Source organism: Dermacoccus sp. NHGro5 (assembly GCF_017565385.1).
Classification (GTDB): Bacteria; Actinomycetota; Actinomycetes; order Actinomycetales; family Dermatophilaceae; genus Dermacoccus; species Dermacoccus nishinomiyaensis.
In genome coordinates this window covers 56,757-112,683 of sequence record NZ_JAGEKQ010000013.1, presented here as the reverse complement: position 1 = coordinate 112,683, position 55,927 = coordinate 56,757, and the positions used below count along the sequence as shown (strand labels likewise).

The window sequence follows — 55,927 nt, the reverse complement described above, 5'->3', positions numbered from 1 at the left end:
ACGACCAGGCTGGCACTTAGGGCGGCGTCCACCTTCGCGATTTCCGTCCCCATTCGCACATCTCGTCCCCATCTTCGGTTTTCGGTCACTCTCGCAAGAGTGACTGAAAATCGGAGATGGGGACGAGATTCGCAAGGGTGGGCAGGAATCGCGGATGTGGACGAAAATCGCAGGTGGGGCAGGGTCAGGCGATGCGGTCGATGACGATGTCGCGCGGCGTGGATGAGCCTGCGTCGGCGTCGGCGCTGATGTCGTAGCTGCGGTCGAGGGCGGCCACGGCGCGCTCGAAACGCTCCGGCGTGTCGGTGTGCAGCGTCATGAGCGGCGTGCCGGCGCTGACGGTCTCGCCGGGCTTGGCGTGCAGTTCGATGCCCGCGCCGGCCTGCACCGGGTCCTCCTTGCGCGCACGGCCCGCGCCGAGTCGCCACGCCGAGACGCCGACGGCGAGTGCGTCGAGGCGCGTCAGCACGCCGTCGCTCGGCGCGGTGATGACGTGCGACTCCTTCGCCACGGGCAGTTCGGCGTCGGGGTCGCCGCCCTGCGCGGCGACCATGCGGCGCCACGCGTCCATCGCACGCCCGTCGCTCAGCGCTGCGCGTACGGCCGCTTCGTCCTGGGGCCGACCGGCGCCGGCGAGCATCTCGACGGCGAGTGCCACCGTGAGGTCGACGACGTCCTTCGGGCCGCCTCCGGCGAGCACCTCGACCGATTCGCGCACCTCGAGAGCGTTGCCGGCTGTCAGCCCGAGCGGCGTCGACATGTCGGTCAGTAGCGCGACCGTGTTGACGCCGGCGTCGTTGCCGAGGTCGACCATCGTGCGCGCCAGTTCGCGGGCGTCGTCCTGCGTCTTCATGAACGCACCCGAGCCGACCTTGACGTCGAGCACGAGCGCGCCGGTGCCCTCGGCGATCTTCTTGCTCATGATCGAGCTGGCGATGAGCGGGATGGCCTCGACGGTGCCCGTCACGTCACGCAGCGCGTACAGCTTCTTGTCGGCGGGTGCCAGCCCGTCACCGGCGGCGCAGATGACGGCGCCGACCTCGTCGAGCTGACGCATCATCTCGGCGTTCGTCAGCCCTGCACGCCACCCGGCGATGGCCTCCATCTTGTCGAGCGTGCCGCCGGTGTGACCGAGCCCGCGGCCCGACAGCTGCGGCACGGCGACGTCGAACACCGCGACGAGCGGCGCGAGCGGCAGCGTGATCTTGTCGCCCACTCCCCCGGTCGAGTGCTTGTCGGCCGTGGGCACGCGCAGGGACGAGAAGTCCATCCGCTCACCGCTCGCGATCATCGCTGCGGTCCAGCGTGCGATCTCGTCCCGCGTCATGCCGTTGAGCAGGATCGCCATCGCCATCGCCGACATCTGCTCGTCCGCGACGGCGCCGCGTGTGTAGGCGTCGATGATCCAGTCGATCTCGTCGCGGCTCAACGTGCCGCGGTCGCGCTTCGTGCGGATGAGGTCGACGGCGTCGAACGCCTCGTGGGTGGAGGCAGCGGAGGTCATGATTGGCCTTTCAGCTGGGTGGCGGAGGTGGCGACGGCGTCGAGGTTGGTGACACCGAACGCGTGCGGAAGGAGCTCGACGAACGGCAGCGGGTCGCGCCCGTCCATGTCGATGAGCAGGCCAGGTGAATCGACGGACGGCGCCACGGCGTGCTCGGCCAGCAACTGACGGCAGCGTCCACACGGCGTGATCGGGGTGCCGTTGCCGTCGACGCACGACAGCGCGACGAGCCGCTCGCGCGCCGCAGTCGCATCGACGACCGGGCCCGCCCCGCCGTCAGACAGGCCGGCGTCGGAACAGTCTGCGCCGGCCATCGCGTTGTCAGCCACATCAGCGTTCACACCCCCGCCGAGACCGTCTCGGTCAGACGTGTTCAACAGTGACGACACGAGCCCGCACTCGGCGCACAGCGCGACGCCATAGGCGGCGTTCTCGACGTTGCAGCCGGTGAGCACGCGACCCGAGGTCGTGAGCGCGGCGACGCCGACCGGGAACCGGCTGTAGGGCACGTAGGCGCGCCGCGACGCGGCGATGGCCTCGGAGCGCAGGTGCGCCCAGTCGGGTGTCTGCGCAGCCGAGGCCGTCACGCGTGAGTGCTCGCTCACCCGGCTTCACCCTTGCGGTAGACGTCACCGTCGGCCGCCGGCATGCGAAGGTGCTGGCTGGCGAACGCCATGACGAGCAGGGTCACGACGTATGGCGCCGTGCTCGTGAGGTTCGGGTCGATCGTGTTCGAACCGAAGTACCAGCTCAGCACGAGCACCGCCGTCACCGCCAGGATCACCGCCGGCAGCACGCGACGACGCACCGCCATCCAGATCGCGCCGACGATGACGCCCGCGCCGACGAGCAGCAGCAGCGCATGCACCTGGTCGCCGCCGCGCAGCTGCAGCGCCTGCGTGTAGCCGAACAGCAGCGCGCCGACGGCGGTGCCGAGCGGCATCCAGTTGCCGAAGATCATCGCGGCGAGACCGATGTACCCGCGCCCGCCGGTCTGGCCCTGCTGGAAGCCGTCGGAGGCGACCATCGCGAGGAAGCCGCCGCCGAGGCCGGCGAGGGCGCCGGAGACGAGCACCGCGATCGTCTTGTAGAGGTAGACGTTGACGCCGAGCGTCTCGGCGGCCTGCGGCGCCTCACCGCAGCTGCGCAGACGCAGACCGAACGGCGTGCGCCACAGCACGTACGCTGTCGCCGCGATGAGCAGGACGGTGATGAGCGTCAGCCACGACACGTTCGTCAACAGGCCGCCGAGGATGCCGGCGAGGTCGGAGACGAGGAACCAGTGCTTGCCCTCGAGATCCGACAGCGCTGACGAACCGGGCACGGTGAACGTGCCGATGTCCGGCAGGCTGGGGCTCTGCGTCGCACCGCCGCCGGGCAGGCTCGAGAAGAAGCGTTCGGCGAGGAACTTCGTCAGGCCCGCGCCGAGCAGGTTGATCGCGACACCGGAGACGATCTGGTCGACGCCGAAGAACACCGTCGCGATGGCGTGCAGCACGCCGAACAGCATGCCGCCGGCGATCGCTGCGATGACGCCCGCCCACGCGCCCCAGTGGTAGGCCGCGTATGCCGCCGACCAGGAGCCCATGATCATCATGCCCTCGAGCCCGATGTTGACGACGCCCGCGCGCTCTGACCACAGACCACCGAGGCCCGCCAGCGCCAGCGGGACGGCGGCGACGACGGCCGCGGAGATCGCGTTGGCCGAGTCGATGTCGTTGACGCCCGTCGCGACACGCAGTACGGACAGCGCGACGAGGATGCCGAGCAGGCCGAGCGGCAGCAGGGCCTTGCGACCGAGACGGTGGGTGATCCCTGCCGCGGGTCGGGTTGCGACGGTGCTCATGCGCTCGCTCCTGCGGTGTTTCCGGCGGCCAGTTCCGCGGCGACGTGGCGCTGTTCGATGCTCTTGTCCCAGCGGCGCACGAGTTCGTACGCGATGACGACGGCGAGCACCATGACGCCCTGGATGATGTTGACGAGGGAGGCGTTGACGCCGGCGTTGATCTGCAGCGCGTCGGACTGGCCGTTGAGGTAGGCCCACAGCAGCGCACCGAACGCGATGCCGATCGGGTTGTTGCGTCCGATGAGTGCGACGGCGATGCCCGCGAAGCCGAGACCGCTCTGGCTGTTGGAGCCGTAGTTGTAGTCCTGGCCGAACAGCTGCGGCATGCCGACGAGACCGGCGACGGCGCCCGACATCAGCATCGCGGAGATCGTCATGCGCTTGACGTTGACACCGCTCGCGACGGCCGCGGATTCCGACGTGCCCGTCGCGCGCAGGTCGAAGCCGAAGCGCGTGCGGTTGATGACGAACCAGTAGACCAGGCCGACGATGACGGCGAGGATGCCGAGGCCGTAGATCGGCCCACCGGACAGGTTCGCGAGCGCCGGCACGTGCGAGCTGTCGGGGATGCTCTTCGTCACCGTGGCGTTCGATCCGGGCGTGCGATCGGCGACCTTGTTGAGCAGCCACGCGACAACACCCGTCGCGATCGAGTTGAGCATGATCGAGCTGATGACCTCGGACACGCCGCGCGTCACCTTGAGCACGGCGATGATCCCGGCCCAGACCGCGCCGACGAGCATCGCGAGCAGCAGCGCGAAGATGACGTTGAGGAAGCCCGGGAGCCAGCCCTGCGCCGCGAAGAGCGCGGCGGCGAACGCGGCGACGCGGTACTGGCCGTCGACGCCGATGTTGAACAGGTTCATCCGGAAGCCGATGGCGACGGCGACGCCCGACAGGTACAGCACGGCGGTGTCGTTGATGATCGCCTCGGTGACGCCCGGCATCGGCGAGGACAGGAACACCTGCCACACCGGCCCGACGGAGTTTCCGAGCGCGAGCAGGACGATCGACGTCAGCACCACGGCGATGGCAATGGCGAGCAGCGGCGCGGCGAGCGCGACGCCGACGCGGCGGAGGGTGGAGTTCATCGGACGGTGTCCTCGCTCGTGCCGGCGGCGGTGGCGCCGGTCGTGTTCTCGGTCTTCGAGGTCGTGGGAATGGGTGCGCTCGAGTCGCTCGCGTCCGAACCGGCACCCGTCATCGCGGCGCCGAGCTGTTCGGCGGTCACGTGATGGGGGTCGAACTCGCCCGACAGCCGCCCTCGCAGGATGACTCGGATCGTGTCGGACAGGCCGATCAGTTCGTCGAGGTCGGCGGAGATGAGCAGCACGGCAAGACCTTCGCGGCGTGCGTCCTTGATGTGATCCCAGATCGCGGCCTGCGCGCCGACGTCGACACCGCGCGTCGGGTGCGCGGCGACGAGGACGCGCGGTGCGTGCGACATCTCGCGCCCGAAGATGAGCTTCTGCTGGTTGCCGCCCGACAGCGACCCGGCGGTCACGTCGATGCTCGGCGTGCGCACGTCGTACTCGCTGACGATGCGCTGCGTGTCCTCCTTTGCCGCGCCGGGCGTGAGGCGCCAGCCCTTGCTCGCGGGGGCCTGTCGCTGGTGGCCGAGCATGCGGTTCTCCCACAGCGGCGAACCGAGCAGCAGCGCGTGACGGTGACGGTCCTCGGGGATGTAGCCGACGCCGCTGTCGCGGATCTGCTTCGTCGGCCAGGTCGTGACGTCGTCGTCGCCGATGACGACGTGGCCGCTGTCGGCGCGGCGCATGCCGAGGATCGTCTCGACGAGTTCGGCCTGGCCGTTGCCCTCGACACCGGCGATGCCGACGACCTCGCCGGCGCGGATGACGAGGTCGATGTTCGACAGCAGCGCCGGGCCGCCGGCGCGGTCGGCGAGCGTCAGCCCGTCGAGGCGCATGACGACGCGGTCGGTGACGGTCGATTCCTGCGTCTCGGGGGTGGGCAGCTGCGAGCCGACCATGAGTTCGGCGAGCTGCTTGCTCGTCACCGACGCGCTCTTGACGCGGTCGATCGTCGTGCCGCGGCGGATGACGGTGATGTCGTCGGCGACGCCGCGCACCTCGTCGAGCTTGTGCGAGATGAACAGCACCGTGAGGCCTTCGGCCTTCATCTCGGCGAGGTTCGCGAACAGTTCGTCGACCTCCTGCGGCACGAGCACGGCCGTCGGCTCGTCGAGGATGAGGATCTTCGCCCCGCGGTAGAGCACCTTGAGGATCTCGACGCGCTGACGGGCGCCGACGCCGAGGTCGGCGACGAGCACGTCGGGGTGGACGCCGAGCCCGTAGGCCTGCGAGATGCGCGTGATCTCCGCGCGCGCCTTCGCCCCGATACCGTGCAGCTTCTCGGCGCCGAGGACGACGTTTTCGAGGACGGTGAGGTTGTCCGCGAGCATGAAGTGCTGGAACACCATGCCGACGCCGGCCTTGATCGCGTCCTTCGGCGACGAGAACGAGACCTCGTCGCCGTTGATGCGGATCGTGCCCTCGTCGGGCTTCTGCACGCCGTAGAGGATCTTCATGAGCGTCGACTTGCCGGCACCGTTCTCCCCCACGATGGCGTGGATCGTGCCGCGCTCGACCTGCAGGTACAGGTCGGAGTTCGCGACGACGCCGGGGAATCGCTTCGTGATGCCTTGCAGGTCGACGGCGAGGGGCCCCTGCGGGGGCGCGCTGACGTCGGGCGCCGCGGCCGACGTCGTCGTGGGATCGGTGGTGTCGATGACGCACACTCCTGCTCGAACCGTGAAGGCCCGGCAAGCAGAACACCCGCTTGCCGGACCTTCACCGGGTGGCGACTCAGTTGGACGGAGTCGTGGGAACCGTGATCTTGCCGTCGACGACCTGCTTCTTCAGGTCATCGACGGTCTTGAGCGTGTCGGCGGACAGGTGGTTGCCCGTCGTGGAGAGCGAGACGCCGTCCTCCTTGAGGCCGTAGACCTTGTTGCCGCCCTTGAACGAGTCGTCCTTGACCGAGTTGACGAAGTCCTCGACCGTGCCCGCGCAGCGCTTCGTCGCGGACGTCAGGACGGAGCCGGCGACGGACTTGTCAGCCGTCAGGGCCTGGTCGGAGTCGACGCCGATGGCCCACTTGCCCTTGGAGTGCGCCGAGGAGATGACGCCGTCGCCCGACTTGCCGGCCGCGGCGAAGACGATGTCGGCGCCGGACTGGAACATGGCGTCGGCAGCGGCCTTGCCGCCGGGGGTGTCGTTGAAGCCCTTGCCGTCGGAGGCGAGGTACTTCGAGTCGACCTTGATGTTCGGGTTGACCTTCTTCGCGCCCGCGATGTAGCCGGCCTCGAACTTCTGGATGAGCGGCACCTTGAGCGCGCCGACGAAGCCGATGTGGCCCGTCTTGCTCGTCTTGGCGGCCGCGGCACCGGCGAGGTAGGAGGACTCGTTCTCCTTGAAGGTGATCTGCTCGACGTTCGAGCCGGCCGACGCGGGCGTCGCGTCGTCGATGATCGCGAACTTGACGTTCGGGAACTTCTTGGCGACCTGGCCGACGGCGTTCGCGTAGACGAAGCCGACGGCGACGATCGCCTTGTTGCCCGAGGAGGCGAGCTGCGTGAGGCGGTTGACACGCGCCTGGTCGTTGTCCGACTCGGAGGCCTCGGCCGTCGTGATCGACAGGTTCGAGATCTTCTTCTTCGCGTCCTCGAGGCCCTGGTAGGAGGCGTCGTTGAAGGAGTGGTCACCACGGCCACCCACGTCGAAGGCGATGGCGGCCTTGAACTGGTCGGTGCCCCCGGAGGACGAACCGGAGGACTTGTCGTTCGAACCACAGGCGGCGAGACCGGCCGTCATGGCGACGGCGGCAGCGATGGAAACAACCCGCTTCACGGGGACTCCTTGGGTCTATCGGAACGAAGGCCGCATCGTGCGTCAGCACCCGGGGCGGGCGAGCGACGTCCAGGCACGCGATGCGTGCTCACGACAGGCTTCGTCTTGGCAGAGGTGGCGCACGTCACGCCACCGGACCGGTTCAGCCTACCGGGGTCGCGCACCGGGTTGAAGCGACAACGATCCGAGGTGACCGAACCGTTATTGGGCGCCGCCGCGACTCGATGAGATACAGCACACGCTCCGCCTCCGGCGGTGGGTTCTCACCGGGGCCCGCCGCGCCGCTCAGCGCGGCAACGGCGGGTCGGCGACGACGACGAGCGGGCTCGTGCGGCCCGCGCCGTCATGATCTTCGACGAGGTCGTCGACGATGTCGACGAGCGGGTCGCTCAGGCCCGCGGGTAGCGCGCCGAGGCCCTTGAGCCGCAGGACCATGCCGTCCTCGCGCGCGACGACGTCGCCGAGGCATTCCTCGAGGGCGTCCCAGTTTCCGCCGAAATAAGCGGGCAGCTCGAGCTGGCGCGCGAGAGTGCGCATGAGGTCGGGCTTGTCCGCCACCCCGGCGAGGCGCACCTCGACGAAGCCCCACCCCGCGTCCTTGCACAGCGAGCGCAACTCGTCGGACGTCGGGCCTGTCAGCCCCCGCGGCACCCAGCCGCCCTGGCCCGCCTCGATCAGCCCACGCACCGTCGCAGCCGTCATCTCTGCACCCTCCGGAAGCTCTCGTAGTGGTCGCCCGTGTAATAGATGGTGCCGTCCTTGCCTTGGATCAACCTGCGAGCGCCGCGGTCGGATTCCCCCGGCGTCTCGACGGTGTACTCGTGGTACCAGCCGCGCGGATGCTTGGGCAGGCGGCCCTCACGGTTGGCGAAGACGATGCCGTCACGCGAGTACGGGAACGGTCCCCCTGCGTCGATGAGCTTCAGCGTCGCCCGCGCCTGCGCGGGCAGCTGCGCGACGGGCACCACGTCGGCGGCATCGCCGTCACCCGATGTGGGGGCACTCGACGGTGCCCGGCCCGCCCCGCCCGACTTCGCCCCGCCCGACTTCTCACCGGACGACGACGGGCCGTCCGAGTAGGTCGCGGGCGAGAACTTCGACGACGGAGAGCTGCTCGAGCCGCCTCCTCCCCCGCGCCCGGTGAGGACAGCGAGTAGCGCGATGACGGCGAGGACGGCGAGCGCGATCGTCGCGATCTTCTGGCCGATCCCCATGCCGGCCAGGGGTGACTTGCGGGAGCTCAGGGCCACCACGTCCTTCTCGTTCGGGGGCCCGAGCCCGGGCCGGAGGTATCGACGATTTCTCGAGCGTGCTCATTGTCGCGCGGCCGCGCACCGACGCCGCTCGTTCACCTCGGCCGGCCCGAGCGATGCCTCAGAACGCGTCGCGCGGCGTGTACTTGCCCCACACCGCGCGCAGGGCGTCGCTCACCTCGCCGCCGGTGGCGCCGACGGCGTGGGCCTCACGCATCGGCCACAGGACGTTGTCGGCGCCGGAGGCCGCGGTCTGCAGCTTCTCCAGCGCCGCGTCGACGGCACCCTGATCGCGGATTGCCCGCAGCGTGGCGAGACGCTCGCACTGCTCGGCCTCGATCGCCGGGTCGACGCGCAGCGGCTCGTACGGCTCCTCCTCGTCGAGGGTGTACTTGTTGACGGCGACGACGACCCGCTCCCCCGAGTCGATCTGCAGCGCGACGTCGTAGGCGCTCTTCTCGATCTCGTTCTTCTGGAAGCCCTCTTCGATGGCGCGCACCGCCCCGCCCTTGTCCTCGACGGCCTGGATGAGCGTCATCGCCTCTTCCTCGAGGTCGTCCGTCATGGACTCGACGACGTAGGAGCCGGCGAACGGGTCGACGGTCTTCGTCACGTCGGTCTCGAACGCGAGGATCTGCTGGGTGCGCAGCGCGAGGCGAGCGGCCTTGGCCGTCGGCAGCGCGATGGCTTCGTCGTAGCTGTTGGTGTGCAGGCTCTGCGTGCCGCCGAGGACGGCGCCGAGGCCCTGCAGCGCGACGCGCACGAGGTTGACCTCGGGCTGCTGCGCCGTCAGCTGCACGCCAGCGGTCTGGGTGTGGAAGCGCAGCATCTGCGACTTGGGGTTCTTCGCACCGAACTCCTCACGCATGATGCGCGCCCAGAGGCGGCGCGCCGCACGGAACTTGGCGACCTCTTCGAGCAGCGTCGTGCGGGCGACGAAGAAGAACGACAGGCGGGGCGCGAAGTCGTCGACGTCGAGGCCGGCCGCGAGCGCCGCGCGGACGTATTCCTTGGCGTTGGCGAGGGTGAAGGCGATCTCCTGCGCGGGCGTCGCCCCGGCCTCGGCCATGTGGTAGCCGGAGATGGAGATCGTGTTCCAGCGGGGTATCTCGGTGTGGCAGTACTCGAAGATGTTCGAGATGAGGCGCAGCGACTCGGCGGGCGGGTAGATGTACGTGCCGCGGGCGATGTACTCCTTGAGGACGTCGTTCTGGATCGTGCCCGTCAGCTTCGAACCCGGGATGCCCTGGCGCTCGGCAGCGAGCTGGTACATGAGCAGCAGGCTCGAGGCGGGCGCGTTGATCGTCATCGACGTCGAGACCTCGTCGAGCGGCAGCCCGTCGAACAGGACGAGCATGTCGTCGAGGGAGTCGATGGCGACGCCGACCTTGCCGACCTCACCGTGCGCGAGAGCCGCGTCGGAGTCGTAGCCCATCTGCGTCGGCAGGTCGAACGCGACCGACAAGCCGCCCGTGCCGTTGGCGACGAGCTCGTGGTAACGCTGGTTGCTCTCCCGCGCCGTGCCGAAACCGGCGTACTGACGCATCGTCCAGGGGCGCCCCGTGTACATCGACGGGTAGACGCCGCGCGTGAAGGGGTAGGAGCCCGGCTCGCCCAGGCGAGTCGTGGGGTCGAACCCGGCGAGATCGTTGGCCGAGTACACCGGTTTGAGGCCGAGACCCGATTCGGTCGTCTGCTTGCGATCGTCTACGCCACTCATGAGGGCACTGTAACGCGCGTCACGTCCGCCCGTGGGGGTGGGGCGTCCCCGCCGCGGTCTATGGCCCATGCGGCGTGCCCGTCGACGCGGGCCGCCCCGCTCAGCGCCGGCGGATCCGCAGTGCTTCGTTGAGGTCGCGCACGAGGGCGGGCCCGCGGTAGATGAACCCGGAGTACACCTGCACCAGGTCGGCTCCGGCGTCGACGAGCGCGAGCCCGTCGTCGGCGTTCATGACGCCCCCGACCCCGATGATCGGTAGTTGGGTGCGTGCGGCGAGGAACCCGACGACGGCGCGGGCCCGGCGGGTCAGGGGCGCGCCGGACAGGCCGCCGGCCTCGTGTGCGAGGCGCTGCTCGGAGGGGGCCACGCCGTCGCGCGTCAGGGTCGTGTTCGTCGCGATGAGGCCGGCGACTCCAGCGCCGTGTGCGACGTCGAGCACGTCCTCGAGGGCGTCCTCGGTGAGATCGGGGGCGATCTTGACGAACACCGGCGTCGCGCGTGTGCCGCGCTGCGCGGCGAGGTGCGCCTCGCGTGTCGTGATCGCCTGCAGCAGTTCGAGCAGCGGCGCCTTGTCCTGCAGCGAGCGCAGTCCGGGGGTGTTGGGGCTCGAGACGTTGACGGCGAAGTAGTCGGCGAGGCCCGACAGGCGTCCGAGCGACGTGAGGTAGTCGCCCACGGCGTCTTCGACGGGTGTGGTCTTCGTCTTGCCGAGGCTCACACCGATGGGAATCTTGACGGTCCCCGTGGCGCGTGCGGCGCGCAGGGTGGCGGCGAGCGCTTCGGAGCCGGCGTTGTTGAAGCCCATCCGGTTGATGATGCCCTCGCTCGCCTTGAGGCGGAACAGGCGCGGTGTCGGGTTGCCGGGCTGCGCGTGCGCCGTCACGGTGCCGACCTCGACATGGCCGAAGCCGAGTGCCTGCCAGGACGTGACGGCGACGCCGTCCTTGTCGACGCCCGCGGCGAGGCCGACACGGCCGGGGAAGTCGATGCCGGCCAGGGTGACGGGGTCCGACGGCGCACCGAGCGCGGCGCCGAGGGCGTCGACGGCCAGGCCGTTGCCCGGCAGCGCACCGAGTTGCGCCATTGCCTTGATCGTCGCGTGGTGCGCTGCTTCGGCGTCTCCCCCGCCGATGCGGAAGAGAGCGGGCCTCAGCGCCTTCTCGTACCCGTGGGTGAGCGCGGCGCGGCGGAGGGCGTCGAGATCGAGGTTCATGCCGTCATTGTCGCCGATGGAACCAGCCTCACCGCATCAACCACGCGCAGCGGATAGGCGCCTCCCACTTCTGCGGATGCCTTGTCGGGTTGAACTCTACCGGCGTGACGACGAGGGGCGTAGCACGACACTGTGTCTGTGCTCGCTCAACGGTGTTTGCCCATGTCGGACCCTCGGCGTTCTGCGGATCCCCGCGAAAATCAAGGATCATGCCAACGAGGAACGCGCACGCCACGAGGATGGGCAGCGTCTTTTGACCTCGACCCCACAGCAGCCTCCCCACTCCGACCGCCACCATGGCGAGAAGAATTGACGGCACCAGTGAATACCGTGACGGTTGACCCGCCGCGAACCAGTTTGAGACGGTGAGATCTTGAGGTGACGCGAAGACGATCGAACAAGCCAAAAGATACCAGGCTGTGGCAAGCATCAGAAGGAGCCGACGGTCGCGGCACTTCAGCAGGATGGCAATAGGCAGAAGCACGCCAAGCGCCACGACCGGCCAGGGGGCCAGCTTGTTTGCCACCATCGTACCGGTGACGCCGAACTGCGGGATCTCAAGCCCTCTCACCACGAACTGACCCAAGAGTTCTCCTGGCAGATGGAGCCAAGCAGATACACCAGCTTGTCGCGCCCCCGAGTCAAGCATTGCCGCGTGAATGAGGGCACCTGTGATCGCCGTCAGAGGCGCCAGCCAACCCCGCCCCCGATTCAGCCACACGCCCATGGCCAGAACCGGGATCAACGCAATGGCCAGCGGATCCGACAGCGCGCACAGCAGCCCTGTCACACTCGCCAATGCTGCGCGCAATCCGGTCAGACGTGAGAGCGCGATGACCACGAGGCCCGCGTCACAGAACCACCGCTCGTTGGTCAGGTTGCCGAGCACTTCGTGCTGCCCTGCCGGTACAAGGACGAACATCGAGGCGGCGACAGCGCTGCTCTTCGGTGACCAGTCCAGTGATCTGAACGCCCAGTAGCTGACCGTGGCGAGCCAGATGCGCCACCCCGCGGCCAAAACACCAATCACCGGAGCGAACGCCTCAGGTGGCAACGAAGCCGCAAAAGCCGTGGTCAGCCGCGGTACGACGTGAAGGTAGCCCGTGTACAGCTCGAATACAGAACCCCATCCATGCTCCACCCAGTCATGCAGGAATATGACTCCGTCTTCCTTGTGGACATGGGACAGGGTCCATCCCGAGATCCGAGGGAGGCACAAGAAGACGAACGATGCACTCACGAGCACAGTTGCGGCCCGAGCTCCGATCGTGAATTCGCGTCCCAACAACGCGTCAGCCCTTGCCCTCCAAGTCATGACTGCTACACGCATTCCCATTCGATAACCCCCGCTAGGTATCTGCCAGCTTCGATGAGGTGTGGTGACCACATGACTGGCCCAGCTCAGTGCTCCAGCTTGGTCAACCTCAGGTGAGGTCTTCGCGGCCACTCAGCTTGAGTTGTTCGACGATCTTCTTGACGTCCTGCGCTCGTTCGCGCGTCGTGACGAGTACCGCGTCGACGGTGTCGACGACGACGACGTCCTCGATGCCCATGGCGACGACGGTGCGGCCGGAGCGCGGCGCGACGACGCCTGTCGCGTCCTGCATGACGACGAGTTCGCTCTCGCCGAGCACCTTGACGCCGGGTGCGTCCGCGGACTCCACGAGCAGCGACGCGAGTGAGGCGAAGTCGCCGACGTCGTCCCACGTGAAGGAGCCGGGCACCGTCGCGACGCGGCCGTCGACGGCGGCGGGCTCGGCGATCGCGTTGTCGATGGCGATCTTCGTCAGGCGCGGCCACAGCTCCGACAGGCGGAACGGGTTGTCGGCGATGATGCGCAGGTACTCGGCGAGGCGCGGCTGGTAGTGCTCGATCATCTCCATGAGGGTCGCGGCGCGAACCACGAACATGCCGGCGTTCCACGCGTATTCGCCGGTGGCGACGTACGCCTGGGCCGTCGGGCCGTCCGGTTTCTCGACGAAGGCCTTGACGATGGTCGCGTCGGGGGCGCCCGCGATGCCGAGGTTGCTGCCGGCGCGGATATACCCGAAGCCGGTCGACGGGTATGTCGGACGGATGGCGACGGTGACGAGGTAGCCCTGCCGGGCCACCTCGACGGCCTGACGCACGGTGTCCTCGAACACGGACGTGTCCCCGACGACCTGGTCGGCGGCGAACGAGCCGAGCACGGCGTCCGGGTCACGCCGTTCGAGCATGGCCGCGGCGAGGCCGATGGCGGGCATCGACTCGCGCGGGCTGGGTTCGACGAGCAGGTCGTTCGGGCCGAGCTCGGGCAGCTGCTCACGCACGGCCTCGGCGTGCGAGGCGCCCGTGACGATGAGGAGGTTGGAGCCGCACAGCGGCTGCAGCCGGTCGACCGTCCCCTGCAGCAGCGAGCGCCCCGACCCGGTGAGATCGTGCAGGAACTTCGGCGAGTTCGCGCGCGACAGCGGCCACAACCGTGTTCCCGATCCACCCGCGGGAATCACACCCCAGAAGCCCTCGATCGGGCTCGACTGCACGTCTGACATGACCCTTACCGTAGTTCACCCGGGCGGGCGTGGCGGGTCGAGGCGTGCATTCGCGTGGGGCCACGCGCTGTTCACCTGACGCTCAGCGTGGCGCCATCGCGCGGGTGCGCACGCGTCACCGTCGCGGGGTGTGCTGAGCACGTGCGAATTGCGATCGTCACCGAATCGTTCCTGCCGACGCTCAACGGCGTCACCACGAGCGTGTGCCGGGTGCTCGACTGTCTCGCGGCTGCCGGAGGGCACGACGTTCTCGTCATCTGCCCCTCCCCCGCCCCGACACATTACCTCGGCTTTCGTGTGACGACGGTGCCGACCGTCACTCTTCGCGCGTTCCGTGTCGGGCTGCCGACCCGGAGACTCGAACAGATCCTGCGCGATTTCGCTCCGGACGTCGTTCATGCCGCCTCACCCTTCGGCCTCGGCGCGCGAGGGTTGGCTGCGGCGCGCAACCTCGGTATCCCCACGGTTGCCATCTACCAGACCGACATGCCCAGTTACGTCGCACAGCACGGTGGGCCCGTCGGCCCCCTTGCACATCGCGCGTCGTGGACCTGGGTGCGTCACCTGCATTCCCTCGCCGACCTGACGCTCGCTCCGAGCAGCGCGGCGATCACCGAGCTCGCCGCGCACGGCGTGCCGCGTGTTGCGCTGTGGGGGCGCGGCGTCGACACGGCCACCTACTCGCCCGAGCTGCGCCGCTCGCCGCAGGTCGCGCAGCTGCGCTCACGCCTCGCGCCGAACGGCGAGGTGATCGTCGGGTACGTCGGGCGTCTCGCGCCGGAGAAGGAATTGCACCGCCTCGCCGAGATCGCCGACCTGCCGGGCATCAGCATCGCGCTGGTCGGTGAGGGCCCTTCTCGGGATGAGATCGCCGCACTGCTGCCGCGCGCGCACTTCCTCGGCCGTCAGGAGGGCGCGACACTCGCCCACAGCTACGCGAGCTTCGACATCTTCTGCCACACGGGCACGAAGGAGACCTTCGGACAGACGCTGCAAGAGGCGATGGCGTCGCGGTTGCCCGTCGTCGCGCCCGCAGCCGGGGGCCCGCTCGACATCGTCAAGCCGGGCGTCACCGGTCTGCTGTTCAACCCGGACGCGTCCGGCTCGCTGCGGCAGAGCATCGGGACGCTCGTGAGCGACGAGGCGATGCGCGAGCGCATGGGCGCCTCGGGCGCGCGCAAGATGGCCGGCCGCTCCTGGAACGGCATGACGCAGCGTCTGCTCGACTACTACGCGAGCGTCATCGCCGGGTCCCGGGCCCGCTCGGTCTCCCGCGCGGCGTAACAGCCGAACCAGACAGCCGTCTTGCAGAAGAAGGACCCTACGAGCCCGAATCGACACCTTCGATACGGGCCGATATGTCAGCATTCTGCAGGAAAGGTGCTGCGGCGAACACCTCCGCCTCATCCCACTCCCACCAAGCGATGTCGCGTAGACGCGCTAACGTCCGATCGTCGAAGCGCTTACGTACCACCCGCGCTCGCGAACCAGCCACGATGGTATAGGGCTCGATGTCCCTCGTCACGACGGATCGAGCACCAACGACCGCACCGTGGCCGATGGTCACACCCGACATGATCAACGCCTCGAAACCCACCCAGACATCACTGCCGACCTCGACGTTCCCACGGCTCAACGGATGGCCATGGATTCCTGAGAATCTCGCGTCAAGGGTGTTGAACGGGTATGTGATCACCCAGTCCGGGCGGTGACCACCACCTACCCAATAGACAGAACCTTCTCCCAGCGAACATTAGTCGCCGATCGTGAGCGTGTGCTGCTCCGCGTCATGGAAAACCCGAATCTTGCCGTAGGCATGGGCCCTATCGCGTACTCAGGATGCTCCCGGGCGGTATTCCCCAAGACCTGCACAGCACGCAGACTGCGATAACGCTGGCGCAGTTTGGTTCCGGGACCTGTCTGCAGAGCAAGACGCCTGATGGACGAGACCATCTTCAGCTACCCCCTCGTCGTACAAGCATGCTCACGCCTTTACGGCTTCTGACGAGCGCGCTCAGCAACGGCGGACCGTGGACGGACGCCCCCGCAGGCTTCTTGACATGGGTCCCGCGGATACGATCGAACAACGCGTCGACGTACTCCACAGCGTTGTACGGCGTCCCGCCCCAGAACCGCACGCGCGCCGCGTGCGACCGTACGAGATCCGTTGCGAAGATGAGCCATGAGGCGTCCGGTCTCGCATGCATCTCCACGTCGAACCAACGAGACAGCGTCGCGGCTGGCACCCTTACCCCCCGGACGGCATTTGCAACGTTCGTCCCGTGGATGTATTGGAGCCACATCGGGCGGCCACCGGTGATGACTTCCCGTATCGGGCCATGCCGGCGCACCAGGCCATGATTGAAGTGTGCGTGGCTGAGCACGACGCGCGGCGGTTCGGACCCGCGCCGTTCGATGAGGCTCATGAATGGGCCCGACGGTTCGTCGTAGGAGTACACCCGGCCCTTGTCATCGAGTTGTAAACCGCGCGGGAAGGTGACGAACAGCAGGTCCTGGCGGGCAAACTCTTCCTGCACGCTTCGGATGAAGCCGCGAGAGAGTGCGTCGTCACTATCCACCCGCGTCGTGATGAGGTATTCACGAGTACTCAGCTTCTCCACATCGCGCACGACGCGGTCCCAGTAGACGTCATGTGTCCAGATGGGAACGAAGAGCCCAGCGGCAAGTTCATCCACGGCGGCACGGAACCCCGATGAACACCGCTCATCGAAATACACGAGCCACGTGAAGGGCGCGGCCCCGCTTTGGCTGCGCATGCTGGGGCACAGGAGCTTGCGGAAGATCGCCAACCGGTACCAGCACCACTCCTGTGATGCGGGTTCGGCGTCAGGGGCGAACACCGCAGAGAATTGCGTGATGACGATGTGGTCGAAACTTTCGCTGGTTTTGGGCTGGCAGGGAGGCTCGACGACGGACGAGCGAGCCGCTCGGGGCCGAACGCGCTCATACAAGTGACCTGCCGAAGTGACGACCGCCCGAGCACCCCGGTCCTTGGAGACACCACTACCACCGCGAACAGCTAACCACCCGGTACGAAGATTCGTGCGCGTCTCTTTGCAAAGATAGCGTCGGTTCCTGCGATCACCGTAGACGTCCGCGTGCTTCTGCCAGACGACCATCTCAGTCCGGGCCGAACTGAACACCTTGCGTATACGGTTCATCGTGCCGACAGTCTGTCTGGCTTGAATTCTCATCGACGGCCACCCGACAATTGCATGACCTTTTTTTCTGAGACGCAGCGCGAGTTCGGAGTCATCCATTCCGTACCCTGCTAGATCTTCGTCGAATCCGCCTGCAGCCTCGAGCGTCGCGCGGCGCACAGCGAAGTTGCAGGACTCGACGATGGGCATGTCCGTGTACACGCTCGGATTCATGACGCGGGGGGGAGCATCAACAGGCGTCATGTCGTGGATGAGGCCCATGAGAGCTTCGTGCTGACGCAAGCCGTCCTCCGCCGCCGCCAACCAGCCCGGTTCGACGATGTCGTCCTGATCGCAGTACACGAGGTGGTCAGCTCGCGCCGATGCAGCCGCAAGGTTGCGCACGTACGGAATGTTGCCTGGCTTCGCACCACCGTCGATCATGCGCACCGGCGCAGGGAGGGTTCGCGCCAGCTCGCTCACGACGTCCCAGGTGCCATCAGTCGAACCGTTGTCCACCACCACGTACTCCCAAGGGAAATCGGCATCCTGTCGCGCGAGGGAGGCCATCAGCGTGGGCAGGTAGCGGGCTCCGTTGTAAGTGATGGTGAGAACACTGATGGAGGGTCGCGCCGCTGGAGAAGACGTCACCCGCAGAGCATAACCGTGCAGCTCACGGGCCGTTCGGCAACGGGTGAAGCTCGGCTCGGTCGGCGTGTGTCCCATGACGCTCGCCAGCCGCCGGGAAGCCAGCCCCACGAAAGTCTGCACCTTCCCCGAGGGGCTGGAGAAATCGGAGATTGCCTCACGCAATACGGGTCCGCCGACGGGCTGCAGTAAGCCGATCGACGCCGGGAGGCGGGCGCCGGGGATTGGCGTGGGGTCGATTGTGGTTCTGGTCCAGATTGAGGAGGGACGAGCTCGATCTCGCCGGGCATGATCGTCACGTTGACTCAGCCGATGCCCATGATGCCCCCAGGCGCACATGGACTGGTGCACGAATCCCGTGGACGCCTCAGGCGATTGCGGCAGATTCCTCAGGCTGAGGCACTCGTTTCACGCAGGAGGGCCCCGCTCCGCGCCCAGCACGAAGTGGGGCCCTCCTCGGGCATCTAGATGGCGATCGTCAGTGACGCGACCTGGCTGTCCGGAAGTCGGCGTTCAGCTGGCTGATGACGTCGAGCGGGATCTCCTTCGGGCAGGCCGCGGCGCATTCACCGATGTTGGTGCAACCGCCGAAACCTTCGTGGTCATGCGTGTTGACCATGGACACGACGCGGGCGTCGCGCTCCGGCTGGCCCTGCGGCAGCTCACCGAGGTGCGTGATCTTCGCGCCCAGGAAGAGCATGCCGGAGGCGTTCGGGCACGCGGCCACGCACGCGCCGCAGCCGATGCACTTCGCCGTCTCGAACGCGCGGTCTGCCTGAGGCTTCGGCACGAGCTGGCTGTGAGCCTCCGGTGCAGCACCCGTGTTGACGGAGATGTAACCGCCGGACTGGATGATGCGGTCGAACGCGCTGCGGTCGACGACGAGGTCACGCACGACCGGGAACGCGTCGGCGCGCCACGGCTCGACGGTGATCTCGTCCCCGTCCGTGAACGAGCGCATGTGCAACTGGCACGTCGTCGTGACCTCGGGGCCATGTGCCATGCCCGAGATCATGAGCCCGCACATGCCACAGATGCCCTCGCGGCAGTCGGAGTCGAACGCGATCGGCTCGATACCGTCAGCCTGGAGCTGCTCGTTGAGCACGTCGAGCATCTCGAGGAACGACATGTCCTCACTGATGTCCTTGACCGGGTAGGTCTCGAAACGCCCAGCGGCGGCCGCGTTGTCCTGACGCCAGATCTTGAGTGTGAGATTCACTTGTAACTCCGCTGCTTCAGTTCGATGAACTTGTAGACGAGGTCCTCCTTGTGCAGGACCGGCGTGTTGGCGGCATCCTCGGACGCGAGCCCGTCCTCGCCGTACTCCCAGGCAGCGACGTACGCGAACTCGTCGTCGTGACGCAGCGCCTCACCGTCCTCGGTCTGGCTCTCCGCGCGGAAGTGACCACCACAGGATTCGCGGCGGTGCAGCGCGTCGATGCACATGAGCTCGCCCAGCTCGATGAAGTCGGCCACACGACCGGCCTTCTCGAGCGACTGGTTGAGAGTGTCGGCCGCGCCGAGCACCCGGACGTTGCTCCAGAACTCCTTCTTGAGCTCGCGGATGAGACCGATCGCCTTCGTGAGGCCGGCCTCCGAACGCTCCATGCCGCAGTACTCCCACATGATGCGTCCCAGCTCCTTGTGGAAGCTGTCGACGGTGCGAGTTCCGTTGATGGACAAGAACTTCTCGATGCGCTCCTCGACCGAGCGGCGCGCCTCGACGACGGCCGGGTCGTTCTCGTCGACCTTCTCGAACGGCCCCTCGGCGAGGTAGTTGCGAATCGTGTTCGGCAGGACGAAATAGCCGTCCGCGAGGCACTGCATCAGCGAGCTGGCGCCGAGACGGTTGGCACCGTGGTCGGAGAAGTTCGCCTCACCCGTGCAGTACAGGCCCGTGATCGAGGTCTCGAGGTCGTAGTCGACCCAGAGGCCACCCATCGTGTAGTGCACGGCCGGATAGATGCGCATCGGCGTCTTGTACGGGTCCTCACCGGTGATGCGGGCGTACATGTCGAACAGGTTGCCGTACTTCTCCTTGACGGCCGCCTCACCCATGCGCTCCATGGCGGCGGTGAAGTCGAGGTAGACACCGCGACGCATCTGGCGCTTGTTGCCGTGCTCGTCGACCTCGTCGACGAGCGGGCCGACGCCGCGGCCCTCGTCACACATGTTCTTCGCCTGACGCGACGCGATGTCACGCGGCACGAGGTTTCCGAACGCCGGGTAGATGCGCTCGAGGTAGTAGTCGCGCGCCTCCTCGGGGATGTCGCGCGGGTCCTTGTCGCAGTCGGCTGCGTTCTTCGGCACCCAGATGCGGCCGTCGTTGCGCAGCGACTCCGACATCAGCGTCAGCTTCGACTGGTGGTCCCCGGAGACGGGGATGCAGGTCGGGTGGATCTGCGTGTAGCACGGGTTGCCGAAGTAGGCACCCTTCTTGTGCGCACGCCACGTCGCGGTGACGTTGCAGCCCATCGCGTTCGTCGACAGGAAGAACACGTTGCCGTAGCCACCCGTCGCGAGGACGACGACGTCGGCGAGGTGAGTGTCGATCGCGCCGGTGACCATGTCACGCGTGATGATGCCGCGCGCACGACCGTCCTTGATGATCACCTCGAGCATCTCGTGGCGCTTGTACTCCTTGACGGTGCCCTTCGCGACCTGGCGCTCCATGGCCTGGTAGGCGCCGATGAGCAGCTGCTGGCCCGTCTGACCCGCGGCGTAGAACGTACGCGCGACCTGCACACCACCGAACGAACGGTTGTCGAGGTAGCCGCCGTACTCACGCGCGAACGGAACACCCTGGGCGACGCACTGGTCGATGATGTTCGTGCTGACCTCGGCGAGGCGGTAGACGTTGGTCTCGCGGCTGCGGTAGTCGCCGCCCTTGACCGTGTCGTAGAAGAGGCGGTACGTGGAGTCACCGTCGTCGTTGTAGTTCTTCGCGGCGTTGATACCGCCCTGCGCGGCGATCGAGTGCGCGCGACGGGCCGAGTCCTGGTAGAAGAACGTCTTGACGTTGTACCCGGCCTCACCCATCGTCGCGGCGGCCGAGGCGCCGGCGAGACCGGTGCCGACGATGATGACCTCGAGCTTGCGACGGTTCGAGGGGTTGACGAGCTTGTCGTCGAACTTGTGCTGCGTCCACATCTGCGCGATGTCGACGTCGGGAGCCTTGGTGTCCTTGATCGGCGCGCCCTCGGTGAAGAAGGCGTGGGCGTCGTTGCGCCCGCCCTTCTCCTGGGTCGCGGTCGGCGTGTCGCCGGAGCCGCTCTGCGCCGTTTCACCCATGGGAGTACTCATGGTGTCTTGTCTCCTGTCAGATGAGGTGGAAGAGGACGGCGAGCGGCGGGATGAGGAAGCCGACGGCGATGACGGCGGCCGTCAGGTGCGCCACGAGCTTGGCCTTCTTGCGTGCCGCCGGCGAACCGGTCCACCCGAGGGTCTGCGCCGCGCTCCAGATGCCGTGCATGAGGTGCATGCCGAGGGCGATCATCGCCGCGATGTAGATGAGGGCGACCCACCACAGGCGGAAGCTGTCGTGGACGAGCCAGTACGGGTTGTTCGTGTCGTCACCGTTGAAGTTCACCTTGGGCAGGGTGAACTGGATGAGGTGGAAGATGACGAACAGGAGCAGGAACAGCCCGCCCCAACGCATCGCCTTGTCGGCGTGCCCACCGAAGCCGAGCTGCGTCTTCTTCACGGCATAGCGCTGCGTGCGCGCCGTGCCTGCGCGCTGCCAGAGCTTGACCGCCGAGTAGACGTGCGCGATCAGCGCGAGGACGAGGAGAACCTCGATGATGTCGAGAAGCCCACGATGCGGGAGCATGGGCTCGCCGATCGTGCGCAGGTGATGGGCGTACGTGTTGAACGTCTCTTCGCCCCACAGGAGCTTGAGGTTTCCGTACATATGCCCAAGAACGAAGAGCACAAAGAAGAGTCCTGAGCCCGCCATCAGCGTCTTCAGGAAGAGGGTGCTCCCAGCCTTGCCAGTCCGCTTCGCGGGGAGAGTATTCGTTGCCACGCAGGGCACTTTACGCCGTCCGGGCGACGCCTCGGAGGCCGGGTGTTCCCAACGTGCGCAAATCGTGACATATCACACAGACCTTAGGAGGACCTAACCACCGGCTGCGAGATGCCTCACGCTCGAGGCGCGTTCAGGACACTCCGGCGCCCGAGCCGCGGCCCTGCAGCGTGAACGACTCGACGGGCGACCACACGCCGTCATCCTCCTGGAAGTAGAGGTGGAACTCGCTCACCGTGAACGCCGCCTCGTAGTGCTTGTTCACCTCGAAGGCATGCGTCAAGGCGCCGTCGTCGACGTGGTGGGCGATCGTCACGTGAGGGTGGTAGCGGAACTCGAGGTCGCGGCCGATGGGTCCGCTGCGCACCGCCGATTCCAGCTGCTCACACGAGTCGACGCCCTGCGCGAGCTGGACGAAGACGACCGGAGAGGTGGGCCGGAACGTGCCGGTGCCGCGCAGGATCATGTCGAAGGGCGCGAAGTCGCGCGCCACGTCGTGCAGGTGAGTGGTGAACGCGGGGATCAGCCCGTCCGCCACCTCCGTCGGCGGCATGAGCGTGACGTGCGGCGGCACCGCGTCAGCCTGGGGGTCGCCCGCGGCGCGACGCATCTCGCGCAGCTGCGAGAAGTACGGCTCGGGGACGGCGATGCTGACGCCGACGGTGCGCACGATCCGTCCCGCTCAGCGCGTCACCGGCACCAGGCCGACGGCGTCGTAGGCGCGGGCGAGCGTCGGCGCGGCGATCTCGCGCGCGCGGGCCGCACCGTCGGCGAGGATGCGGTCGAGCTCGCCGCGGTCAGCCATGAATTCGAGGTAGCGCTCACGGAAGGGGCCCTGGACGGAGGCGACCACCTCGGCCACCTCGGTCTTGAGCGCGCCGTACCGGTTCTCCCCGGCGAAACGTTCGACGAGGGTTTCGATCGACTCGCCCGAGATGGCCGAGTGGATGCGCAGCAGGTTCGCGATGCCCGGCTTGTTCTCGACGTCGAACGCCACGAAGTTGTCGAGGTCGGTGACGGCCGACTTGATCTTCTTCGTGTTCTTCTTCGTCTCGTCGAGCATGTTGATCGAGGCGTTCGCGTTCTCGTCCGACTTGCTCATCTTCTTCGTCGGATCCTGCAGCGACATCACCCTCGCCGTGCCCTCCGGGATGTACGGCTCGGGCACGACGAACGTCTCGCCGAAACGGGAGTTGAAGCGCTGCGCGAGGTTGCGGGTCAGCTCGAGGTGCTGACGCTGGTCCTCCCCCACCGGCACGTACTGCGCGTCATAGAGCAGGATGTCCGCGGCCATGAGGATCGGGTAGGTGAACAGCCCGACGCTCGTGTTGTCGTTGCCGCGTTTGCCGGCCTTGTCCTTGAACTGCGTCATGCGCCCCGCCTCACCGAAGCCGGTGATGCAGTTGAGCACCCACGCCAGTTCGGTGTGCTCGCGCACGTGGCTCTGGACGAAGACGGCGGAGCGCGCCGGGTCGACGCCGCCCGCGAGGTATTGCGCAGCCGTCGCGTAGGAGCGTTCACGCAGCAGCGCCGGGTCGGGGCTGACGGTGAGCGCGTGCAGGTCGACGACGCAGAAGTACGGCGTGAACCCCTCCTGCATCCTCACCCAGTTGATCTGCGCACCGAGGTAGTTGCCGAGATGCAGCGAGTCGGACGTCGGCTGCATTCCGGACAGGATGTGCGGGCGGGTCTGGCCCGCGACGAGGGGTGAGGTGTTGTCGGACATGCGCCCCATTCTGACACCGCCGACGCGTCCGCGCGCGTTCGGATCATCGACCAGCCCTCCACCGCGGCGGCTCGAAGGGTGACGCCGGCCGGCTGAGGCGCGGGCTCACGCCCGCCTGAGGGGCGGGCATCGACGCACAGGTTCGCACTTGCGTCTATGTTGGTTTCTGTTGAATCGACCGATCGCTCCGAGCCGCGGTCGAGCACGAGCGGGGCGCGCTGCGCCCCGGACCATCGGGAGGGTGGATGCTCGCACGTCAGCGTCAGGAAGCGATCCTGCGCGGCATCGAGGACGACGGTGGGGTGCGCGTCAGCGACCTCGTCGAACGGCTCGGTGTCTCCGACATGACGATCCGTCGTGACATCGAGTTCCTCGCCGGCAAGGGTCTCGTACTCAAGGTGCACGGCGGCGCGACGGCCGTCGGGGATCACCCCATCGACGAGCCTGGCTTCTGGGTGAAGTCGGCGATGAACCCCGTGCAGAAGTCGGAGATCGCCCGTACTGCCGCGAGCCTCATCGGCAACGGCCAGACGATCGCGGTCAGCGCGGGGACGACGGCCTACGCCGTCGCCGTCGAACTGCGGCCCGTCAAGCGGCTGACGGTCGTGACGAACTCCCCCCGCGTCGCGGAGCTGCTCTACGACCCGGTGCGTGAGGATCAGAACATCGTGCTGACCGGCGGCGTCCGCACGCCGTCCGATGCCCTCGCCGGACCGGTCGCGAACCGCATGCTGGCCGACGTCCACGTCGACACGCTCATCCTCGGGATCCACGGCATCGACCTCGACGCGGGCCTCACGACGCCGAACCTGCTCGAGGCCGAGACGAACCGTCTTCTCATCGCTGCCGCTCGCAAGGTCATCGTCGTCGCCGACCACACGAAGTGGGGCGTCGTCGGGCTGTCGACCATCGCTCCCCTCGAACGCGTCGACGTGCTCGTCACCGACGCTCAGCTCGACGTCGAGGCACGACGCCTCGTGAGCGACAAGGTCGGCCAGCTCATCGTGGCCAAGCGTGATGACACCCCAGGCGATCAGGCCGACGGGTGACCCCCACCCCCTCGAGCGCAAACGTGAGACACGCAACCGGGCCTTGAAGCACCCGCATTCAGACGGCCGTCCTAGACTGACCCCGACCCTTCTCACCAGTGATACGTCGCCACGGGGGCACAACGTGGGCGACGACAGGAGCACCCGTGACCATTCTGGACCTGGTTCGTATCATTCGGACGAACCTCAAACTGCTGCTGCTCAGCATGTTGCTCGGCATCGTCGTAGCCGCTGGCTACACCCTGACCAGGCCAGTCGAGTATCAGGCCACCTCGACGGCCCAGATCATGGCCGGCGCCTCCAATGATGCGAGTGCCGCCATGGTCAACCAGCAACTGGCCAACCAGCGTTCCGGTGCGTACGCCCAGCTGGCCTCAGGATCGGGTGTCGCCGACCGCGTCGTCGCACTGTCCAAGGGGGCCCTCTCGCCTGGTGACTTCGTGCTCGCAGGCGCTGGATCTGAGGGCACCTCGAATCTGTCGCTGACCGCATCCTCGAGTTCAGCCGCCAAGGCGCAGCAAGCAGCCAACCTGGCACCCGCGGCTCTCTCGCAGGAGATCAAGCACATCGAGACCCTCAATGGCGCCAAGTCGACGGTGTACGACGCCTATCCCCTCTCACGAGCGGGCCTGCCGGCGTCGCAGACGTCACCCAAGTGGCCCGTCAACCTTCTCATCGGCGCCTTTCTGGGCCTGGTCGCGGGGACGGTCCTGGTCGTGCTGCGCAAGCAGCTCGACTCGCGCATTCGTCACACCAGCGACCTGGAGAAGGTCACCGGCGTGGGCACCCTGGGAGTCATTCCGAAGGCCAAGAACCTGCAGACCAAGAGTCGGGGAGGCCTGGGGGCGCTCGGCAGCACGTCTGAGGCCTTCCGAATGCTGCGGACGAATCTGCGGTATGTCTCGGCTGAGCAGCCACCCCGATCCCTCGTGATCACCTCGGCCGTCCAGAGCGAGGGAAAGTCCACGGTCGCGTCCAACCTGGCGCGCGTGCTGGCTGCCGCCGGCCAGCACGTCGTCCTCGTGGACACCGACCTCCGCCGCCCCGTGATCCACGAGACATTCGACGTGGACAACGCCGTGGGTCTCACGGAGGTGTTGACGGGCCAGGCCTCGCTACGTCAGGCGATCCAGCCCGGCGACCACAAGAACTTGTCGATCATCACGTCCGGACGCATCCCGCCGAACCCCTCAGAACTTCTGGGCTCGCGCCGGATGAGTGCCGTCATTGATGCCCTGGAGGAGGAGTACTTCGTGGTGCTCGACGCGCCACCACTGCTCCCGGTCACGGACGCCGGTCTGCTGTCGGTGGCGGCCAGCGGTGCGGCCGTCGTCTACCACCACGGCACCACGCACAAGGAGCAGATCGCTCTGTGCACCAAGATCCTGGATCAGGTGGGAGCCCACTACTTCGGCTCGATCCTGAACATGACCCCGCCGCGATCCATGGGTTCCACGGTCTACGGCTACGGCGCCGGCAACTACGCCACAGCCGGTTATGGATACGGCTACGGGTACGGATACGGACACACGGACGAGTCGGACGAGGCGTCCGCACTGACCCCGGCGCACGAGCTCGCCGACATCACTCTTCACGCACCCGAATCGACGCCCGCAGCGGGCCCCCAGGTGGACCGAGGCAACGCCGGGGTCCCTCTCGACACGACGAGGCACGACCCGATGCGGGGAGAGTCGTCGCAGGCGCCGAGCGCCTCTGCGAACGTTGAGCGCGCCCCCCGCCAGGCCACACCTGCGACGTCAGACTCCGACGGTGCGCCTCCGAGCCGCCGTGCTCGTCGGTTCCGCGCGAACGACGACGCCTGAGCCGGCTCAGCGCTCTTCGACCAGCTCCGTCAACCTCCGGATGAAGTTGTGCTCGCCGAACGCTTCGGCATGGGCACGAATGGCGTCCGGGTCCCACGGCTGGGAGCGCACGGCGTCCATTCCTCGGTTGATGTCGGCGGGAGCGGGCCGTTCGATGAACACGCCGTTGACTCCCTCTACGACGGTGTCGAGGTACCCCCCGGCGCGCAACGCGACGACGGGTTTGCCGAAGGCATTGCCCTCGAGAGGTGTGAGGCCGAAGTCCTCGTAGGACGCCGCGACGAGGGCTGCAGCATGGGCGTAGGCCCAGCGCAGCTCGTCGTCGCTGATGTCGGAGACGATCTCGACGTTGTCGGGGCGGCTCGCCCGCAGAGGCTCAGCCATCGGCCCTGCGCCTACCACGAGCAAGCGCTCGGAGCGCCCACGCATCGCTTCGATGACGGCGTCGACGTTCTTGTACGGCATGAGGCGTGACACCACGAGGAAGTACGGTGTCTGACCCCAGTGCGCAACGGCGGCGATGGGGGCTCGACGACCTGTCTCGTCCACGCCGAACGGCGGCGGGAGGACGGCGACGTCGTAGCCGTACGCTCGCTTGATCCGTGTGGCGATGACGTTGGCGTTGGCGACGTAGGCGTCCGCCGTGGCGGCAGCCTTCACGTCCCACGCTAGCAACGGTCGCTTGAGCACCTCGAGAGCCGCGCCCTTGACGCTGCGGCGGCCGCCCGCGCCGAGATACTCGTCTGCGGCGTAGAGCCATCGGGCGGGCGAGTGACAGTAGACGATCTTGTGGCCCGTCGTGGGAAATCCGTGAGCCCACCCGCTCGACGATGCCAGGACCACGTCGGCGTCGATCGTCATGCGGTTCGAGGCCCATGGGAGCAGGGGCAGGGCGAGCCGGTGGTATCGGCGCAGCACCCCGATTCGGTTGAGGGGGGAGACGACGATGTTCTTGTCGGCGAACTCCGGGAACGTGGTCGACGGGTTGTAGAGCGTCGTGTGGATCGGCGCGTCGGGGAACGCGCGGCTAATGGCCAGGACCACGCGTTCGGCCCCTCCGCGTTGCGTGAGGTAGTCATGTGCGATGGCGACGCGGGGGCGGCTCGCCTCGGTCGCCAACTGATACAGCTGGGCGGGACCCGGGCCTGCCGCGGACTCCTGCGGCACGACATCGTTCGGTGGCGCGTCGGTCATCGTCAGGCTCCTCGGATCGCGCGCGCAAGCGTGGCGGCGGGTTCTTCGTCGGGCGTGCGCCAAGGCGGGGTCGGTTCGCCGCCCCACTCGGCGAGGCCGTAGCGGCGCCAGAAGTCGCGCACCCATGGGGGTGGATCGGTGGCCGTGACCCAGGCGGGCAAGCCCCGCATCGCGGCTTCGAGTGTGCCTGTCGAGAAGATGGAGACGACGGGCTGCGTGAGCTCGGTCAAGGCGGTGCTGGTCGACGCGAACTCGACGCCTCGCCGCCGCATGACTGCGTGAAGGGTTCGCGAGACGGCGTCCTTCTCGTTCGGGTGCGGTCGATAGAGCATCTCGCCCTGGGCGCACGCATGGAGATAGGTCGTCAGCGTCTCACGCCGCGTCAGCTCCGTTCCGTGCAGCTGCCCGAGCATGACGGGTCGATCTGTCGTGATCCGTGGCCGGCCTTCGTGGGATGCTGCCCACAACATCTGAGATCCGACGACCTGGGCCGTGACGTCGGGTCGTCCGCGCGTCCAGTATTCGGCGTCACTGTCGCACCAGGCGAGCACATGCGCTCCGGCCGGGGCGGGCGGCGACCAAGGGGTGAGCAGACCGTGCTGGACGAGATGCACGGTGACGTCGCGTGCTTGCGCCCAGCGCACGGCACCCTCGCTCCAGTGGAGGTAGGCCCCAAGTGTGAGCACGGAGCCGATCGTGGCCGGCAGGTCGGCCGGTCCGTCATAGGGCCGCGCTTCCCACGCGCCGCCGAGACCCTCGAGCGGATCGATGTCGAGGTCGCGTGGGGCGAGCACCGCCGTTCGAGCGAGATCCAGGTGGCGCAGCGGCTCGACGATCGCCACCCGGCAGCTCGGCGTCCCCTTGTCGATGACGACGAGGGTGGTGGCGGCGTTGCGCGGCAGCCACAGCCAGGCACGAGGCTCCGCCACCGGCCGGAACCGGCCCTTGGCGCGACGGACCGCCTCGACACCCCGCCGCCGGCGATCAGCCCACTGCTGCCATGCGGCCAGGTCGGGCATCAGACCCGGCACGGTCTTCGTCATCCTGCTCCCCCTCGTCGTCCGAACGGATCAGGGCCATTCTGGCGTACCTCACCCCCATGGCGTGCGTGGGCGATGCGAGAGGATGGCCACGTGAACGATTCGTCCGCACCTGACTCCCTGGCCGCCCTGATCGCGGAACGCGACGTGCTGGTCCTGTCGCCGCACATGGACGATGCCATGCTCAGCGCCTCGTCGGTGGTGCTCGATCACCCGTGCGAGGTGTGGACGGTCTTCACGGGTGCGCCGCGCCCGCCACAGACGACGTCCTGGGACCTCGGCTGCGGGTTCGCGGATTCGGACGCGACGATCGCCGCTCGCAAGGACGAGGACGCACGCGCCTTCGCCGGGACGCCGGCCCGGACCCGTCACCTCGACGCTCTCGAAGGCGCCTATGCGACGCGTGAGCAGCACCGCGCCGCACTGCCCGGCATCGAGGCCGAGATCGACGCGTGGATGACGGCGCATCCCGACGGCGTCGTCATCACCCCCGCCTGTGCGGGGCTGCACATGCCGCCGCCCGTGTGGCAGCCCGCCCTCGACGCGGCGAAGCGCGTCAAGAACGCCGTCGCGGCGCGGCGCGGCGCGGCCTTGTCGGCGACGCCGTCGAACGACGAACCGCTCCGCGAGCGCGAGGCGCCCGCGGGCGAGCCGGCTGAAGCCCCCTCTGCCGTACCCGGCTCTGCCGGCCTCCTGGCGAGCGTCAAGGGCGGTGTGCGGTCTGCGGCGCAGCGGCTCCTGCACGAGGAGCATCTGCGTCGGCGGCGCCGCACGATGGGTGAGGACGGTCTCGCAGCGAACCCTGATCACCTGGCGCTGCGCGATCTGACGTTGCGTGTCGCGGCCCGCCACCCGGGTGTGCAGCTCGTGCTGTTCGAGGATCTGCCCTACCTGTGGCACGCGCGCGGCGACGACGAGGTGGCGCGGCTCGAGCGTTCGAGTGGCGTGGGCGCGACCCGCGTCACCGTGCCCGTCGACGTCGAGCGCAAGCACGCCCACCTGCGTCACTACGCCTCGCAGCTGCCGGTTCTCGATCAGCGCGGGCGTCTGCTCGAGGCGGCGAACCTGCCGGATCACGAGGTGTTCTGGCTGGTGTCGACCCTCCCGGACGCGAACTGATGAAGGCAGGCGGTCAGGTCAGCCCGATGCCCGTGCGGCGCTCGATGGGTTCGCGGCGCACCTTGTAGCGCACGAATCCCCGCGCCTGGCCGGCTCGGAGTCCGGCGCGTGCCGCGAGTCCGATCAGGTCGCGTTGCTCGGCGGGACGCAGCGCCATGCGGGCGGCCGCGCCGGGGAGCTTCGCCATGTCCACGTACCAGCGCGGCGCATGCAGATGCGGCGAGGTCGCCCACAGGTCGTGCGCGGAGCAGAGTTTCATGTGCATGAGACCGGCGTCGTAGGCCCGCCGGAACGCGGCGCTGGTCGTGGCACGTCGCCGCTCGGCCAGGGTCATCCCCCAGCTCTTGCCGAGGGTGTAGCCGGCCGCGACGAGACGTAGCGCGAAGTCGTTGTCCTCCACACCCGGGAAAAAGGCTTGATCCCAGCCGTCGAGGGCCCGCACGGCGTCCTTGCTGAAGGCGCAGGCCCCGCCCATCATGATCGGGTAGCCGGGGTTGAGGTCCACCGCGGAGAAGTCGAGTGCCCCGTATGGATCGGCGCCCGGTCCGAGCACCTCCCAGACATGATCGAGGCCCTCGGTGAACTCGGCCGCGTCGATCATCGTCACGGCGCCCGTGACGAAGTCGGCCTGCGTCAGCCCCTCGTACGCCGCGCGCACGAACGTCGGACCGGCGGCGTCGTCGGCGTCGCACAGGACGGCCAGTTCGGCGGCGGCCTCGCGCACCCCGACGTTCCTGGCCACCGAGATGCCCTGGGCCTCCGTCGCCCGCACGACGCGCAGATTCGCGATGCGGTCGGTGAACTGCTCGACGACCTCGTCCGGTGGCGTCGACGAACGGTTGTCGACGACGAGTACCTCGAAGATCGGCGGATCGAGCTGACGCGACAGCGCCTCGAGCTGCAGCCCGAGCGTGGCGTTAGCGTCGTAGCACGGAATGATCACACTGATGTCGATCATGGAACTCCCCCGTCCTCCCCCGTCGACCTGCGGCCGCGGCACCCCTTTGGGCGATCATATCGACTCACCTAGGCTGGACGTCATGTCGAACGCGACGCCCGCCATCATCCCCGCACGCGGCGGGTCGAAGGGCATCCCCCGCAAAAACCTCAAGCTGCTCGAGGGCAAGCCCCTCATCGTCTGGACGATCGAGCAGGTCCTCGCGACGCGCGGGCTGACCCCCTACGTCTCGACCGAGGACGCCGAGATCGCCGACGTCGCCCGTGGCGCCGGCGCGCAGGTCATCGAGCGTCCCGACGAGTTGGCGGGTGACACGACGGCGTCGGAGCCCGTCATCGAGCACGCCATCGAGGTCATCACCGCCGAGGTCGGCCGGCCGGATCAGGTGATGTTCCTGCAGGCCACCTCTCCCCTGCGGCTGCCCGGCACCCTCGCGCGCTGCCTCGACGAGTTCGCCGTCACGGGCGCCGACTCGATGGTGGGCGTCGTGCCGGCCGAGATCTTCATGTGGCGACGCGTGCCGCACGTCGAGGCCCTCTACCCGTACGAGGCGCGCCCCCGCCGTCAGGATCTGCTTCCCGAGCAGCTGCGCTATCGCGAGACGGGGTCGCTGTACCTCACCCGCACCGAGATCTACGAGCGCCACCACAATCGTCTCGGCGGCTCGATCGAGTTGTTCGTCATGGATCCGCTCGAGGGCATCGACATCGACGCCGAGCACGACTTCACCCTCGCCGAGAGCCTGTGGCGCCGGATGAGCGAACGCGACGCGTGAGCGATACCGCGCGGTAATGATCGGCGGTCCGGACCCCGGCGAGGCGGCGTCGAGACGGTTATGATTAGGCGCATCGGGTTGGTTGCCATGGCCTGTCCCGGTCCGCACGGGGGTGTGCAGACCGCAGCACGACGGCCGCGACACCGCGGCGCATGCGCCGAACGAGTTCAGGAGATTCATGACCACCATCGCCCGGGAGATCGCTCCCTACGTGGTGTTCAGCGACGACACGATCCTCGCAGCGCTCAACAAGATCAGTGACAACAAGACCGGCATCGTCTTCTGCGTCGACGCACACGGCATCCTGCAGGGCGCACTGTCCGACGGCGATTTCCGCCGGTGGGTGACGGCGCACCCGAGCGCCGACCTGAACGCCACCGTCATGGCTGCGGCTCACACGTCGCCGGTGAAACTCGCGCACGGCACCGAGACGCAGACGATCTCGCAGGCGTTCCGCGACGGCGTGCGCGTCATCCCACTCGTCGACGAGCACGGCCACGTGCGTGCGGTTGCGCGCAACGCGCTCGGCAGCGAGATCCGCATTGGGCGCCACGCGATCGGTGAGGGCAACCGCTGCCTCGTCATCGCCGAGATCGGCAACAACCACCAGGGGGACATGGAGCTCGCGAAGCAGCTCGTCGACCTCGCCAAGAAGTCCGGTGCGGACGCCGTCAAGTTCCAGCTGCGCGATCTGACGGGCCTGTACCGTCAGGGCGACTTCGCCTCCAGCGCCGGCGAGGATCTCGGCGCGCAGTACACGATGAACCTGCTCGCCAAGTACTCCTTCACGAACGAGCAGATGATCGAGATCCTCGACTACTGCAAGAGCGTCGACATCGACGCGTTCTGCACGCCGTGGGACGAAGCGTCGCTCAGGGTCCTCGCCGACTACGGGGTGCCCGCGCTCAAGATCGCGAGCGCCGACATGACGAACCACGACCTCCTGCGCGCCTGCGCGGCCGAGCACCTGCCGATGCTCGTCTCGACGGGCATGTCGACGGAGGACGAGATCGTCGCGAGCGTCGACGTCATGCGTCAGGCGGGCGGTGAGTTCGTCCTGCTGCAGGTGCAGTCGACGTACCCGGCGCCGTTCAAGGACATCAACCTCAAGTACATGGATCGACTCGCCGAGCTCGGCGAGTGCCCGGTCGGCTACTCGGGCCACGAGCGTGGCTATCACGTGCCGATCGCCGCGGTGGCGCGCGGCGCGCACGTCGTCGAGAAGCACTTCACCATCGACAAGACGCTCGAGGGCAACGACCATCAGGTGTCGTTGCTGCCCGAGGAGTTCGCGGAGATGGTGACGAAGATCCGCGAGGTCGAGTCGGCGCTCGGCAACGGCGAGTCGCGCGCCGTTTCCACCGGCGAGTTGATGAACCGCGCCAACCTCGCGAAATCGCTCGTCGCGACGCGTGACATCGCGGTCGGCGAGAAGCTGACGCGCGCGGACGTGGCGGTCAAGTCGCCGGGCCGGGGGCTGCAGCCGAACCGGCTCGGGGCGCTCGTCGGGCGCACGATGCGTCGCACCATCGAGTCGGGCGATTTCTTCTACGCCACCGACCTGACGGACGCCGTCGCGCACGGGCGCGCGTACGAGTTCGAGCGTCCCTGGGGGCTGCCGGTGCGCTACCACGACGCGCGCAAGCTGCTCGGCGTCGGCGAGACGCTGACGAACCCCGATTTCCTCGAGTTCCACCTGTCCTACAAGGACGTGGAGATGAGCCCCGAGCAGATCGCGGACGCGTTCGGCAACGCGAAGTTCGACGGCATGTTCCACACCGTCCACTGCCCCGACCTGTATGCAGGCGACTTCATCATCAACCTCGCGAGCGACGACGAGGCGACGTGGGAGCGTTCGATCCACGAGGTGCAGAAGGTCGTCGAGATCACGCGCGATCTCGGTCGCTGGTTCGACGGCAACGGCGAACCCCCGATCGTCATCTGCACGATGGGCGGCTTCACGATGGACGCCTTCGACACGCCCGCACAGCGCACCGTCAAGTACGAGCGCATCGCAAAGGCTCTCGAACGCGTCGACGACACCGACGTGCGCCTGACCGCGCAGACCCTGCCGCCGTACCCGTGGCTCATGGGCGGCCAGCAGCACCACAACCTGTTCATGGACGTCGACGACACGGTGTGGTTCTGCGAGCAGTTCGGCCGCCGCCTGACGTTCGACCTGTCGCACTCGAAGCTCGCGGCGAACTTCACGAAGAAGCCGTTCAGCGAGTACGTCGAGAAGCTCGCGCCGCTCAGCGATCACCTGCACGTCGTCGACGCCGAGGGTGTCGACGGCGAGGGCCCGCAGATCGGCGACGGCGAGATCGACTGGCCCGCCACGGCAGCGCAGTTGGACCGTCTCGCCCCCGGCGTCCCGTTCATCCCGGAGATCTGGCAGGGCCACGTCAACAATGGCGAGGGCTTCTGGACCGCCCTGGATCGGTTGGAGGCCTGGCTGTGAACACCCCTGCCCCCGTCGCCCTGTGGGTCTCCCCCGTCTCCAATCTTGCAGGCGTGGCGCGACACATCCTGGATGTCGCGCGCCACGGTCTGCCCGGATGGCGACTCGTCGTCGCGGCACCCGAAGGCCCCCTGCTGGATGAGCTCCGTGGCCTCGACATCCCCGTTCACACCCTCGATGTCGACCAACCCGTCCACAGGGCTGTGGCGGATCTGCGCGGAATCATCAAGCGGTTGGACCCGCACATCGTGCACTCGCACCTCGCGAAAGCGGACTTCCTCGCCACGATGGCGGCTGTCGGTCTTCCTGTCACCCTCGTCTCCACCGAACATCACATCCCCGAGGACCCGAGAGTCTTCCACTCGAGCAAGGCGAAGGCGTGGTCGCGGCAGTCCGCGCACCACGCCCGGACGCGTCGCGTCGCGCGGCTCATCGCCGTCAGTGAGTCCACGAAGCGCGACATGGAGAGGTACTGGCGTCCGGGCGCGCCGATCACCGTCATCAAGAACGGTGTGGATCGGACGACGGCGCCTCCTCGCTCCCCCGGGTTGCGGTTGCTCTCCCTGGCCCGACTCGATGCTGAGAAGAACATCGATGCAACGCTGCGCATCTTCCGTCAGGTGCGCGCCCAGCAGCCAGGGGCCACGCTGACGATCGCGGGCACGGGCTCTGAGGCCGATCGGCTACGTGCCGTGGCGCGTGAGCTCGGAGTCGACGACGCCGCCAATTTCGCTGGGTTCGTCGATGCTCGCGAAGCGCTCGCGTCGCACGACGTTCTCGTCCAGCCGTCGAGGGCCGACAATCTCTCGTACACCCTGCTTGACGCGGTGAACTCCGGTCTCGGTGTGGTGGCCAGCGACATCGGGGGCAACCCAGAGATCCTGCCACCTCGATGCCTCGCACCCTTGAGCGACGAGTCGGCCATGGCGGATGCTGTGATCGAGCAGGGTCTCGACGTGTCGAAGCGCCCGCACCTACCCGATGACATCCCGACCGTGAGCGAGATGGTCGACGCCGTCCTCGACGTGTATGCAGAACTAGGACTCGCCCCCGCTGATCTCGGCCGTGAGCTGGCCACGCCGGTGCGCGCTGCCAAGCCGGCGGTGAGCGTCGTCACCGCGTACTACAAGAATCACGCCACGCTCGGCGAGCAGCTCGACGCCCTCGTCGCGCAGGTGGACGCGCCGCCCTTCGAGGTCGTCGTCGCCGACAACGAAGGCTCTGCGAAGCTGGCGCGGATCGTGGAACGCTACCGCGGCGCGCTCGACATCCGCGTGGTGTCGGCCAATGACGTTCAGGGCCAGTGCCACGCTCGCAACGTGGGGGTGAAGGCCGCGCGCGGTGACGTCATCGCGATGTCCGATGCGGACGACGTCGTGGGCGAGCGGTGGGTGGCGACGCTGCATCGGGTGGTGTCTCAGACCGACGTCCTCGCCACCGGCATGATGCGTCTCGACGTCATCAATTCGGAGTTCGTGTGCCGTGCCAAGGCGGTCGCTGATGGGCTCGACCAGGTGCCGCATCCGTACGAGCAGGGCCCGTTCTCCTATCTGGGCTACGAGGTGTTCGTCTTCGGCTCCAACATCGGGATCCGCCGGAGCACCTACCTCGAGCTCGGCGGCATGAACGAAGCCATGCTGGGCGGCAGCGAAGACGTCGACTTCTCCTGGCGGTTGTTGGAATCGGGCCGCACGATCGTCGTGGACCCCGACGCCACGGTTCACTACCGACTTCGCGCCGGCACCTATGACGCGATGACGCAGGGGTATCGCTACAGCCGCGCCCAACTGGGTCTGTGGCGCCGCAGTCAGCTGCTGGGCCGCCCGGTGCGCGGCATGTCGTTCCGGTGGGCGGTCACGGAGACGGCGAAGCTGCCGCTGGCCTGGGCCAAGGCGCCTGGGCTCAGCGCGGAAGAGCGTTTTGCCCTCGCAGGCCGAACAGGCTGGATCACCGGCAATCTGGCCGGGCAGATCGCCGTGCGCGCTCCCTGGTATCGGCCGCCGGAGGAACCGTGCTCCATCTGAATCTCTGCGCCAACCAAGGTGCGGTCGGCGGCGGGGAGGTCATGCTCTTGGCGATCGCGCAGGCGGCCCGGAGCCTGGGTCATGAGGTCACAATCATCGCGCCGGAGCAGCCTTGTGAGGTCGCCCGTGAAGCCGCTGCTCTGGGGTTCAGCACCGTCGCCCTCCCCGGGGACTCGACAGCCGGGTACATGCGCGGTCTCCGACGGTGGGATGCCCGTGAGCGCACGGGCATCCTGTGGTGCAACGGGCTGCGGCCCGCCGTGGCCACGGCCGGTCACAGACGCCGCATCGTTCATCTTCACCAGGAGCCCCACGGAGTCCAACGTGTCCTGATGACGATCGCACGAGTCGGCTCCATGGTGACCCTGGTCCCCTCCGAGTTCATGGGCCGCAGAATTCCCCGCACCCGGGTGTTGGAGAACTGGGTGGATGAGCCGCCCAGCACCAGGGACAGTTCGGTCCGCCGAGATCTGAAGTCCCCGGTCATTGGATACCTCGGGCGCCTCTCGAGCGACAAAGGCGTACCGATCCTTTGCAGGGCAGTCGCGACGCTTCGCGAGGGTCATCGCAACCCGACGCTCCTGCTCGCCGGCGAATCACGGTTCGTGAGCGAGGCCGACGCCACGCGCGTTGACGCGGCTATCGCTGCGCTGGGCGCGACTGCGGTCCGAAAGGGGTGGATGGAGCGCGCCGAGTTCTTCGAGTCTGTTGATCTGGCCGTCTTCCCCTCGGTGTGGGACGAGCCCTTCGGACTTGTCGTGGCCGAAGCCATGGCCGCGCGCTGCCCGTTCGTCGTGAGCGATGCCGGGGCGCTGCCGGAGGTTGCGGGACCGGGCTATCCGTTTGTCGCAGCACGCGACGATGCCGGCTCTCTCGCCGCCGTCATCGAAGACGCTCTGAGTGAACCCACTGAGGACGTCGTGGACCGCGCTCAACAGAGGTGGCACGTGAAGTATTCACCGGAAGGGGGCCGGGAGCGTCTGCACCAATTGCTGATTGACATCCTCAGGAAAGGCGACGGCAAATCATGAAAGCATCTGTCATCGTTCCGTCCCGCGGAGGAGCAGAGCGCCTACCTCGGCTCCTCGATGCACTGAGCCGACAGACTTACGAGTCGTGGGAGGCCGTCATCGTGCTCGATGGTGACATCGACGGCTCAGCATCGGTGGTCGAGCGCTACTCGCATCTCCCGGTGCAGGTCCTCGTCTTTCCAGAGAACAGGGGCCGTGTAGCAGCACTGAACGCGGGTTTTGCCGCCGCTGACGGCGACGTCCTGATCCGGGCGGATGATGATTTCGAACCCTCCCCAACCCATATCGCGGCTCATGTCGAACCTCATCGGCGGGGTGTGTGCGGGGTGATCGGCTTACCACTGAACATCGCACCGAACAATGCCTACATGCGCGCCTACGGTACTGTCGCTGACGAGCGGGGCCGACAGGATGCATACGGGACCGCACCAGAGGATCGTTGGCGGCTCTGGGGAGGAAATACATCCGTCCGGCGGGAGATCTTCGAAGAAGTGGGCGGATTCGATCCACGCTATGTGGGGTACGGCTGGGAGGACCTCGACCTCGGATATCGCCTCCGCCGCCACGGGATACCGCTGCTCCTCGTACCCGGAGCGGAAGTGCGACACCACATGGCTGCCGTGACGACGACGGCACGGGCGCGCCGAGCTTTTCGGTCGGGGCAGGGCCGCCGACGATTCGAACACATCCACGGTCGAGGCTCCTCATCCTCGCCCCACTCGTCCCCCGCGACCGTGTGGAACACGGCCGTGTCGGGCCTAGGACGCATGCTCACGTACGACCGCACCGAACATCTGGCCTCGACCATCGATCGAATGCTCCCCCTGCTGCCGCGACCGGCCGCTCGCAAGGCGATCGCGCTCATCGTCGAGAGTGCGGCCCGGGCCGGGTTCGTCTCCGGGGAAGAGACAAGCCACCATGTCTGAATCGGTCTCACACATCCGTTTCGTCGTCCCGCGGTTTCCCGACACCAGTGGCGGAGCCACTGTCGTGGAGAACCTCATGACTGCATTCCGACAGCGCGGGATCACGGTCGACGTCGTATCGATCTACCCGGGTTCCAAGAACCAGGAGGGCGCATCGCCGACGGGTGCAGACGACGTCGTCACCGTTCTGGAGCGTGAGGACTTGCATCGATACCCCGTCTCCATCTCATACGGCCCCTTGCGCGCTGCCCCTCTTGCCCTGTTCAAGCGATGGGACCGGTGGCGCCGACTCTCTGCTCTGCGACGCACCATGGCCACGTTGCCCGCCAACAGCGTCGTCATCTACACCCACGTCCTCGGCAAGATGATGGTCGACGAGTCCGGTTTTGAGCGATCCCCGACCGGCCCACTGTTCGTCGGGCAGCACCATTCGTCGTTCGCAAGTCTCGACGACGAGCCATGGCTCCGGGAGGCTCTTCCGAAACACTTCGCTGACTGTGATGCCTTCGTCGCGCTCTCCGATGAGGACGCAGCCTCCTTCGGCTCGCTGCTCGACGTGCCGTGCGTCGCAATCCCCAACCCGGCACCAGAGGGCCGCACTCTCTCCACGCAATCGACGAAGAGAGCGGTGGCATTGGCACGCTTGTCGCACGAAAAGCAGACCCCTCTCATGGTGCGTCTCTTCGCCGCGGCGATCACCGTGCCCGAGGCGGATGGGTGGTCGTTGGCCATCTACGGCGACGGGGTCGAGCGCCCCCAGGTTGCCGACGAGATCGAGCACTCTGGCATGCATACGCGGATCGAGTTGGCCGGTGTCGTCGACGATTCAGCCACCGCGCTGTCAGACGCGTCGTTGAATCTCCTGACGTCAAGCCTCGAAGGCTTCGGCATGACGATCTTGGAGGCGGCGTGCTCAGGGATCCCTTCGATCGCGTTCGATTGCTCTGAGGGTGTGCGGTCGCAGCTGGAGGACGGGGCTGGGTACCTCGTCCCTGCCAGCGACGAAACTGCCTACGTCGAGGCGCTCAGAGCCGCCATGACCAACGATGAAGAACGGGCTCGCCGGGCTGACCGCGCGCTGACTCGCTCCCGGTCGTACGATGCGTCGACCATCGCAGCACGCTGGCTCGCACTATTCGACACCCTATTTCCCATGGACCCACCAGCCCCCTCTGAAGAGTCCTCCACGGCGCAGGCCCGTCCCGAATCAACGCACCCGTGCGCGTCCCCCGGTGTTCCCTCGCCCCGCCGCGAAGCCTGAGCGGGGCGGTGTCACAGTTTCCGGTCCTTGATGGGCGTCAGCCTCACAGCGTCGTCGACAAGCAAATTTCCCACCCCGGGAGGTCATTCATCGATCGCTGCCATGATCCGACGAGCAACAGCCGCGCGTGTGAATTCACTCGCCCTATGCCTGGCCGCACCACTCCGCTCACGAGCCGATTCGGGGTCTGCTGCTGTCTTCATCGCGGCCACCAGCGCCGCATGGTCGTCACGGTCAACCGTGATGCCCGTGTCTCCCAGAAGCCATCCGGGCCCTCCCACGGCAGGGCCGATGCTGGGAACCCCTGCCTGCATGGCTTCGACGAAGATGATGCCTGCTGGTTCACAGTCAGCCAGTGCGATACAACAGGTGGCGCGGCGCCACAAGTCCTCCATGTCGGCGCGGTCGCCTGGATCCCGAAGGTCCTTCCAGCCGTGGCAGATCACCCCCGGAAACTCGACCTGCGGATGCTGACCTACCAGGTGCAACTCTGCCTCGGGAAACTCTCGACGGACGTCCGAGAAAGCCTTCGCCACCTGAGGACCTCCCTTTCCGATCCACTCCCTGGCCGGAAAGAGGAATCTCGGGGGAGACCATTGTTTGTGGTGCGACGGCTCGACCTCGAAATTGGCGCTGATACCCACCGCGCGAGCCTTCTCGGAAGGGCAATGACAGTCGTTCACTGCAGAATCGGCCGCCCACCCCGTCGAGAACAGTGCGGCATGATTCGCCGCGTACGATTCAACCTGATGACGGCTGCGCGCGACTGTCGTGCGCTGGGGAACGGTCCCCCAGAAACGGGACGGCCACTGGAGCGCCTGTGGAATGGTCATGTCTTCGTAGGAGGCCGTGCGGGGGTGTCGGACGCTGTAACCGGTGCCCATCTGCAGGACGCCGTCGACTGGGCCTACGGTCCGTAGACGCCGCGCCGCCGTCCAGCTGACGAGCCGCAGATGCGTCATCGACTGCGTGGATCCGGCCAGGGCACGCCGCATGGCTGTTCGCCTCCCCCGCTTCGCGAGTCCAGGAACCCCCCAGGCCAGCTGTACCGCCCGTCTGACGAAGCGCCAGCCGACCGGGGAGCAGTCCACGGTGATCACATCGACGCCGGCCTCTTCAAGCCCCTGCACGAGGTTGCTGGGCGTGCCCGACCACAATCCTGGGTCACGAGGATCTCCGATCGCCAGCACAGCCACCCGTCGCACGCCGTGAGCGGCCGCGACACGGCGCTGCATAGCGGGTGCATGACCTCGTGAGATCACGGCAGAGAGCGGGGTCTGGACGAGTCGCCGGCACCTGTCTCGGGTCTCACGGACCAAACAGGCCAAGGCGCGAACTGCCCCTGGCTCACGCGTTACTCCTACGCGGGCGAGAGCGAGACGAACGCCTAGGCCAAGCGCAGGACGCTCTTGCGTGGCAGCGCGCAGCGCCTCGACAACCAGGTCACGGTATTCCCCTGTTCGCCACAGCCGGATGGCCAGGGGCGGCATGGCGGTCCGAATATAGGCATCCCCCTCATCCGAGACCCCCACCTGTTTGAGCAGTATCCCGACGCGAGCGGCGAGAAACCCCGCGTCATCGTCTCGGAAACGAGTGGTCCCGAGCGACGTCGATACCTCACGGAAATCCACGAGCGGTTCATCGACACAGATGATGCGCCCATGAGCCGCAAGACGTAGCCACAGGTCATAGTCCTCGAAGAACCATCGCTCGTCGTATCCCCCTACGGCCCGAACGGCCTCGGTCGCTACCAGGACCGAGGCTGCGGGTAACCAGCACTGATGCAGCAGACGCGTGTGGATGTTGCCTTCGAGTGCCCCTGGGCCTGAGGGCCACTCGTGCAGCGTGCGGTAGTCCGGCTGCAGCACCTGGCCTTCCTCGTCGATCCGCCGGGCGTTCGAATAGACAGCAACGGCACGGTGCCCATCCCCCACCCAGCGATCTATGAGCGACTCCAACCGTTCAGGAATCATCCGATCATCTGCCGAGACGTACGTGTAGAACGGTGTGGTGATCGTCTCCAGCGCTTCATTCAGACCACGGCACAACCCGATGTTCTGAGGGTGCACGACAAGCTCATATCCGGCCTCTGGATGGCGGGAGAGCCAGGATACAATCCGCGCCACAGAACTGTCGCCGGATGCATCGTCGATGATGAGCACGCGCTCCGGCGCACGCGTCTGGACGAGGATCGAATCGAGCAATTCTTCTACGAACCGCTCGTGATTATAGCACACGACGACGACCGTGACTCCGAGGTTGTCAGCCATTCGCTTCATCCCTCCTCGAGTCGACCGAGACGCACCAAGCGTGCGAACGCGGGGCTCTGGGTTTGTAGTTTCGCAAAGGTGCCGGACCCGACTACGCGGCCATCCTCCAGGTAGATCACACAATCGGCATGCTTGACGGTCGAAAGCCGGTGGGCCACGAGAATCACCGTGATGCTTCCGTGTAGGCCACGAATGACTGCGCTGATCTTGTCCTCTGTCTCGTTGTCCAGAGCTGACGTGGCCTCGTCGAGAACGAGGACCTGCGGGCGACGATACAGTGCCCGCGCGATACCGACGCGTTGCTTCTGCCCACCCGACAATTGGGTTCCTTGAAAGCCGACGATCGCGTCGATACCCCCCGGCAGGGAATCAACAAGCTCACCGAGTTGTGCCAGGCGAAGGGCCGCTTCAACAGCCCTACGGTCGGCAGACTCTTCGTCGGCTCCGAACGCCACGTTCTCCCACAACGTCGCGGCCAGCAGGTAGACGTCCTGCGGAACGTAAGCGACCTTGTCAAGCCATTGTGCATGATCGGCGACGATGTCGAGCCCATCGAACGACACCTGGCCATAGGTAGGTTGGATTAGCCCGAGGACAATGTCGATGAGGGTTGTCTTGCCGGAGCCGGACAAGCCGCAAACAGCAAGTGACGATCCCTCGGGAACCACGAATGACACGCCCTGCAACACGTCGTCGACCCCATCCGGGTAACGGAACCGCACGTCGTCGACGACGAGGTCGCCGGATCCCATCGCAGTCGCCGCGTGGCCCAGGTGCGGGTCCTTCTGGGCTCGTCCAGCTCGGGCGGCCCCCTTGCGGGGGGCTTCGCTCAGTCCCCGCAAAGCTTTCGTCGTGACATGGAGGCCCTCGATGCCGAATCGGATGTTTCCCAGCGTGGCGGTGAGCGCTGTCAACGACGGCAGCAACTTCACGGCGGCCGCGACGAAGAGGGTGATGGTGGGCATTGTGTTGTCCGCCCCGCCGCTCAGCGCGCTCGAACACAGCAGAACCGCGATCCCGAGAATCGTGACGAATTCGAGGACATACTTGGGAGCCTGGGCATAGAAGTTGGCGTCCCGAGACGCGGCGGCATTACGTGTGGCCGCATCACTGTACGTCACGAGAAAGTGCTGCTCAGCCTTGTGCATTCGCACTTCGCGGGCCCCATAGATCGCTTCGAGCAACGCATGGCTCATCTGCCCCGCGGCCTCTTGCGCAGCGATACCCGCCCTTCGATTCCTCGGCGCCAAGAATCGCTGGACCAGCGCGACCGCCACGAGGGAGTACACGATGACGCCCAGGGTCGCGCCAGGGGCCACGGCGAAGAGGAAACCGGCAATGAGACTGATTGACAGGAGCTGCCCGAACACCCCGAGCACGCCTCCCAGAACGTTGGCGTGGGCGGCCTGCACCGCGGCACCCACCGTACGGACGACCGCGCCGACATCCCGTCGTCGTTGCACGAGATAGCTGTCGCTCAAGTAGCTGTGCAGCAGCCTGGTCGCTGTCAGGACTTGGAGACGGGCCACGAAGTCGAAGGACCAGCGCGCGACCGCGAGGGCAAAGATGCTCTTTGTCAAGAAAGCCAGCACCATGGCGACGCAAAGCATCACGGCGAAAGGGCCACGCTCAGGCGTGCCCGCAAGGCGATGGATGACCCCGAGGTAACCGGCCTCGAGGCTCGCCCCGGAAAGCACCTGCATGACGGGCAGGACGACTGCCAAGCCGGCGAGATCGAGCAATGAGACCACGAACTGCAGTGCAGCGTACAAGCCGAGCTGTGCGCGGGTGCCGCGTGGAAAGCTGGAGACTAGGTAGCGCAACTCGCGCACCCAGGAGGTCTCCGGTTCAACAGAAGTAGTCATGAACGAGGACTCCCGGTTTCGACGAGGGTCAGGAGGCGTGTCGCGAACGCGGCCTCGGAGAATTCTGCTGCTCGCCGCTGCGCGGCTCGACGCAAGCTGGCCAAGTCTGTCGGATCGGCGCGGGCAATATTGCGTGTAGCCAGCCGCAACTCCTCCAAGCTCGTCCATCGCACCGTTCCTGGCGCGTCTGCGACGACTTCTGCCGGGCCCGCGGTGTCATACACCATGGCGATAGCTCCCGCGGACATGGCTTCCACGGTCGTGATGCCGAAGTGCTCCTGTGACTGCGGTGCCATGAGGTGTGACTCTCCGAAACCCTGTGCGTGCCAGTACACCGACGACTCGCGATAAAGCGTGTGCAGTTCTTCAAGAGAGGCATTGGGATGAAACGCGACGGGCAGGCCAACGGACATCTCACGCAGCCTGGCCAGCTCTGCCTCTGAACCAACACTCCCAGCCAGATGCAATTGCCAGCCTTCTGCGTGCAGGTCCGCCATTGCGCGGAAGGCCACGATGAGGGCTTCCTGGTTCTTGTACGGGTGACCCGGCTGCCGGTCCTGAAATCTTCCGACTGCGAGGATCGAAGGCTGCCGCCAAACCCGTCCTGCCCCGACGCCGCAACAGGGCGGGTAGAGGACGTAGGGGTCGACACCCCAACGCTGTCGCGCGTGAGAGGCGGTGAACCGTGAGTTGGCAAGGAATGACGTGTAGGTGGCTCGAAAGTCGCTCCCCCGATTCTGCAGGCGGCGCGCGTACTGCGTCCAGGAGACGTAACGTGCACGAAGACCCGTGAGTCCGGGCGTCGTCAACTGGTGCGGGAAGTGGATGTAATACAGACTGCGCTCGGCGAGTCCCGGCAGAGTCGCGCCGTACATGCACGTGAGAAAGACGTCCGGCTGCATCGAGCGCACGATGCGGGCCCAGACTAACTCTTCGATCACCGTTCGCAGCGCCTCGAAGCGTCCCATCCTCCCGACGCTGGGAAGTTCCTCGTACGCAACGCCGTCGAGGTCGATCCCGAAGTAATCGGCGTAAGCCCCGAGGTCATCAACCTGGCCGGGAGCCACGATCACCGTGTCGTAACCGGCTGCCTTGAGCGTTTCAGCTGCGACGAGCGCTACGCGCTCGGCGCCGCCGCGCGCGGCAAGCATCGGGGCGAGGACGACCGCTCGGCCCCTGTCACTCACGACCACGCCTCCAATAGAGCGTCCGCGCGGTGCGTGAAGGTGTGTTGGGCGAGAGTACGTCGACGTGCCCTCTCGCGCAGCATCATGAAGTCCTGCGGACGCGCCACCGCGTGTCGGCACAGGTCCACGAGCTCCTCGTGGCCGTCGTACACGAGGATCTCTTCGCCTGGATCGTAGAAATCCGCCACGTCGGCACGATCAATGATCTGCACCGCACCCACCCCGGCGGCCTCGAACGTTCTCATCGTGAAGCCGTCCTGATCCCCGTGGATGTTCAAGGTGGCCCTGCCGTTCCGCATGATGGCGTGCGCGGACGGGCCGGCCACGTCGCGTCTGGCCGGGATGCCGAGTGAGCGCACACGCCACGTGCGCGCGCGGTCGAACACGTGATCCGACCAGCCCCGCCCCCAGGCCTGAACGGGGACACCTGCAGAGACAAGCGCCGCGAGCGCATGCTCTCTCTTGGGCAAGGGCGCACCGACGAAACTCACGAGCCCGGCGCCCGCAGTTGTGTTGTCGATGACGCTCGATGCATCGAAACCCAAAGGCACCTGCGCGATACGATGACCAGCCGCCCGGAGCGTTGCAGCGTCCTGGGCGCTGTACGTCGCCAACTGGGCATACCGCCCGACGAGGTCCGCGTCAAAATTGGTACGGCGGATCTCGTCATACATCCACACTCCGACGAGCCGGTCGTTCTCGGCGGCGAGGGCCCAGAACTCTTCTGTCAGAACATCCCCGCGAATGACGAGGACGAAGTCTGGAGACACTTCGCGAACCCGGGCCATGGCGCGGCGCGAGACCGTGGCGCCGGACAGATGCCCTCCGTCACCTCGAAGTTTGCCGGCTAGTTCGTGTGCGGTCTTGTTCCAGAGCTTCTCAGCGGGCGACGCGGCGACGTCGTAGCAATGGGTGAGCACCTCGTACCCCAACTCACCGAACGCCCGCCCGATGGCTGCGTAATAGCCGTGGAATGAAGGAGAGATGATGAGCAGTGACCGCGAGCGCGTCACGCTTCACCTCCCATCACGCGCGCAGGAACGCCGCCCACGACGGCGCCCGGCGCCACATCCTTGACGACGACGGCGCCGGCTGCAACAGTCGCCCCTCTGCCGATGGCTACTCCTCCGAGCACCACGGCGTTCTGGCCGATGAAGACGTCGTCCTCGATGAGGACGGGCCCGGTGCCGCGGACCTCATGCCGTGAGCCTCCTCGGGCATGGTCGGTCGACGTCACCATGACGTTGTCCGCGAAGACACAACCGCGACCGATGCTCACCGGGTCGATCGAGTGCAGGTGTACGCGATGGCCGATGTAGGTGTCCGCACCGATGGCAAGGTGCCCCGCGGGGCCTTCCGCCGCCAGCCAAGCGCCGTCTCGAATGATGACCCGATCCGCGACGCTGATCCTGTCGGTCCCCTGGATCATGAGAGGCGAAACCAGCACGCTGCTCGACCCGAAGTGCGCGAAGGCCCGTCGATACAAAGGGATCAGGAGTTGGGCCCGCCGATAGCGAACACCTGGGGTCTTCTCGATCAATGTTCGTGTCATCTTCACGCCTGGACCTCCGATCGCGAGGCGCCGACTGGAGCGCCGCGATGCAGCGGCGCCGCGTTGGATGCGCGTGGCGGGGCGATCTCTGCGGCCCGCCACGCAAGATTCGACGCGGCGGCGGGTTTGCCGAGACGGTAAGCGATGCAGATTCCGAGCACGATGAAGGCACCCACCGTCATGAACACCTCTCCCAGTTTCCACGCGCAGACGAGCACGACGATGACCGTCGCCTCTGCTGTGAGCATCTCCCATGAGACATGCAGTCGTCGATCGAGCAATCCCAGGCCGAGGAGGACGAAGGCCAGAACGGTTGACCAGAGAAAAACATGACCGCCCTCGACGAAAGCCTGCAGATACGAATCATGGAACCATTGCCGTCGATCACCGATCACCACGAACCCCTGATTGAGACCGAGGCCCGTCCACGGCGTCAGGGATGCTTTGATTTCCATCGCCTGATCGATCTGCGCCCTGTACCAATCGGTGCCTGTTCGGTCACCGAACGCGGAACTGGAGGCATAGTTGTTGATCGAGAAGACGAGAACCGCATACCCGATCGCCGCGAGGGCGATTCGATAGGCCACACCGATCCGGTTGCGGAGCAGGACCCACAGGGCGGCCAGCACGATACCTCCGAGCGCGGTTCGCGATCCGGTGAGAAAGACGAACCACGTCGAGAGGAAGAACCACGGTATGCGCCAACGCGGGGACAGAACCGCAAGCCCGAGGATCCCCCATATCGCGTAGTACATCCCTGCAACGTTCTTGTCCCCATAGAAACCGGTCAGATATGGCGGGTAATTATTCTCCGTCAGCCCGGCATAGAACAGAAGGACGTTGGCACATGCGCTCATGCATGCTCCGATGATGAACGACCGAATGTCGATCCGCCCGGTTGCGATGACAACGCACACGGCGAAGAGAATGAAGAACTTCAGGAGGCGCTGCTGCCACGGCATGCCGTGGAAGACGGAAACCAGGACGAGGAAGGCCATGAGTGCCAGGAAGGCGATGACCAGGAGACCACCGCCCGGTACGGTCAGCTTCGCTCGCCGGCAGGCACTGACGGCCACCATCACGACACCCGTTGCAAGACCGCCCACAAGACCCCCAGGCAGGGCGGTGGTGACGAACATCAGCGAGAAACCCATGACGAGGTCCAGGAGAACCACCGGCCCCCAGAAGCCGGCGACGGCCTGCCCGACCTTTTCCACGCGCGTCGAGGCGTGCGGTCCTTCCGTTGCGGCCTTGACGTTACGGGATTCAGGCACAGACGCACTTCGGCGGGTCTCAGCGCCGAGCAGGTGCTGCCACTCGGGAGCCATCCCCTCAGTTCGATTCATGGCCCGACCTCTCCTCCAGCAGGCCGTGATCGACCAAGGACATCACGAAGTTCTGCACGGGCTGCGCGATCTCGTCGGACGGCCATCCGTGCTCAGCAGCCAAGAGCGCCACGAGCCCCTCCGTGTCGGAGACCCGCGGGGACGCCCGCCAGACCAGCAACCCTACCTGCGGCAACCGCACGATGACTCCTCGAGACGCCCTGAGCACCCACACCGCAGATCGATCATCGGGGTCCGTCTCCACAGCGATGTCCTCAGGGATGGCCCATCGGCCCTGGGTTTCTTCACGGCGAGTCATCGCTCGGCCCTCGTACGCAGCCGCGTTTCAAGCCGGTGAAGCACATCACCGAGGGCCGTGACGAATCGCTGCCGGAAAGCGTGCACATATTCACGGCGCGTGGGAGGGTGGCCCAGCTCGTCGCTCAAGAGGCCCTTGTTGACCATGAAGAATGCACGGAAGACCCGCCCCTTCGCCAGTGGCCCGCGTGCCGCCCGGAAACGCCCGCCCCACTCGTCCAGACGTGATCCTTGCCCGCTGGAGAAGTACTTCCACAACGCGTAGGCAGGCAGCCCACGGAATTCCTCGAGACCACCGACGGCGGCAGCCAGCGCCAGCCGAGCCTCCATCTCGTCGGCGCGCCGTACCACTGCGGCGCGGCTCCCCTCCTCAGCCCCGCCCCAGGCAGCCTCGAGGTCCTCGATCCGGTGGCCGCCGCTACGCGCGAAGTGAAGAAGCAGCACCAGTCGCTGATCGTTCAGCGACGGCACATCACAGGCCACCCCGGCGAGGGTCCGGGTTGTGCGCTGTCCCCACATGGCTTCGAAGGCCGTCGCGGGCTCGACATCGAACCCGGGCCACCAGCGATGTACATCCAGAAGGCCGAGCTCGTGGCGGAGGTTCATCGCGTGACCGAAAGCGGAGCCTTCGTCGAAACCTGTGATCTCGCGCCAACCTCGCGCCCGGAGCGCCTCGACAAAGGCAAGCACGTGCTGGGGGCGAACGAGGACGTCCACGTCAACGCTGTGCCGCGCCGCCCGCTGCAGGCGGAGATCCACTGCTGGGCCTTTGACGTGGAGAAGGTCGCAACCGACCTCGTCAGCGATGAGCTGTACATAAGCATGCAGCAGCCGGACACGGACTGTCTGAGGGACCTCGACGCAGTTTGCCGTCATCGTGTCCATTCGTCATCCCCTATCCTGGCCTTGCACGTTCCAACACACAGGCGCGTAGCGCCAACTTGCCTTGCCCTCGCGGCGAACTCAGCTCGTCAGACCTCTCTGCCGTAATTCGCGCAGGGCGACGTCCCATGCCTCCGAATCGGCGCCGGGCAAGCCCCACGATCGACCAATGAAGTCGGCCACGGCCTGCTCACTGCTCATCAGGGGCAATGGCGCGCCTGCGGAACGGAGACCCTCCAGAGAGGCAACGGCGTGCTCGATGTCCCCGGCCCGGCCGACATCCACATACTCCACCGGCGCACTCGCGACCGGGGCCGCAGCAGCAGCAAACCGCGCCAGGTCGGTCAACGACGTACGCTCACCGGTGCCACAGTTGAGAACCCGCAGGCTCCCGAGTCGACCCGGGTGATCGATGCACCAGGTGATCAGACGCGCAACATCGTCGACGTGCACGAAATCCCTCGTCGCAGAGCCATCGCCATAGACCGACAACGGTCGACCCTCGCGGAGGCGCGCGAGAAAAGCTGCCAGAACCCCCGTATAGGGATTGTGGAGTGCCTGTCCGAAGCCCACCACGTTCTGCGGCCGTAGAACAGTGACCGGGATCGCGGCAGCGTACTCCGCGAGGATGGCCTCCGCCTCGGACTTGGTTTCTCCGTAGACGGAAACAGGGCGGTGCGGGTCCTCCTCCCGGGACGGCGCGGCCTCTGCCTGGGGACAGCAACGCGCCCCGAACCGAGTGCCGTGGCGCCGGCACTCGTACCGTCCCTCGCCGTAGACGGCTCGGGACGACAGTGCGACGAGAGCGGCACCCCAAGAAGCCGCCGCAGCAGCCGCGAGCCGCGTCCCCTCCACGTTGACAGCCCTATAGCGCCCGGCCTCGTACATGGATTGTGCCGTACCGGTTTCAGCAGCCAGATGAACGACGACATCGAACCCCGGCAATGCGTCCCACGTGCTTGCCTGACTGACGTCTGCGATGACGACTTGCCCCGGAAAGCGCTGCACGGCAGCTTCTGCATGCTGGTGCACCTGGGCATTCAAACTGTCGACGGCGACCAGTTCATGCTCCGAGGCCAGCATGACGGCGACATGTTGACCGATGAATCCGGCCCCGCCGGTGATGAGAATGCGCATGGCGCCCTTCGTCGTGACCCGTTGCTCCGTGCCACTCTAACGCCCCGGCATGACGGGCGTCAGAACATGACGCCCCCCGTCACGTGTCCTTGAACACGCGACGGAGGGCGTCACCGGCGAGACCGCTGTGATCAGGCAGCCATGGCCTTGCTGAGGTTCTCGTCGATGGCGGCGAGGAAGTCCTGCGTGTTGAGGTACGGCTGGTCCTTGCTGATGAGCAGCGCGAGGTCCTTCGTCATCTTGCCCTCCTCGACCGTCTGCACGCAGACGCGCTCGAGGGTCTCGGCGAACTTCGTCACCTCGGGTGTGCCGTCGAGCTCGCCACGCTTGGCGATGCCGCGCGTCCAGGCGAAGATCGACGCGATCGGGTTCGTCGACGTCTCCTTGCCCTGCTGGTGCTGACGGTAGTGACGCGTGACGGTGCCGTGCGCGGCCTCCGCCTCGACCGTCTTGCCGTCGGGCGTCATGAGCACGGACGTCATGAGGCCGAGCGAGCCGAAGCCCTGCGCGACGATGTCGGACTGCACATCACCGTCGTAGTTCTTGCACGCCCAGACGTAGCCGCCCTCCCACTTGAGCGCAGAGGCGACCATGTCGTCGATGAGGCGGTGCTCGTACGTGAGGCCGCGCTTGTCGAACTCGGCCTTGAACTCGCGGTCGAAGACGTCCTGGAAGATGTCCTTGAACGCGCCGTCGTACGCCTTGAGGATGGTGTTCTTCGTGGACAGGTAGACGGGCATGTTGCGCTCGAGGCCGTAGTTGAACGACGCGCGAGCGAAGTCCTCGATCGACTTGTTGTAGTTGTACATGCCCATCGCGACGCCGCCGGACTCGGGGAACTCGGCGACCTCGTAGACCTGCTTCTCGCCACCGTCGGCCGGGGTGTAGGAGATCTCGACGGTGCCCGCACCGGGCACCTTGAAGTTCTGCGCCTTGTACTGGTCGCCGTGCGCGTGACGGCCGACGATGATCGGCTTCGTCCAGCCCGGCACGAGACGCGGCACGTTGCTGATGATGATCGGCTCGCGGAAGATCACGCCACCGAGGATGTTGCGGATGGTGCCGTTGGGGCTCTTCCACATCTCCTTGAGGCCGAACTCCTCGACGCGCGCCTCGTCCGGCGTGATCGTCGCGCACTTGACGCCGACGCCGTACTCCTTGATCGCGTTCGCCGCGTCGACGGTGACCTGGTCGTCCGTCGCGTCACGGTTCTCGATGCCGAGGTCGTAGTACTTGAGGTCGACGTCGAGGTAGGGGTGGATCAGGCGGTCCTTGATGAACTGCCAGATGATGCGCGTCATCTCGTCACCGTCGAGTTCGACGATGGGGTTCTTGACCTTGATCTTCTCCATGGCCTGTGCTGGCTCCTTCGATCAGTTGGTGCGACGAATGTTCGCTGCGCTCAGGCTATCGCCATCCCACCGGCTCCCCGCAACGTCGTCACGGCGCGCGCAGCGCCTGCGAGCCGCGACGGGGCATCGCACAACAGCGACACGATGTGACGTTCGTCACCATACCTGCGGGTAGGCGACGACACCCGCCCCCGCACCCCCCTCCGCGCCGGCGACAAATGCTGGGCGCACACTGCGAAAACCCTTGGAAATCCTCATGACCGGCAGCGAGGCACACTCAAGGGTGAGGTCGAATTAGCGCCGCGCCGCTGCCGTTGAATCAGGTCAGTTGTCCTAGATACAGACTTTGGTGCGGTTCGAGGACAGTCCGTAAGGTCTCAATGACACTCGCGCGCCATGCGCGAACACATCAGGAGGCACTGGGTGGATCTTCAGTCGTACATGCGCGCCATCATGAAGCGCTGGCGCATCATTGCCGGCTGCGTGCTCATCGCACTCTCCCTCGCCGTGCTCCTCACTCTCTTCACGCACAAGACGTACAGCTCGTCGGTGCGCTTCTTCGTCTCGACCGCGGATGCGTCGAACAACTCGCAGCTCGCGCAGGGCAACACGTTCACGCAGGATCGCGTCAAGAGCTACACCCAGCTCATGAAGACGCCGAAGGTGCTCCAGCCCGTCGCAGACGAGGTCAAGATGCCCGGCGGCGCGACGGCGATCGAGCCGAAGGTGACGGCGCAGGCCGCGCCGGACACCGTCATCATCAACACGAGCGTCGTCGACACGAGCCCGAAGCGCGCGCACGCCATCGCGCATGCGCTCGGCGAGCAGTTCCCCAAGGCCGTCGACGAGCTCGAGAGCGTCTCGAAGGACAAGCCGAGCCCCGTCAAGGTGACGCTCGTGCAGCAGGCGACCACGAGCACGAAGGTCGGCCCGAGCTGGCCGACGAACCTCGTCCTCGCGGGCCTGCTCGGCCTGCTCGCCGGCACCGCGCTCGCGCTGCTGCGTGAGCGTCTCGACACCAAGCTGCGCACGAAGGACGACGTCCTCCAGGCCGCTGACGACGTCACCGTCCTCGGCGCCGTGCCCTTCGACAAGGACGCGAGTGCCCACCCGCTCATCGTCGCCGACGACCCGCACTCGACGCGCGCGGAGGCGTTCCGCTCGCTGCGCACCAACCTGCAATTCGTCGACGCGACGGAGCACCCGCGCGTCATCACCGTCACCTCGTCGCTGCCCGGAGAGGGCAAGACGACGACGGCGGCGAACCTCGCTCTCGCGCTCGCCGAGTCGGGTGCGAGCATCTGCCTCATCGAGGGTGACCTGCGTCGTCCGCGGCTGCTCAGCTACATGGGTCTCGAGGGTGGCGTCGGCCTCACCGACGTACTCATCGGCCGTGTCGCCGTGCGTGATGTGGTGCAGCGCTTCGGCGAGCGCCGTCTCATGGTGCTCGGCTCGGGTGCGACACCGCCGAACCCGAGCGAGCTGCTCGGCAGTGAGCCGATGCGCGCGATGCTCGAGGATCTGCGTGGGCGTTTCGACTACGTCATCATCGACGCGCCGCCGTTGCTGCCCGTCACCGACGCCGCCGTCCTCTCGCGCGTCACGGACGGCACGCTGGTCATCGCGGGCGCCGGAATCGTCAAGCGCGACCAATTCCTCGACGCGCTCGACCACCTCGACGCCGTCGACGCGAAGGTGCTCGGTGTCGTGCTCAACCGTGTCGAGCGGGGCCCGCGCGGCAACTACTACGACTACCGCTACGACTACTCCCCCTCCACCGCCGCCGACGACGACAAGGGCCGCACCCTGACGAGCCGCCGCTCGAGAAAGGGCAACTGAGGCGATGTCTGCGCCGGGGGGATCAACCCGACTGCCTCTGAGGGAACGTGATCGCGCCGTTCGTTACGGCTGGTTCGCGACCGACCTCGTGCTCGTCCTGTGCGCCGCCTACGCCGCGGCATGGGTGCGCTTCGACCTCGACATCTCCGATTCGGCGTCCGTCGAGATCGCCATGTTCGCGTTGCTCGCGGTCGGGTTGTACGCCGTCATCGGTTTCGTCCTCGGCCCCTATCGCATCGGGCACGTGCGCGGTTCGTTCGAGGAGACCGCCGACATCGCCAAAGCGGCGGTGGCGACGGGGCTGGTGCTCGCCGTGCTGCGTCTGGCGTTCGGGGTGCCACACGTGCCGCGGAGCATGCCGTTCACGGCGCAGATGTTCGCGCTGCTCGGCATGTTCACGCTGCGCTTCCTCGTGCGCTCGTGGCGCTGGGGGCGGCGCGTCTCGCGTGAGCAGGACGTGCAGGCCATCGTCTTCGGCGCCGGCCACAGCGGGCGCCAGCTCGTGCGCGGTTTGCACCGGGACACCTCGGAGGGCACGCGGTACGTACCCGCCGCGCTCCTCGACGACGACCCGGGCAAGCGCCGCTTGAACGTCGACGGTCTGCGCGTCACCGGCACGCGTGAGGCCATCGCGCGCGAGGCGGAGCGCACCAACGCGAGCGCGCTCATCATCGCGGCGTCCACGATGCAGGGCGAGGACGTGCGTGACGTCACCGAGCGCGCCCGCCAGGCCGGTCTCGACGTGCTGATCATGCCGCCGCTCAACGAGATGTTCCACTCCCCACGGGGTGCGGATCTGCGTCAGCTCAACCTCGAGGACCTGCTCGGGCGTCAGCGGATCGAGTTGGATCAGACGGCGATTCGTCAGTCGATCGCGGGCAAGCGTGTGCTCGTGACGGGTGCGGGCGGTTCGATCGGTTCGGAGCTGTGCCGTCAGCTCGACAAGTACGGCCCGGCCAAGCTCGTCCTGCTCGATCGGGACGAGTCTGCGATGCACGCCGCACAGATGTCGATGACGGGTCGGGCGCTGCTCGACGACGGCACGCTCGCGCTGTGCGACATCCGTGACTCTCAATCGCTCGCGACGGTGTTCGAGCGGGAGCAGCCGCAGGTCGTGTTCCACGCCGCGGCGCTCAAGCACCTGACGTTGCTCGAGCAGTTTCCGATCGAGGCGTGGAAGACGAACGTCCTCGGCACCCTCAACGTGCTCGAGGCGGCGCAGGCCGTCGGCGTCGAGACGTTCGTCAACGTCTCGACCGACAAGGCGGCCTGGCCGTCGTCGGTGCTCGGGTACTCGAAGCGTCTCGCGGAGCGCCTCACGGCGTCGTTTGCGAGCGCCGGTGACGCCACGTACGTCAGTGTGCGTTTCGGCAACGTGCTCGGCTCGCGCGGCTCGGTCATCACGGCGTTCACGGCGCAGATCGAGCGCGGTGGCCCGGTGACGGTGACGCACCCGGACGTCGAGCGGTTCTTCATGCTCATCCCCGAGGCGTGTCAGCTCGTGCTGCAGGCGTCGGCGATCGGCACGGACGGCGAGGTCATGGTGCTCGCCATGGGCAAGCCGGTGAAGATCGTCGACGTGGCGCGCACGCTCATCGAAATGGCGGGCAAGCACGACATCGAGATCCAGTACACGGGGCTGCGCCCGGGTGAGAAGCTCTCGGAGCAGTTGTTCACGCCCGGCGAGGAGATCAAGACCTCCGAGCACCCGCTCGTCTCGCACGTCGGCGTGCCGGCGATCGACCCGCAGCTCGTGCGCGCGCAGTACTTCGAAACGGACGCCGACGCACTCGCCTGGATGGTCGAGCACTCCGGCGGCCATCGCGACCACGACCCGAGCAAGGACATCGACATCACCGCGGAGGGGCCGATCCTCTCCCCCGATTCCGTCGCCGATCACCATGGTGGGGAGAACATCTGATGCACGCCTCCCCCGTCGCGCGCGTCGCGCTGAAGGCCGGAACAGCCGCCGCTTTCACGACTTTCACCGCAGCCCCTCTGGTCCGCCGCGTGATGCTGCGAGCAGGAACGCTCGACATTCCGAACCACCGTTCGAGCCACACCACGCCGATCCCACGTGGTGGCGGCATCGCCTGCGTGTGCGGCGCAGCGGTCGGGGTGGCAGCCGTCGAGCTGACGGAACCGACGGCGCGCCGCCGTTTGCCCGCCGCCCTCGTGGCAGCGCCGCTGGCGATGGCAGCGGTCGGGTACGCCGACGACCACACCGGTGGGCTGCCGCCTCTCCCCCGGCTTGCGGCTCAGGCACTGGCCGGGGCCGTCACAGCCACGGCCGACCTCCCTCCGCTGGTTGCTGCTGCGGCCATCGTGGCCATGCCCGGGCTCGTCAATGTCGTCAACTTCATGGACGGCATCAACGGCATCACCGGTTCGACGGCTGCTGTCTGGGGCGTGAACGCCTACCTCGTGGCGCAGGCCGAGCAAGACGTGACCCTCGCGGTACTCGGTGCGGTCACCGCAGGCTCCGGGCTGGGTTTCCTCCCGTGGAACGCGCCAACCGCCAAGGTTTTTCTCGGCGACGCCGGCTCGTACCTGTTCGGCGGACTGTTCACGGTCGGGATCGTCGCGGCTGCGCGCGGGGGCGAGGGCCGCGCCTCCGCAACCCGTTGGCGTGCCGCCATGGCCACGGCTGCTCCGCTGTTGCCCTACGTGACCGATACTGCTCAAGCCATCATTCGTCGGGCGCGCGCAGGAGAACCGCTGACGGAGGCCCATCGGGAACACGCCTACCAGCACCTCGTCGACCACGTCGGATTGACCCACGCACGTGCCAGCGCCGCGCACGCCTTCGCTGCGATCACGGCGGCAGCGTCGGCGCGTGTGGGGAACCCAGCGGGAATGGCCGGCATGGCGGGCGCTGCGGGCGCATACGTCGTGGCTCCCTTCGCCCTGCGCAGTGCTCGACCGCGTCCCGACGCGGGCCGTGGATCGAAGGAGACCGCATGAAGATCGGAATGATCAGCCACTGGTATGACCCGGAGGGCGGTGCAGCTGCCGGGCCGGGCACGATCGCGCGAGCCCTGCGT

46 protein-coding genes (1 of these 46 running past the window's edge) are annotated in these 55,927 nt (G+C 66.9%); 14 read left to right on the top strand and 32 right to left on the bottom strand.

Features of this window, described 5'->3' with window-relative positions:
• Positions 1-184 precede the first annotated feature (184 nt).
• The 12 genes from J4Z35_RS07050 to J4Z35_RS06995 form a co-directional block, all read right to left on the bottom strand.
• Positions 185-1,504, bottom strand: coding sequence for a thymidine phosphorylase (locus tag J4Z35_RS07050; RefSeq protein WP_131941358.1), 1,320 nt, complete (start codon positions 1,502-1,504; stop codon positions 185-187).
• A complete protein-coding gene (locus tag J4Z35_RS07045) occupies positions 1,501-2,091 on the bottom strand; it encodes a cytidine deaminase (RefSeq protein WP_131942057.1) in 591 nt (196 codons plus the stop codon). Before J4Z35_RS07045 ends, J4Z35_RS07050 begins: the two co-directional genes overlap by 4 nt.
• A 14-nt stretch (positions 2,092-2,105) precedes the next feature.
• Positions 2,106-3,350: an ABC transporter permease gene (locus J4Z35_RS07040; protein ID WP_131941360.1), complete on the bottom strand. Its 1,245-nt coding sequence runs from the start codon at positions 3,348-3,350 to the stop codon at positions 2,106-2,108.
• Positions 3,347-4,441, bottom strand: a complete 1,095-nt coding sequence (locus J4Z35_RS07035) for an ABC transporter permease (protein ID WP_038569022.1) — start codon at positions 4,439-4,441, stop codon at positions 3,347-3,349. Before J4Z35_RS07035 ends, J4Z35_RS07040 begins: the two co-directional genes overlap by 4 nt.
• On the bottom strand, positions 4,438-6,108 hold the full coding sequence (locus tag J4Z35_RS07030; RefSeq protein ID WP_051806040.1) for an ABC transporter ATP-binding protein: 1,671 nt from the start codon (positions 6,106-6,108) through the stop codon (positions 4,438-4,440). The genes J4Z35_RS07035 and J4Z35_RS07030 overlap by 4 nt, the downstream gene beginning before the upstream one ends.
• Positions 6,109-6,175: 67 nt before the next feature.
• Positions 6,176-7,219, bottom strand: coding sequence for a BMP family ABC transporter substrate-binding protein (locus tag J4Z35_RS07025; protein WP_038569024.1), 1,044 nt, complete (start codon positions 7,217-7,219; stop codon positions 6,176-6,178).
• A 285-nt stretch (positions 7,220-7,504) separates the two neighbouring features.
• Positions 7,505-7,921, bottom strand: coding sequence for a barstar family protein (locus J4Z35_RS07020; protein ID WP_115297269.1), 417 nt, complete (start codon positions 7,919-7,921; stop codon positions 7,505-7,507).
• Positions 7,918-8,472: a ribonuclease domain-containing protein gene (locus tag J4Z35_RS07015; protein ID WP_235006193.1), complete on the bottom strand. Its 555-nt coding sequence runs from the start codon at positions 8,470-8,472 to the stop codon at positions 7,918-7,920. Before J4Z35_RS07015 ends, J4Z35_RS07020 begins: the two co-directional genes overlap by 4 nt.
• Positions 8,473-8,593: 121 nt before the next feature.
• The gene (locus tag J4Z35_RS07010) at positions 8,594-10,192 is read right to left on the bottom strand and encodes a methylmalonyl-CoA mutase family protein (RefSeq protein ID WP_131941362.1); all 1,599 of its coding nucleotides are present in this window, start codon (positions 10,190-10,192) and stop codon (positions 8,594-8,596) included.
• 100 nt (positions 10,193-10,292) lie between these two features.
• Entirely contained in the window at positions 10,293-11,405 is a 1,113-nt protein-coding gene (locus J4Z35_RS07005; RefSeq protein ID WP_131941364.1) for a quinone-dependent dihydroorotate dehydrogenase, read from the bottom strand.
• Positions 11,406-11,433: 28 nt separating this feature from the next.
• On the bottom strand, positions 11,434-12,645 hold the full coding sequence (locus tag J4Z35_RS07000) for a hypothetical protein (RefSeq protein ID WP_131941366.1): 1,212 nt from the start codon (positions 12,643-12,645) through the stop codon (positions 11,434-11,436).
• Positions 12,646-12,829: 184 nt separating this feature from the next.
• Positions 12,830-13,936: a mannose-1-phosphate guanylyltransferase gene (locus J4Z35_RS06995; RefSeq protein ID WP_131941369.1), complete on the bottom strand. Its 1,107-nt coding sequence runs from the start codon at positions 13,934-13,936 to the stop codon at positions 12,830-12,832.
• A gap of 141 nt (positions 13,937-14,077) precedes the next feature.
• Between J4Z35_RS06995 and J4Z35_RS06990 the strand changes: the two genes are divergently transcribed.
• The gene (locus tag J4Z35_RS06990) at positions 14,078-15,220 is read left to right on the top strand and encodes a glycosyltransferase family 1 protein (RefSeq protein WP_074046563.1); all 1,143 of its coding nucleotides are present in this window, start codon (positions 14,078-14,080) and stop codon (positions 15,218-15,220) included.
• A 37-nt stretch (positions 15,221-15,257) separates the two neighbouring features.
• On the opposite strand, the gene J4Z35_RS14725 is transcribed toward J4Z35_RS06990, so the two are convergent.
• The 7 genes from J4Z35_RS14725 to trpS all read right to left on the bottom strand — a co-directional run bounded on the left by J4Z35_RS14725 (position 15,258) and on the right by trpS (position 23,495).
• Positions 15,258-15,632: a CatB-related O-acetyltransferase gene (locus J4Z35_RS14725; RefSeq protein WP_286697315.1), complete on the bottom strand. Its 375-nt coding sequence runs from the start codon at positions 15,630-15,632 to the stop codon at positions 15,258-15,260.
• 259 nt (positions 15,633-15,891) lie between these two features.
• Positions 15,892-17,748, bottom strand: coding sequence for a glycosyltransferase (locus J4Z35_RS06980; RefSeq protein WP_160126223.1), 1,857 nt, complete (start codon positions 17,746-17,748; stop codon positions 15,892-15,894).
• A gap of 475 nt (positions 17,749-18,223) precedes the next feature.
• On the bottom strand, positions 18,224-18,964 hold the full coding sequence (locus tag J4Z35_RS06975; protein ID WP_038569034.1) for a succinate dehydrogenase/fumarate reductase iron-sulfur subunit: 741 nt from the start codon (positions 18,962-18,964) through the stop codon (positions 18,224-18,226).
• Positions 18,961-20,895 (bottom strand): fumarate reductase/succinate dehydrogenase flavoprotein subunit, encoded by a 1,935-nt coding sequence (locus tag J4Z35_RS06970; RefSeq protein ID WP_235006293.1) that lies wholly within the window; start codon positions 20,893-20,895, stop codon positions 18,961-18,963. The genes J4Z35_RS06975 and J4Z35_RS06970 overlap by 4 nt, the downstream gene beginning before the upstream one ends.
• A 169-nt stretch (positions 20,896-21,064) precedes the next feature.
• The gene (locus J4Z35_RS06965; protein WP_131941374.1) at positions 21,065-21,769 is read right to left on the bottom strand and encodes a succinate dehydrogenase cytochrome b subunit; all 705 of its coding nucleotides are present in this window, start codon (positions 21,767-21,769) and stop codon (positions 21,065-21,067) included.
• Between the two features lie 133 nt (positions 21,770-21,902).
• Positions 21,903-22,439 carry a 2'-5' RNA ligase family protein gene (locus J4Z35_RS06960; protein ID WP_062258003.1) on the bottom strand — a complete coding sequence of 179 codons (537 nt, stop codon included), beginning with the start codon at positions 22,437-22,439 and terminating at the stop codon, positions 21,903-21,905.
• 12 nt (positions 22,440-22,451) lie between these two features.
• Positions 22,452-23,495 (bottom strand): tryptophan--tRNA ligase, encoded by a 1,044-nt coding sequence (gene trpS, locus J4Z35_RS06955; protein WP_131941377.1) that lies wholly within the window; start codon positions 23,493-23,495, stop codon positions 22,452-22,454.
• Between the two features lie 245 nt (positions 23,496-23,740).
• Between trpS and J4Z35_RS06950 the strand changes: the two genes are divergently transcribed.
• Positions 23,741-24,544, top strand: a complete 804-nt coding sequence (locus J4Z35_RS06950; RefSeq protein ID WP_131941380.1) for a DeoR/GlpR family DNA-binding transcription regulator — start codon at positions 23,741-23,743, stop codon at positions 24,542-24,544.
• A 146-nt stretch (positions 24,545-24,690) separates the two neighbouring features.
• The gene (locus tag J4Z35_RS06945; RefSeq protein ID WP_006944462.1) at positions 24,691-26,367 is read left to right on the top strand and encodes a polysaccharide biosynthesis tyrosine autokinase; all 1,677 of its coding nucleotides are present in this window, start codon (positions 24,691-24,693) and stop codon (positions 26,365-26,367) included.
• 6 nt (positions 26,368-26,373) lie between these two features.
• On the opposite strand, the gene J4Z35_RS06940 is transcribed toward J4Z35_RS06945, so the two are convergent.
• On the bottom strand, positions 26,374-27,561 hold the full coding sequence (locus tag J4Z35_RS06940) for a glycosyltransferase (RefSeq protein WP_081873709.1): 1,188 nt from the start codon (positions 27,559-27,561) through the stop codon (positions 26,374-26,376).
• Between the two features lie 2 nt (positions 27,562-27,563).
• Positions 27,564-28,604, bottom strand: coding sequence for a hypothetical protein (locus J4Z35_RS06935; protein ID WP_038569042.1), 1,041 nt, complete (start codon positions 28,602-28,604; stop codon positions 27,564-27,566).
• A 90-nt stretch (positions 28,605-28,694) separates the two neighbouring features.
• Here J4Z35_RS06935 and J4Z35_RS06930 point away from each other — a divergent pair, with 90 nt between their 5' ends.
• Positions 28,695-29,720, top strand: a complete 1,026-nt coding sequence (locus tag J4Z35_RS06930) for a hypothetical protein (protein WP_131941385.1) — start codon at positions 28,695-28,697, stop codon at positions 29,718-29,720.
• A 13-nt stretch (positions 29,721-29,733) separates the two neighbouring features.
• Here the strand turns inward: J4Z35_RS06930 and J4Z35_RS06925 are convergent, their stop codons facing one another.
• Positions 29,734-30,678: a glycosyltransferase family 2 protein gene (locus J4Z35_RS06925; RefSeq protein ID WP_074046107.1), complete on the bottom strand. Its 945-nt coding sequence runs from the start codon at positions 30,676-30,678 to the stop codon at positions 29,734-29,736.
• A gap of 82 nt (positions 30,679-30,760) precedes the next feature.
• Here J4Z35_RS06925 and J4Z35_RS06920 point away from each other — a divergent pair, with 82 nt between their 5' ends.
• The 6 genes from J4Z35_RS06920 to J4Z35_RS06895 all read left to right on the top strand — a co-directional run bounded on the left by J4Z35_RS06920 (position 30,761) and on the right by J4Z35_RS06895 (position 39,156).
• The gene (locus J4Z35_RS06920; protein ID WP_040014461.1) at positions 30,761-31,453 is read left to right on the top strand and encodes an acylneuraminate cytidylyltransferase family protein; all 693 of its coding nucleotides are present in this window, start codon (positions 30,761-30,763) and stop codon (positions 31,451-31,453) included.
• 178 nt (positions 31,454-31,631) lie between these two features.
• Positions 31,632-33,914, top strand: coding sequence for an N-acetylneuraminate synthase family protein (locus J4Z35_RS06915; RefSeq protein ID WP_131941387.1), 2,283 nt, complete (start codon positions 31,632-31,634; stop codon positions 33,912-33,914).
• A 287-nt stretch (positions 33,915-34,201) separates the two neighbouring features.
• Positions 34,202-35,938 carry a glycosyltransferase gene (locus tag J4Z35_RS06910; RefSeq protein WP_347813538.1) on the top strand — a complete coding sequence of 579 codons (1,737 nt, stop codon included), beginning with the start codon at positions 34,202-34,204 and terminating at the stop codon, positions 35,936-35,938.
• The gene (locus J4Z35_RS06905) at positions 35,926-36,969 is read left to right on the top strand and encodes a glycosyltransferase family 4 protein (protein WP_338137510.1); all 1,044 of its coding nucleotides are present in this window, start codon (positions 35,926-35,928) and stop codon (positions 36,967-36,969) included. Before J4Z35_RS06910 ends, J4Z35_RS06905 begins: the two co-directional genes overlap by 13 nt.
• A complete protein-coding gene (locus tag J4Z35_RS06900; protein ID WP_040014460.1) occupies positions 36,966-37,895 on the top strand; it encodes a glycosyltransferase in 930 nt (309 codons plus the stop codon). The genes J4Z35_RS06905 and J4Z35_RS06900 overlap by 4 nt, the downstream gene beginning before the upstream one ends.
• Entirely contained in the window at positions 37,888-39,156 is a 1,269-nt protein-coding gene (locus tag J4Z35_RS06895; protein WP_131941395.1) for a glycosyltransferase, read from the top strand. Before J4Z35_RS06900 ends, J4Z35_RS06895 begins: the two co-directional genes overlap by 8 nt.
• Before the next feature lie 83 nt (positions 39,157-39,239).
• Here the strand turns inward: J4Z35_RS06895 and J4Z35_RS06890 are convergent, their stop codons facing one another.
• The 10 genes from J4Z35_RS06890 to J4Z35_RS06845 all read right to left on the bottom strand — a co-directional run bounded on the left by J4Z35_RS06890 (position 39,240) and on the right by J4Z35_RS06845 (position 51,044).
• Positions 39,240-41,426, bottom strand: a complete 2,187-nt coding sequence (locus J4Z35_RS06890) for a glycosyltransferase (RefSeq protein ID WP_160126227.1) — start codon at positions 41,424-41,426, stop codon at positions 39,240-39,242.
• Positions 41,427-41,431: 5 nt separating this feature from the next.
• Positions 41,432-43,291 (bottom strand): ABC transporter ATP-binding protein, encoded by a 1,860-nt coding sequence (locus J4Z35_RS06885; protein ID WP_160126228.1) that lies wholly within the window; start codon positions 43,289-43,291, stop codon positions 41,432-41,434.
• Complete coding sequence (locus J4Z35_RS06880; RefSeq protein WP_131941403.1) at positions 43,288-44,478, bottom strand: glycosyltransferase; 1,191 nt, start codon at positions 44,476-44,478, stop codon at positions 43,288-43,290. The genes J4Z35_RS06885 and J4Z35_RS06880 overlap by 4 nt, the downstream gene beginning before the upstream one ends.
• On the bottom strand, positions 44,475-45,491 hold the full coding sequence (locus tag J4Z35_RS14830; protein WP_006944450.1) for a glycosyltransferase: 1,017 nt from the start codon (positions 45,489-45,491) through the stop codon (positions 44,475-44,477). Before J4Z35_RS14830 ends, J4Z35_RS06880 begins: the two co-directional genes overlap by 4 nt.
• The gene (locus tag J4Z35_RS14825; RefSeq protein WP_160126229.1) at positions 45,488-46,036 is read right to left on the bottom strand and encodes a DapH/DapD/GlmU-related protein; all 549 of its coding nucleotides are present in this window, start codon (positions 46,034-46,036) and stop codon (positions 45,488-45,490) included. Before J4Z35_RS14825 ends, J4Z35_RS14830 begins: the two co-directional genes overlap by 4 nt.
• A complete protein-coding gene (locus J4Z35_RS06865; RefSeq protein WP_131941406.1) occupies positions 46,033-47,376 on the bottom strand; it encodes an O-antigen ligase family protein in 1,344 nt (447 codons plus the stop codon). The genes J4Z35_RS14825 and J4Z35_RS06865 overlap by 4 nt, the downstream gene beginning before the upstream one ends.
• On the bottom strand, positions 47,363-47,674 hold the full coding sequence (locus J4Z35_RS14820) for a PqqD family protein (protein WP_038569058.1): 312 nt from the start codon (positions 47,672-47,674) through the stop codon (positions 47,363-47,365). The genes J4Z35_RS06865 and J4Z35_RS14820 overlap by 14 nt, the downstream gene beginning before the upstream one ends.
• Positions 47,671-48,558, bottom strand: coding sequence for a nucleotidyltransferase family protein (locus J4Z35_RS06855; RefSeq protein WP_051806060.1), 888 nt, complete (start codon positions 48,556-48,558; stop codon positions 47,671-47,673). The genes J4Z35_RS14820 and J4Z35_RS06855 overlap by 4 nt, the downstream gene beginning before the upstream one ends.
• Positions 48,559-48,636: 78 nt before the next feature.
• Complete coding sequence (locus J4Z35_RS06850) at positions 48,637-49,692, bottom strand: NAD(P)-dependent oxidoreductase (RefSeq protein WP_038569060.1); 1,056 nt, start codon at positions 49,690-49,692, stop codon at positions 48,637-48,639.
• A gap of 131 nt (positions 49,693-49,823) precedes the next feature.
• Positions 49,824-51,044: an NADP-dependent isocitrate dehydrogenase gene (locus tag J4Z35_RS06845; RefSeq protein ID WP_131941408.1), complete on the bottom strand. Its 1,221-nt coding sequence runs from the start codon at positions 51,042-51,044 to the stop codon at positions 49,824-49,826.
• Positions 51,045-51,467: 423 nt separating this feature from the next.
• Between J4Z35_RS06845 and J4Z35_RS06840 the strand changes: the two genes are divergently transcribed.
• The 4 genes in view from J4Z35_RS06840 to J4Z35_RS06825 are tightly spaced (at most 4 nt apart) and all read left to right on the top strand, a layout consistent with a single transcriptional unit that may run on beyond the window.
• A complete protein-coding gene (locus tag J4Z35_RS06840; RefSeq protein WP_131941410.1) occupies positions 51,468-52,883 on the top strand; it encodes a polysaccharide biosynthesis tyrosine autokinase in 1,416 nt (471 codons plus the stop codon).
• Positions 52,884-52,887: 4 nt separating this feature from the next.
• Entirely contained in the window at positions 52,888-54,804 is a 1,917-nt protein-coding gene (locus tag J4Z35_RS06835) for a nucleoside-diphosphate sugar epimerase/dehydratase (protein ID WP_131941412.1), read from the top strand.
• The gene (locus J4Z35_RS06830; protein WP_131941415.1) at positions 54,804-55,847 is read left to right on the top strand and encodes a glycosyltransferase family 4 protein; all 1,044 of its coding nucleotides are present in this window, start codon (positions 54,804-54,806) and stop codon (positions 55,845-55,847) included. The genes J4Z35_RS06835 and J4Z35_RS06830 overlap by 1 nt, the downstream gene beginning before the upstream one ends.
• Positions 55,844-55,927 carry the 5' end (the start) of a glycosyltransferase family 4 protein gene (locus tag J4Z35_RS06825; RefSeq protein ID WP_131941417.1) on the top strand. It continues 1,161 nt past the right edge of the window, so only the first 84 of its 1,245 coding nucleotides appear in the window; its start codon is at positions 55,844-55,846; its stop codon lies beyond the right edge, outside the window. Before J4Z35_RS06830 ends, J4Z35_RS06825 begins: the two co-directional genes overlap by 4 nt.

Excerpts from the sequence above, each read along its gene's own strand:
- J4Z35_RS07005 (WP_131941364.1), bottom strand. The coding sequence starts at position 11,405 with ATGAACCTCGATCTCGACGCCCTCCGCCGCGCCGCGCTCACCCACGGG.
- J4Z35_RS06850 (WP_038569060.1), bottom strand. The coding sequence starts at position 49,692 with ATGCGCATTCTCATCACCGGCGGGGCCGGATTCATCGGTCAACATGTC.
- J4Z35_RS06920 (WP_040014461.1), top strand. The coding sequence starts at position 30,761 with ATGTCGAACGCGACGCCCGCCATCATCCCCGCACGCGGCGGGTCGAAG.
- J4Z35_RS07035 (WP_038569022.1), bottom strand. The coding sequence starts at position 4,441 with ATGAACTCCACCCTCCGCCGCGTCGGCGTCGCGCTCGCCGCGCCGCTG.
- J4Z35_RS06910 (WP_347813538.1), top strand. The coding sequence starts at position 34,202 with ATGGCGGCTGTCGGTCTTCCTGTCACCCTCGTCTCCACCGAACATCAC.
- J4Z35_RS06865 (WP_131941406.1), bottom strand. The coding sequence starts at position 47,376 with ATGAATCGAACTGAGGGGATGGCTCCCGAGTGGCAGCACCTGCTCGGC.
- J4Z35_RS06835 (WP_131941412.1), top strand. The coding sequence starts at position 52,888 with ATGTCTGCGCCGGGGGGATCAACCCGACTGCCTCTGAGGGAACGTGAT.
- J4Z35_RS06970 (WP_235006293.1), bottom strand. The coding sequence starts at position 20,895 with ATGTGGACGCAGCACAAGTTCGACGACAAGCTCGTCAACCCCTCGAAC.
- J4Z35_RS06845 (WP_131941408.1), bottom strand. The coding sequence starts at position 51,044 with ATGGAGAAGATCAAGGTCAAGAACCCCATCGTCGAACTCGACGGTGAC.
- J4Z35_RS07020 (WP_115297269.1), bottom strand. The coding sequence starts at position 7,921 with ATGACGGCTGCGACGGTGCGTGGGCTGATCGAGGCGGGCCAGGGCGGC.
- J4Z35_RS06935 (WP_038569042.1), bottom strand. The coding sequence starts at position 28,604 with ATGACGAAGACCGTGCCGGGTCTGATGCCCGACCTGGCCGCATGGCAG.
- J4Z35_RS14820 (WP_038569058.1), bottom strand. The coding sequence starts at position 47,674 with ATGACTCGCCGTGAAGAAACCCAGGGCCGATGGGCCATCCCTGAGGAC.
- J4Z35_RS06995 (WP_131941369.1), bottom strand. The coding sequence starts at position 13,936 with ATGTCAGACGTGCAGTCGAGCCCGATCGAGGGCTTCTGGGGTGTGATT.
- J4Z35_RS06895 (WP_131941395.1), top strand. The coding sequence starts at position 37,888 with ATGTCTGAATCGGTCTCACACATCCGTTTCGTCGTCCCGCGGTTTCCC.
- J4Z35_RS06950 (WP_131941380.1), top strand. The coding sequence starts at position 23,741 with ATGCTCGCACGTCAGCGTCAGGAAGCGATCCTGCGCGGCATCGAGGAC.
- trpS (WP_131941377.1), bottom strand. The coding sequence starts at position 23,495 with ATGTCCGACAACACCTCACCCCTCGTCGCGGGCCAGACCCGCCCGCAC.
- J4Z35_RS06900 (WP_040014460.1), top strand. The coding sequence starts at position 36,966 with ATGAAAGCATCTGTCATCGTTCCGTCCCGCGGAGGAGCAGAGCGCCTA.
- J4Z35_RS07010 (WP_131941362.1), bottom strand. The coding sequence starts at position 10,192 with ATGAGTGGCGTAGACGATCGCAAGCAGACGACCGAATCGGGTCTCGGC.
- J4Z35_RS07040 (WP_131941360.1), bottom strand. The coding sequence starts at position 3,350 with ATGAGCACCGTCGCAACCCGACCCGCGGCAGGGATCACCCACCGTCTC.
- J4Z35_RS06940 (WP_081873709.1), bottom strand. The coding sequence starts at position 27,561 with ATGACCGACGCGCCACCGAACGATGTCGTGCCGCAGGAGTCCGCGGCA.
- J4Z35_RS06830 (WP_131941415.1), top strand. The coding sequence starts at position 54,804 with ATGCACGCCTCCCCCGTCGCGCGCGTCGCGCTGAAGGCCGGAACAGCC.
- J4Z35_RS06925 (WP_074046107.1), bottom strand. The coding sequence starts at position 30,678 with ATGATCGACATCAGTGTGATCATTCCGTGCTACGACGCTAACGCCACG.
- J4Z35_RS06915 (WP_131941387.1), top strand. The coding sequence starts at position 31,632 with ATGACCACCATCGCCCGGGAGATCGCTCCCTACGTGGTGTTCAGCGAC.
- J4Z35_RS06890 (WP_160126227.1), bottom strand. The coding sequence starts at position 41,426 with ATGGCTGACAACCTCGGAGTCACGGTCGTCGTCGTGTGCTATAATCAC.
- J4Z35_RS07050 (WP_131941358.1), bottom strand. The coding sequence starts at position 1,504 with ATGACCTCCGCTGCCTCCACCCACGAGGCGTTCGACGCCGTCGACCTC.
- J4Z35_RS06885 (WP_160126228.1), bottom strand. The coding sequence starts at position 43,291 with ATGACTACTTCTGTTGAACCGGAGACCTCCTGGGTGCGCGAGTTGCGC.
- J4Z35_RS06855 (WP_051806060.1), bottom strand. The coding sequence starts at position 48,558 with ATGGACACGATGACGGCAAACTGCGTCGAGGTCCCTCAGACAGTCCGT.